Genomic DNA, 56,320 nt, shown 5'->3' with positions numbered 1-56,320 from the left:
TGGGTCGACACTGGTGATCCGCAAAGACGTCCGCTGGGTCTCGCCGGCCCACGTGCGGGCGAGCGCTTCGACAGCTGCCTTCGACGCGGAGTAGGGGCCCCAGAACGGCCGACACTTGTGCGCGGCGGCGGAAGACAGGATCACGGCGCGACCGGCATCGGAGCGCATCAGCAGCGGTTCGACCGAGCGAATGAGCCGCCACGTTGCAGTGACGTTGATGGCCATCACCTTCTCGAACACCTTGGCCTCGACATGGCCGATCGGCGAGATCGTGCCGAGCACACCGGCATTGGCGACAAGGATATCCAGCTTTCCCCAGCGCTCGAAGATCGAGCCGCCCAGCCGATCGATCGCATCCATGTCGGCAAGGTCGAAGGGAACGAGCGTCGCCGTGCCACCGGCAGCCTTGATGGCATCATCGAGCTCCTCGAGGCCGCCGACCGTGCGGGCGCAGGCAATGACATGGGCGCCCGCTTTGGCCAGTTCCAGCGCGGTGAAATAGCCGATCCCGCGCGATGCGCCGGTGACCAGCGCGATCCTGTCTTTCAAATTGACGCTCATGATGCCGTATTCCCTAGGTCTCGGAGAAAATGAGGGGCGAGGAAACGCCCTCATATCAGCGCCCCCACATCAGGGAAAGGGTCTAGGCGTCAACCGACCCTCACCAGCTTCGATCAGCCGTTGCTGGCCAGCACCGACAGCTTGCGCACATTGTTCGTGCTTTCGCGGTCGAGCAGCCGGGTCGGGTAGTCTCCGGTGAAGTAATGGTCCGTGAACTGCGGATTGGCATTGTTGCGAGGACTTCCGCCGACAGCGCGATAGAGCCCGTCGATCGACAGGAACTCCAGCGAATCGGCGCCGATGAAGTCGCACATCGCCTGCAGGCTCTCATACTGGTTCGCCAGCAGCTTGTCGGCATCCGGCGTGTCGATGCCGTAGAAGTCCGGATGGTAGATCATCGGGCTGGCAACGCGGATATGAACTTCGCTGGCGCCGGCCTCGCGGATCATCTGGACGATCTTCACCGAAGTCGTGCCGCGCACGATCGAATCGTCGACCAACACCACGCGCTTGCCCTCGAGGATGGCGCGGTTGGCCGAGTGCTTGAGCTTGACACCGAAGGCGCGGATGGACTGCGTCGGCTCGATAAACGTGCGCCCGACATAATGGTTGCGAATGATGCCGAGTTCGAAGGGAATGCCGCTTGCCTGAGCATAGCCGATCGCCGCCGGTGTACCGCCATCGGGAACCGGCACAACCAGGTCGGCCTCGACAGGCGCTTCCTTGGCAAGATTGATGCCCATGTTCCGGCGGGCGACATAGACGTTGCGGCCGCCAACGACCGAATCGGGGCGGGCAAAATAGACATATTCGAACAGGCAGAGCCGTTCCGGCTTCGGCGCATCAGCCTTGCGGCTGTCGATGGTGATCGAACCGTCCTGCTGGATTTCGCAGATGATGACTTCGCCGTTCTCGACGTCGCGCACGAATTTCGCGCCGATGATGTCGAGCGCGCAGGTCTCCGAGCAGAAGATCGGCTTGCCATCGAGCTCGCCCATGACCAGCGGTCGGATGCCGATCGGATCGCGCGCTGCGATCAGCTTCGTGCGGGTCATGGCTAGCATGGAATAGCCGCCTTCCATCTGGCGGATAGCGTCGATGAAGCGGTCGGAGGAGGAGGGGTGCTTGGAGCGGGCAATGAGATGGAGGACGACTTCGGTATCGGACGTCGACTGACAGATCGCACCATCGGCGATCAGCATGCGGCGCATTGTCAGGCCGTTGGTGAAATTGCCGTTGTGGGCGATGGCGATACCGCCGACCTCGAGCTCGGCAAACAATGGCTGCACGTTGCGCAGAATGGTCTCGCCCGTCGTCGAATACCGGACATGGCCGATGGAACGGTCGCCGGGAAGGCGGGCAAGCGTCGCAGGGTCGGTGTAGTGATCGCCGACGAGGCCCATGCGCCGCTCAGAATGGAAGCGCTGGCCGTCGAAGGAGACGATGCCTGCCGCCTCCTGTCCTCGATGCTGCAGGGCGTGTAGCCCGAGCGCCGTCAGCGTGGCGGCATCCGAATGGCCCAGGATGCCGAAGACGCCGCATTCCTCATGCAGCGTATCGCCGTCGCTATCATCCTCGGTGGAAAAAGACTGGGTCTGGTTCATGGCGGCAGGCCTTTGCTCTCACTGGGGTTCGGTTCGGGCAGCGTCGCGGCTGGCGGCTAAAATAACGGAAAATCCGGCCTAGCAAAATGCCTGGCCGGATGATTGTGTCTGATGCCCCTCAGATGGCCATTCTGGCCTAGCGGGTCAAGTGTGTAAACACAGCGTCAATTGTTCGTTTGTGGCGCAGCGGGCGCCGGTGCCGGCGTGGCCGGTGCGTCGTCGGAAGGAGCCGCATCATTCGCCGTGCCGTTCTCATCGGTCGTCGGTTGCTTCTGCGGCGTCTGGATCTTGTCGTTGACGTAGGTGTGGATCATCTGCGCGATCTGCTCGGGCAGCATCGATTCAAGCTTCACCACCATCGAATCGAGGAACGGCTTCGACTTGGCGTTGTTGACCCAGTCGGGCCGATGCGCCGTATCCACCAGCCAGTTCCAGAAGGCCACGGCGACGACCAGCAACAGGACGCCGCGGGCGGCGCCGAAAAGGAAGCCGAGCGTCCGGTCCAATGCGCCGATGCGGCTGTCGATGATGAAGTCGGCGATCTTCATGGTGATGAAGGAAATGATGATAAGGGCGATCAGGAAGACAACCGCTGCCGAGCCGACGATCGCGATGCGCTCGTCGTCCGTGTAGCGCTTTGCATAGGGCATGAGCAAAGGGAAGAGATAGTAGGCCGCCGCGGCGGACCCGCCCCAGCTTACGATCGAGAGAACTTCGCGGGAAAAACCGCGTACCATCGCCAGGATCGCAGAAAACAGCACGACACCGATGACAATACCGTCGAAAATCGTAATGGGCATATAAAATCCACTCCAAGACTTGCCATCATTACATGGCTGCCGTCTGCCTCAGTACATATCCCGTGCCGTCAACGCGATCGGCAATGAGCAATCAGTCTTCGTCTTCCGCCTGACGCAAAGCGCCCTTCGATCCCGCGACCAGCGCCACCATATCAGGCAGGCTGCCGATCTCATTCCAGCGTCCGCCGTTGCCTTTCGGCAGCTCGGCGGAGCCTGATGGCAGAAGCGCTGTAGAAAATCCCAGCTTCTCGGCTTCCTTGAGACGCTGGGCGGTGTGTCCAACCGGTCGAACGGCGCCCGACAGACTGACTTCGCCGAAATAGACGCAATCGACCGGAAGGGCAAGACCGGCAAGGGATGAAACCAGTGCAGAGGCAACGGCAAGGTCGGCTGCAGGTTCCGAAATGCGGTAGCCGCCGGCAATGTTCAGGTAAACGTCGTGTCCGCCGAGCCGCACGCCGCAATGGGCTTCAAGCACGGCAAGGATCATCGACAGTCGCGCCGAGTCCCAGCCGACGACGGCGCGACGAGGCGTGCCGAGCGATGTCGGCGCCACCAGCGCCTGTACTTCGACCAGGATCGGCCTCGTTCCTTCCATGCCCGCAAAGACCGCGGCACCAGGCGATTTGGCGTTGCGTTCGCCAAGGAAAAGCTCGGATGGATTGGCAACTTCGCGAAGCCCGATGTCGGACATCTCGAACACGCCGATCTCATCCGTCGGACCGAAGCGGTTCTTGACGGTCCGGAGAATCCGGTAGTGGTGACCCCGATCTCCTTCGAAATAGAGCACGGCATCGACCATGTGCTCGACAACGCGGGGCCCGGCAATCTGCCCGTCCTTGGTGACATGCCCGACCAGCACCATGGCGGCGCCCGTCTGCTTGGCAAAGCGGATCATTGCCTGCACGCCGGTTCTGACCTGCGTCACGGTTCCAGGTGCCGATTCCGCAAGCTCGCTCCAAAGCGTCTGGATCGAATCGATGATGACCAGATCCGGCCGTTTGCCCTCGGCGAGGGTCGCCAGAATATCCTCCACGTTGGTCTCGGCCGCGAGCATCACATCGGTGTCGGCAGCGTTCAGCCGCTGCGCACGAAGCCTGACCTGCGCCACGGCCTCTTCGCCCGAGACGTAGACGATCTTGTGCCCGCGTCGGGAAAGGGCCGCGGCTGCCTGCATCAGCAATGTCGATTTGCCGATCCCGGGATCGCCGCCGACGAGCACGGCCGATCCCCGAACAAAGCCGCCGCCGGTGGCGCGATCGAGTTCCGAAATGCCGGTCTCGATGCGCGGCGCTTCCTCGATCTCTCCCGAGAGAGGGGTCAGCGCCACAGGGCGCCCCTTCTTCGGCACCTTGCCCGGCCCGGAGCCGATCCCACCCATCGGGTCTTCCTCGACGATGGTATTCCACGCACCGCAGGATTCGCATTTTCCCGCCCAGCGATTATGGATCGTGCCGCAGTTCTGGCAGATGAATTGTGTTCTGGCCTTGGCCATCAAATGCTGCTTTCGGTAAAATCTTCAGGCGCAATGTCCTGTCGTCCATGAAGGATTCGCACAACATGAATGTTGTTCTCTTCCAACAGGAAATAAATGCATCGATTTCGATAGGGCACTGCTTTCAACCCCGCAAGCAACCAATCCCTCGGGCTTCCGGAAAACCCGGAGCGAGCGATTGATTCTATTTTGGCATTGATTTGCCGCAGGAGCCTATTCGCGGCAATCGGATCGTCGTCCGCTATGTACTCATACATAGACAGCAGATCGTCGATCGCGCGTTGGGAGAGGCGAACCTTACGGGCGAGAATCAGCGTTTCTCCGCGGATCTCTGTATGATGTGGGCCGTCAGGTCGTCAGCACTGGAAAATTCCATGAATCTTCCTGCTGCAAAGTCGTCTTCGCCTTCCTGGATCAGCGCCCGCAATTTCGCAATTTTGGCCTCGCGCTTGCGAAGAAGCCTCAGCCCAGCGCGAACCACCTCGTCGGCGTCCTTGTAGGAGCCGGATTTCACCTGCTCTTCGATGAAGGCATTCTCGGTTTCATCCAGATGAATGATGGCCATCACAAATCTCCTGTCGCCACCGTCATATAACATCGGGCGGAGAATATTCCTACTCCTCGGAGATATAGCGCCGATGATGGCGCAGCCCCATGCCGGTCAGCATTTCATAGCCGATCGTGCCTGCAGCCCGAGCCGCGTCGTCGACCGCAATGTTGCTGCCGAAGAGTTCGACATAGTCCCCGGCGTGCACCAAATCGTCCGGCACATCGGTGACGTCGAAGATGGTCATGTCCATGGTGATGCGGCCGGCGACCGGAACGCGGTAACCGGCGACAAACCCCTGTCCGCCGGGCAGTCCGGTCTGCCGCAAGGGCACTCCGCCGCTCGAAAGGCTGCGCATGTAGCCGTCGGCATAGCCCGCGGATACCACGGCCAGGCGGCTATCCCTGGTGAATTGCATCGCGCGGCCATAGCTGACCGTCTCCCCGGCCTTGACTTCGCGAACCTGAATAATCCGGGCTTCGGCGCTGACGACGGGGCGCATCGGATTTGCCATCCCGTTGACCGCTTCGCCGCCATAAAGCGAGATGCCTGGGCGGGTTAGGTCGAAATGGTAATCCGATCCAAGAAAAATCCCGGCTGAAGCCGCCAAACTTGAATCGATGCCTTCGAAAGCCGTGCTAACCCGCCGGAAAGACTCAAGCTGTTGCCGGTTCATGGGGGAGGAGGGCTCGTCGCCACAGGCAAGGTGGCTCATGACCAGCACCGGCGAGAAGCTCGCGGGCCGCGAAACATCGTCGGCGAGCGCAATGGCGTCTTCGACCGTCAGTCCCAGCCGATTGAAGCCGGTGTCGACCTGGAGCGCGCAGGGGTAGTCGCCGTAATCTGAAAGAACCGCCATCCAGAACGCCAGCTGTTCGTCGGACGAGATCACTGGGACGAGGTCGTTTTCAAAGAACAGCCGCTGCATTCCCGGCCAGATGCCGGCAAGAACGAAGATGCGGGCATCCGGCGCATAGAGCCGGAGCGTCACTCCTTCGTCCGCCGTGGCAACGAAGAAATCGCGGGCACCGGCCAGGTACAGCGCCTCGCCGGCGTCTTCGATGCCAATTCCATAGGCATCAGCCTTGACCACCGCCGCAGTGCGGGCGCTGCCGGAACGGCGGGACATGTCGCGCCAGTTTTCGACGAGCGCTCCAAGATCGACAGTCAGCCGTAGCCCGGCGGTTTCGAAGGCGTCGTAGGTGTCGTCGAACTCGTCGGGAATGTCAGTCATGGAACCGCCGTGAATAAAAAGGGCCGGAGAGGGGATGCTTCTCCGGCCAAAGTAAAGCGTATAGAAGTCAAGAGAAAGGCTGTGGCACCATGTCAGCGCCACGCTATCGCGATTTTCTCAATGCTCCTCGTATTGGATGAAGGATGAATCGGCGAGATCGGCAAAACGGGTGAACTCCGCCTGGAAGCCCATTCTCACGGTTCCGGTCGGGCCGTGACGCTGCTTGGAGATGATGACATCAGCCGTTCCCTTGACCTTTTCGAACAGCGCCTCCCACTCGGCATATTTCGGATCGGCGGGGTCGCGCGGCTCGGAATTCTTCACGTAATATTCCTCGCGGAACACGAACAGCACGACGTCCGCATCCTGCTCGATCGAACCTGATTCGCGAAGGTCGGAGAGCTGTGGACGCTTGTCATCGCGATTTTCGACCTGGCGCGACAGCTGCGACAAGGCGATGATCGGAACGTTCAGTTCTTTGCCAAGCGCCTTCAGCCCCGTGGTGATCTCGGTGACTTCCTGCACGCGGTTCTCGCTCGCCTTCTTGGAGCCGGTCATCAGCTGGATATAGTCGATGATCAGCACATCGAGGCCACGCTGGCGCTTCAGGCGCCGGGCACGCGCCGCAAGCTGGGCGATCGAGATGCCACCGGTCTGGTCGATGTAGAGCGGCACCTTCTGCATCATCATCGAGCAGGCGACCAGCTTTTCGAAATCTGCGTCGTTGATGTCGCCGCGGCGGATCTTCGAGGAGGAGACTTCCGTTTGCTCGGAGATGATACGGGTTGCCAGCTGTTCCGACGACATTTCCAGCGAATAGAAGCCGACCACGCCGCCGTTCTTGGCTTTAGTCGATCCGTCCGGCTGAACTTCGCCTTCATAGGAGGCGGCGATGTTATAGGCGATATTGGTGGCAAGCGATGTCTTGCCCATGCCGGGACGACCGGCAAGGATGATCAAGTCCGAGCGCTGCAACCCGCCCATCTTGCTGTCGAGCGAATGAATGCCTGTGGAAATGCCCGAAAGCCCGCCATCACGTTCCTTGGCGACCGCCGCCATGTCGATCGCCATCGCCACGGCATCGTTGAAGGACTGGAAGCCGCCGTCGTAACGCCCGTTTTCGGCGAGTTCGAACAGCCGCCGTTCCGTATCCTCGATCTGCGTCTGGGGCGGCATGTCGAGCGGCGCGTCATAGGCGATATTGACGACGTCTTCGCCGATGGTGATCAGCGCCCGGCGGAGCGCCAGATCGTAGATCGCCCGGCCGTAGTCTTCCGCATTGATGATCGACACCGCTTCGGCGGCAAGACGCGCCAGATATTGCGCCACCGTCATGTCGCCGACTTTCTCGTCGGCTGGAAGGAAGGTCTTGATCGTCACGGGATTGGCGATTTTGCCCATGCGAATGATGTCGCCGGCAACTTCGAATATCTTCCGGTGCAATGGCTCGTAGAGGTGGACGGGCTTCAGGAAGTCAGAGACGCGGTAGTAGGCATCGTTGTTGACGAGAATGGCACCGAGCAGGGCCTGCTCCGCTTCGATATTGTTCGGAGCTTCGCGGTAGTGCTGCTCTGGCGGAGCAATGGCGGCGATTTTTCGCGCTGCTTCGTTCATCGTCTTCCGTTTCTTATCCTAGTGTTTTTTCTGGTGCGAGGTGTGCGTCCATCCTGCGTTCGGGTCAATGGCGATGGACCGAGAGTTCATCGCCTGGAGCTAATTCGTCCGAGCTATGCACGTTGTTCCACTCATCCACAGGGTCATCGGTGTTTTGCGAAAAAAGCCTGTTGTGGCCTTGGTGCAACGAATCACCACGCGCGACTCACTCTTGGAATTTGTCGGATGCTAGCCTAGCGTTCGCTTCCATGCCATATGCTGTCCTCCTGGAAACCTTGCATTGAAAACAACAGGCAACCGGTTTACATCGTCTGGAATAAATTAGCATGCTAATCATATGAAACGACATTGATGTCCAAGACACCGACAAATCGCGAGCTGTTCGACGAGTTCTCCGCTTTCAACAGAAAGCTCAGGGCGGGCTTTGATGCGCTGGTGCGGGAACGCGGCATGACGCTGGCTCGGGCCCGGGTGTTTTTCGCCCTCTCGAAGAGGGACGGCATCAACCAGCGGGAGCTTGCGGACGAGCTGGAACTCGAGACGCCGACGCTGGTCCGCATCCTTGACGCGATGGAAGCGCAGAAATTCATCGAGCGGCGCAGTACGCAGACCGATCGTCGCGCCAAGCAGATCCACACGACGGAAGCCGGAAAAGTGATCGCGGCCGAGATCGACGCCCTTGCGACGCGCGTTCGAGGGGAGATAATGGATGGAATATCGGACGAGGATGCAGCGGTGACCCTCAAGGTCATCCGAATGATGGCCGCAAACTTGCAGACGGTGGTCAAAGGCTGAGGTCGAGCATGAGCGCTGAACAGGCCCGGATCGACGAAGTCTCCACTGGAGAGGCGGAAGCGACCGCGCCGCAGGAGCCGATCCCGGCGCCGGCAACGCCCGCCGCTCCGCCCATGCCCTGGTGGATGTCGCTGTGCTACATTCTCGCCTCGGTGATGTTCTTCCTGACCCAGGGGCTCGGGCTGAACCTTGCGCTTGCCAATCTCACCCAGATCCAGGGTACCATCGCCGCGACGACCACGGAATCGGCCTGGCTATCGGCGGCCTACATGGCGCCGAATGTCAGCCTCGCGATCGGCCTCGTCAAAATCCGCATGCAGTACGGCGTGCGCAATTTCGCCGAGATCAGCATCATCGGCTTCGTTGTCGCCTCGCTGCTCAATCTGTTCGTCTCCGACCTGCAGTCGGCAATTGTTGTCCGATTTTTGAGCGGCATTGCCGGCGCGCCGCTGTCGACGCTCGGCTTCCTCTATATGCTTGAGGCATTTCCGCCGGCGAAGAAGCTGACGGTCGGCGTCAGCCTTGCGATGATGAACACGACGCTTGCAGCACCCATTACCCGGCTTGTCTCGCCGGCGCTGCTGGATTTCGGGGAATGGCGCGGGCTGTACACGCTGGAGATGGCTCTCGCGCTTCTGGTGATGCCGATCATCTACCTGCTGCCGTTAACCGCGCCGCCGCGGGTCAAGGTGATCAATTTTGGCGATATCGGCAGCTATCTGCTGATTGCCATCGGCTTCGGCTGCCTCGCCATCATACTTTCTGTGGGCAGGGTCTATTGGTGGCTTGAGGTGCCCTGGCTCGGTGTCCTGCTGGTGGTCTGCATCGTGACGCTGATGCTCGCTGTGCTGATGGAGCTCAACCGCCCAACGCCACTGATCGACGTGCGCTGGCTTTTGTCACGAGAGAACCTGCTCTTGACCGGCATATTGCTCGTCTTCCGCATGATCGCCGCGGAGCAGACCTCGATCATCATGTTGCTGTATCAGAATATCGGGCTGCTCTACGACCAGCTGCAAACACTCTACTGGATCATCTTGAGTTTCTCCATCATTGGCGGGCTCATCTGCGCCGCCTTGATGAACCTCGGATATGGCTGGCAGATTCAGTTCGTGGCGCTGATCATGATGGCAACGGGCTCCTTTATGGACAGCCAGCTGACGACGTTTACCCGTCCCGACCAGATGTATCTGAGCCAGGCATTGGTCGCGGCAGGTGCAGCACTCTTCCTGCCACCGTCGATGTCGATCGGTTTTCGCGCTGCCTTCGCCAAGGGTCCGCCATATCTCGTCACCTTTTTCGTGATCTTCCTGTTTACCCAGAGCATCGGTGGCCTGGTGGGCACGGCCTTCTACGGCACACTGGTCACCATCCGCGAAAAGTTTCACTCGGGCGTGCTCGTCGAACACGTGCTGCTGACCGATCCGATCGTTGCGCAGCGCGCCGCTCAACTGGCGGCAGGCTACGGAAAGGTGATCGGCGATAGTGTTCTTCTGAATGGCGAGGGCGTGGCGCTGCTCGGCCTGCAGGTCACCCGCGAGGCCTATACGCTCGCCTATGGAGACGCCTTTTTCACAGCCGGCGTCATCGCCCTGATGGCGCTTGCCTGCCTGATTATTCATCTTGTTTTCCAGGCCTTTAGCGCCCGTCGCTCCGATCCGGCGCCTGCAATCGCGTCCAACCCTTGAGGAAATGAAGTCGCTCCATGTCGAAGCTCGTCCGTTCCCCCATCGAAGTCGTGGCAGCCCTTGCGGGCGTCGGAGGCGTCATGTTGGTGCTCTACGCCTGGCACCTGCCGCCCTTCAAGACCTCCGTCGAAACCACCGACGATGCATATGTCAAAGGCTACGTCACCATCATCAGTCCGCAGGTCAACGGCTACATCACCGAAGTGCCGGTCAAGGACTATGAGACGGTCACGCAGGGACAGGTGCTCGCAAGGATTGACGACCGCATCTATTCGCAGAAGCTTGCCCAGGCTCACGCGACGCTGGACGGGCAGAAGGCGGCGCTCGCCAACTCGCGCCAGCAGGAACTTGCCGCGCAGGCAGGCATCGCCTCGAGCCAAGCACAGATCGACAGCGCCAATGCCGGCCTGAAGCGCGCGCAGCTCGCCTGGGATCGCATCGACACACTGGTCCACAAGGGCGTGTCGACCACCAGTGATTCCGAGACGGCGCAGGCGGCGCTCGAGCAGGCGAAGGCCTCCGTCAACCAGGCCCAGGCAGCACTTGAGGTCTCGCGGCAGAACCTGACGACGATCATCGTCAACCGCGCCTCCCTGGAGGCCGGCGTCAGCGGCGCGGAAGCTCTGGTGCAACTCGCCGACATCGATCTGCAGAATGCCACGATCAGCGCGGCCACGGCCGGGCGTGTCGGCGAAGTCGGCGTCCGCCTCGGCCAGTATGTCACCCCGGGTACGCAGCTCATGGCCCTGGTGCCCAGCGACGTCTGGGTCATCGCCAATTTCAAGGAGACGCAGCTCGACGGCATGAAGATTGGCCAGCCGGTGTCGGTCTACGTGGACGCACTCGAACACCAGCGGCTGAATGGCCATGTCGAACGATTCTCGCCGGCTGCGGGCTCCGAATTTGCCGTGATCAGGGCCGACAACGCCACCGGCAATTTCACCAAGATCGCCCAGCGTGTCGGCGTCCGCGTCTCGATCGACGCCGGCCAGCCATTGGCAGCCAGCCTCACCCCCGGCCTTTCTGTCGTTGTGTCAGTGGATAAGAATTCCAAGCCGCAACCACCGGCCACTCCAACGCAGTAGCCGATTTCCGGGAGGCGGAGGCTCGGCGAACACAGAGCAAGCGGCCCCCTCATCCGGCGCTGCACGCCACCTTCTCCCCGCTGGGGAGAAGGGGAGCAAGCCGCAAAAGCGAAAGTGGCTGATTCCCCCTTCTCCCCTCGGGGAGAAGGTGCCCGAGGGGCGGACGAGGGGTGGCTCGACGAACACAAAGCAAGCCGCAATTCACAAGAGCAAGTTCAGGCGACGGACGCAAAAAACCCGGACCTTGCGATCCGGGTTTCGATTTCGCAATAAAGCGAAAGCTGCTTATTCGTCTTCGGCGTTGCCGTCGGCATCCGGATCGAAGAAGTCTTCAGGACGTAGTGCGTCTTCGTCGACGCCGTAGATCGCGTCGGCCGAAGTGAGGGTCTCGCCCTTCTTCTGGCGGTCTGCTTCTTCAGCCGAACGGGCAACGTTGAGTTCGATCGAGATTTCGACTTCGCCGTGAAGAGCGATGACGACGTTGTGCAGGCCGATGGCCTTGATCGGCGTGTTCAGGTGAACCTGGTTACGGCCGATGTTGAAGCCTTCTGCAGCGAGGATTTCGACGACGTCGCGGGCAGCGACCGAGCCGTAGAGCTGGCCGGTTTCGCCTGCAGAGCGCACGACGTTGAAGGACTTGCCTTCGAGAACGTCGGCAATCTTCTGGGCTTCGCTCTTGCGTTCCAGGTTGCGGGCTTCGAGCGTCGAGCGTTCGGCTTCGAAGCGGGTCTTGTTGGCGGCGTTGGCGCGAAGCGCCTTGCCGAGCGGCAGCAGGTAGTTACGGGCAAAGCCGTCGCGAACCTTGACGACTTCGCCCATCTGGCCGAGCTTCGGTACGCGTTCGAGAAGAATGACTTGCATCTTGGTGTCCTTTCGATTTTTTAAGGTTTGATATCGGGTTGTTTCGAGGCATCCACATCCTTGTTCGGGGTCAGCGCGATCGCTTTGCGCGTGTCGGACAGGCCAAGAACGAGGATGAATAGGGTCGGCAGGACCATGGTCGCTGCCAGGTAGCAGATGACGAGAACAGGCAGGCGCCAGTCCTTGCCGCGGGTGCGGTAGTGCAGGGCGGCAAAACCGGAGATCAGGAAGCCGGCACCGAAGGCGCCGAAAACGGTCGCACCGATCATTGCCGGTATGCCGCCGGCAAAGCAGGCGACAAGGCCGGCCAGGAACACGAAGATTGCGTTCCGGTTCATCCTCAGCGCCGACGGAATGTCTTCGCGTGGCCGGAAATTGCTGCCCGAGGCCGTAACGATCCGGCTCGCGATATAATAGGCTGCAAAGAGCATGACGACCCAAAGCCCAGCCTGCAGGGCAGGCAACATCAGCACGATCAGCGACTTGGTCTGTGCCGTCGCCGAGGGATCGGGCGTGAAGGAGGGTTCCTGCGCCTGCACCGCGCTCATCAGGGCATCGACCATCTGGTTGGTCAGATCAGGGCCATAGCCGATCATGATGCCGACGACGATGACGGCAACCGTCACCAGGGCGCAAAGCTGTACGACGATATCGGAGAGCGGGTACCAGGCGGTAAGATGGTCGGGGCCGCCGAGTTCGGACGCCGGACGCGCGAGGTTCGCCAGATGGCTGAGCCAGCCGGCAGGTGCCAGCGTCACCAGCGTCATGACCAGGGCAAAGGCCGGGGAGATGGCCACCGCACCAAGGACAAAAGCCGTAACGATCGAGACGATCGCGGCGATGTTTCCCCAGCCGAGGCCGGCAATCAGGATAGGAAGAGCGGACGCTGCATAGAGAACCGCGCTGAAAGACGGCTGCGCGTTCGCACCCAGCACGAGCAGGGTAGCGGTGAGACCGGCAAGCGCGCCGATCATGAGCAGTCTCGGGTTCAGTTTCTTCACGGTCGCTGTCCTGCTTGATCAAGCAGTTAGAGGACATCTCCTGAATCAATCTCTCAGGAAACAAGTCCCCAACATGGGGTTTCACCCGGGATCGCGTTCAAGCCGAAGCTTTGCGACATACCCTGGCATCGAGGTTTCCGATCCGCGCCCACCGCGAAAGGGAGAAGGGAAGGCATCGCTGCCTCCCCCCGTATTGATTACTGATCGAAGCCGATTAGGCGACGACGTAAGGCAGCAGGCCGAGGAAGCGGGCGCGCTTGATCGCCTGGGCGAGTTCGCGCTGCTTCTTCTGGGAAACGGCCGTGATGCGGGAAGGAACGATCTTGCCGCGCTCGGAAATGTAGCGCTGCAGGAGGCGAACGTCCTTGTAGTCGATCCGCGGTGCATTTGCGCCCGAGAACGGGCAGGTCTTGCGACGGCGATGGAACGGACGACGGACCGGAGCGGAGGAAACTTCAGACATCTCAGATCTCCCTTAAACGCGATCTTCGCGCGGACGGCGCGGACGGTCTTCACGATCACCACGATCCGGGCGCGGGCCACGGTCGCCGAAGCCACCACGATCCGGACGGTCGCCATCACGACGCGGACGATCGTCACGGTCGCGCTTCTGCATCATGGCAGACGGGCCTTCCTCGTGCTTTTCGACGGCAATCGTCATGTAGCGCAGAACGTCTTCGCTGATGCGCATCTGACGTTCCATTTCCTGCACGGCGGCAGGAGGAGCGTCGATGTCCATCAGGGCGTAGTGAGCCTTGCGGTTCTTGTTGATACGGTACGTCAGGGACTTGAGGCCCCAGTTCTCGATACGCCCGACTTTGCCACCGTTAGCTTCGATGACACCCTTGTACTGTTCTACGAGGGCATCGACCTGCTGTGCGGAAACGTCCTGTCGGGCAAGGAATACATGTTCGTAAAGAGCCATGATGAGCTTTGCCTTTCTTGCGTTTGTGAAACCCGGGATCCAGCGGCTAAGCCTCAACGACTGCTCCTGAGAGGGTTGAACCCCAAGCAAGAAAGCGTTGTTCCGAGACGGTCGAGAGCGGAGACACGGGAGGCTGGAACGCTGCCGTTCCGAACGATCTCCGCAATGGAAACCGGCCCTCCGTTCAGCCACCAGCCAGAAGACCGGGTTTGCGAACAGGGCGGCTTATACGGGTTTTTCGCGGAAACGCAAGCACGCCGCCGCAACTATTCCAACCCAAAGAGGTCACATCGGCATAGGATAGAGCCGGTGAACCTTCTCTATTTCGGCAAGGACGTCGGCGGAAAGCGTCAGATCGACGGCCCCCAGATCGATCTTGAGCTGATGCATCGATGTCGCGCCGATGATGACCGAGGCCATGAAGGGCTTCGTCAGGCAATAGGCAAGCGCCATGGCCGACGGATCGAGACCGTGCCGTCCGGCGATATCGAGATAGGCCTTGACCGGCGGCTCCTGCAGCGGCTGCAGCCGTCCGCCGATATCGCGGTTGATCGACCCGCGCGAACCCGCCGGCCGCTCGCCGCCGACATACTTGCCGCTGAGAATGCCGCCGGCCAGTGGCGAATAGGCGAGCAAGCCGACGTGCTCGTAGTGCGAAAGCTCGGCCAGATCGAGGTCGAAGTGACGATAGAGCAGGTTGTATTCGTTCTGTGTCGAGGCGATGCGCGGCAGGCCCTTCTGCTCGGCGATCGTCAAGTACTTCTGGATACCCCAGGTCGTCTCGTTGGAAAGGCCGACGGCACGAACCTTGCCGGCCTTGACCAGCTCACCCATCGTCTCGAGGATATCGGTGATATTGGCGACCGCCATTTCGCGATCCTGCGTGAGGGGATTGTAGTGCCAGCTTTGGCGAAAGTGGAAATGGCCGCGGTTCGGCCAGTGGACCTGGTAGAGATCGATGTAGTCGGTCTTCAGCCGCTTCAGGCTGGCGTCGATCGCTGCCCGGATATTGACGGCATCGGCGCCTTCGCCGTTGCGCAAGTAACCGCGACCTTTACCGGCGACCTTGGTGGCAAGGACGATATCGCGGCGCCTGCCGGTCTTTGCAAACCAGCTGCCGATGTATTCCTCGGTGCGGCCTTGCGTTTCCTCAGATAGCGGGGTGGTCGGATAAAGCTCGGCCGTGTCGACGAAGTTGACGCCTTTTTCGACGGCGTAATCGAACTGCTCGTGGGCTTCTGCTTCGGTGTTTTGCGAGCCCCAGGTCATGGTGCCGAGGCAAATTTCTGAAACCGCAATCTCGCTGCGGCCTAAGTGGTTATACTTCATTGGGAAACCTTGGTGCTGGCGGGACGGGCGGGCTTGGAAGGAAGTCGCGAATTTAGGACGGAATTGAGCAAGCGCAAGAGGAAAATCCCCGCTCTTCGCAGCCGCAAAAGCCTGGGTATGCAGGGGAGGCGCTATTGACTCCCGCACAAAGAATGTCAATTGGGGAGCAAACCGCAAGGGAAACCAGATATACATGACCGTTGCTTTCACATTCCCCGGCCAGGGCAGCCAGACTGTCGGCATGGGCAAGGACCTCGCTGAAAACTTTGCCGAGGCTCGCGCCGTATTCGCCGAAGTCGACGAAGCGCTAGGTGAGACTCTTTCCGAGACGATCTTCAATGGTCCGGAAGACAAGCTGACCTTGACCGCCAATGCCCAGCCGGCGCTGATGGCCGTGTCGATTGCGGTCCTGCGTGTCCTGGAAGCCAAGGGTCTCGACCTGAAGACAAAGGTCTCCTTTGTGGCCGGTCATTCGCTAGGCGAGTATTCGGCGCTCTGTGCCGCCGGCACGTTTTCGCTGGCCGATACCGCGCGTCTTCTGCGCATCCGCGGCAATGCTATGCAGGCGGCGGTTCCGGTCGGAGCCGGCGCCATGGCTGCGATCATTGGCCTCGAACACGTCGACGTCGTCGCGATCTGCGAGGAGGCATCGTCGCTGGGCAGCTGCCAGATCGCCAACGACAATGGCGGTGGCCAGTTGGTCATATCGGGCGAGAAGGCAGCAGTCGAAAAGGCAGCGTCGCTCGCAACCGACAAGGGTGCCAAGCGCGCCATCCTGCTGCCTGTTTCCGCGCCTTTCCATTCAGCATTGATGCAGCCGGCCGCCGACGCCATGCGGGAGGCTCTCGCGGGTGTATCGAAGAAGAACCCCGTCGTCCCGTTGATTGCCAATGTCCGCGCGGCCCCCGTGACCGATGCGGACGAGATCGCCAAGCTGCTCGTCGAGCAGGTCACCGGCCAGGTACGCTGGCGCGAGACGATCGAATGGTTCGCCGCCAACAATGTGACAACATTGTATGAGATCGGCGCTGGCAAGGTGCTGACGGGTCTTGCCCGGCGCATCGACAAATCGGTAACCGGTATCTCGGTGAATGCGCCTGCCGATGTCGATGCGGCTATCGCTGGACTGATCGCCTGAGCGGCGAGTGTGGCAACGCACGAATATGCAAGAACGAGGGAAACGCACATGTTTGATTTGACCGGCCGCAAGGCACTGGTAACCGGGGCATCCGGCGGGATCGGCGAAGAGATCGCGCGCCTTCTGCACAAACAGGGCGCAATCGTCGGCCTGCACGGCACGCGCGTCGAAAAGCTGGAGGCGTTGGCGGCTGAACTCGGAGACCGGGTCAAGCTTTACCCGGCCGACCTTTCGGACCGTGACGCCGTCAAGGCGCTTGGCATCAAGGCCGAAGCCGAGCTCGAGGGCGTCGACATCCTGGTCAACAATGCCGGCATCACAAAGGACGGCTTGTTCGTCCGGATGAGCGACGAGGACTGGGACAATGTGATCGAGGTGAACCTCACCTCCGCCTTCCGGCTGACCCGCGAACTGACGCATCCGATGATGCGCCGCCGCTATGGCCGCATCATCAACATTACCTCTGTTGTCGCCGTCACCGGCAACCCGGGCCAGGCGAACTACTGCGCTTCCAAGGCCGGCATGATCGGCTTCACAAAGTCGCTGGCCGCTGAAATTGCGACCCGCAATGTGACTGTCAATTGCGTTGCACCGGGGTTCATCGAATCTGCCATGACCGGCAAGCTGAACGACAAGCAGAAGGAAGCAATCATGGGAGCGATCCCCATGCGACGCATGGGCGCAAGCGCCGAGATCGCCGCAGCCGTTGCCTATCTTGCTTCCTCCGAAGCCGGTTATGTGACGGGCCAGACCTTGCACGTCAACGGCGGCATGGCCATGATCTAAAATGGCAATTTGCTTTTGAAGGGCATTTTCCCTGCAAACGCATGTTGACCAACCCGGTGCTGTCGATTTTCTGGCTTTGCGACAGAGTTAAACCGTGTTAAGCGGGCCATGGCTGTGAACAGTCGTCCCGAAAAATACAGGCGGGCCGTGTCGTTTTTTGTTAAGCGGCAGAGCCTGTTTGAAGGCCGGGTTGAACGAGTTTGCCAATGGCGCCGATAGTAAGGGCGCTGCAGGTTTTAAACAGGGTAGGGATGTCAAACGGCATTCTGATCAGGACATAAGGTCGAGGAAACCGACATGAGCGATATCGCAGAACGCGTGAAGAAAATTGTAATTGATCATCTTGGCGTCGACGCCGACAAGGTTGTTGAAGGCGCCAGCTTCATCGACGACCTCGGTGCGGACTCGCTCGACACCGTCGAACTGGTCATGGCCTTCGAAGAAGAGTTCGGCGTTGAAATTCCTGATGATGCCGCCGACAGCATCCTCACGGTTGGCGACGCTGTAAAGTTCATCGAAAAAGCTCAGGCCTAATCTTTTCTATTCATAAGAGGGCGGGCTCCTAGAGTCCGCCCTTTTTCGTCCGGTTGCGCCGGATCTGAATTTGCCTACGCATGGCATGCAAGAAGACGGGGGGCTGCGGGCGATGAGACGTGTCGTTATCACCGGTACCGGCATGGTATCACCTTTGGGATGCGGCACCGAGGTGTCGTGGCAGCGGTTGATCGCAGGCCACAACGGCGCACGTCTCGTAACCGAATTCGAAGTCTCGGATCTTCCAGCCAAGATCGCCTGCCGTATTCCGGTCGGCGACGGCACCGACGGCACCTTCAATGCCGACGACTGGATGGAGCCGAAGGAACAGCGCAAGGTCGATCCCTTCATCCTCTACGGCATGGCAGCCGCCGACATGGCACTGGCCGACGCCGGCTGGCATCCGAAGACCGACGAAGACCAGATCGCTACGGGCGTGATGATCGGCTCCGGCATCGGCGGCCTGGAGGGCATCGTCGAAGCGGGCTATACGCTGCGCGACAAGGGCCCCCGCCGCATTTCACCTTTCTTCATTCCCGGCCGCCTGATCAATCTTGTCTCGGGTCAGGTATCGATCCGTCACAAGCTGCGCGGCCCGAACCATGCCGTCGTCACAGCCTGTTCCACCGGCGCGCACGCAATCGGCGATGCCGCCAGGTTTATCGCATTCGGCGACGCCGACGTCATGGTGGCAGGCGGGGCCGAGGCTCCGGTCTGCCGCATATCGCTCGCGGGCTTTGCCGCCTGCAAGGCACTGTCGACCCAGCACAACGACGACCCCCAGAAGGCCTCGCGCCCCTACGACCGCGACCGCGACGGTTTCGTCATGGGCGAAGGAGCAGGTATCGTTGTTCTCGAAGAGCTGGAGCACGCAAAGGCCCGTGGCGCCAAGATCTACGCCGAGGTTGTCGGCTACGGTCTTTCTGGCGACGCCTACCATATCACCGCCCCGTCGGAAGACGGCGACGGCGCCTTCCGCTGCATGACGTCGGCGCTGAAGCGCGCCGGATTGACCGCAGCCGATATCGACTACATCAACGCGCACGGCACATCGACGATGGCGGATACGATCGAGCTCGGGGCTGTCGAGCGTCTCGTCGGTGACGCGGCCTCGAAGATCTCCATGTCGTCTACCAAGTCGGCGACGGGCCATCTCCTTGGCGCTGCCGGTGCCATCGAGGCGATCTTCGCAGTCCTGGCGATCCGCGACAATATCGCCCCGCCGACGCTCAATCTCGACAACCCGGAGCGGGAGACGGCGATCGATCTCGTGCCTCACAAGGCTCGTAAACGGGAAATAAACGTGGCCCTATCGAACTCGTTCGGTTTCGGCGGTACCAACGCTTCGCTTGTTCTGCGACGCTATGAGGCTTAACAACAGTTTCTGATCGATCGAAGGCGAGGGTTCGGCTGGACCCAGCACTGTCTTTTGAACCTGTTTTCTGCCGCATTGCTTGGCAAAAATCAGGCGACGACAAGATGAAGGGATTGCCGGTGAACGACACGAACCAGAACGGCGAGGCTGCCGGCGGCAGCGATGGCCAGCCGTCGCAGAAGGGGCCGATCATCCCGAAGTCGGCCAACGAAGCGTTGCGCCCGGAGCGCGTTCCCGAGCCGCCGCGGCGCTCCCGCAAGGCTCGCGGCCAGATCGTCATCTTCCTGAATTTCCTGATGACGCTGGTGGTGTTCGTCTTCGCGCTCGCGATCGTCGGTTTCTACTATGCGATTTCGACCTACCAGGCGCCGGGACCGCTGACGACGAATACCAATTTCATCGTGCGCGGAGGAGCAGGCCTCGCCGAGATCTCCACGCGGCTGGAAGCCAACAACATCATCTCCGACGCCCGTATCTTTCGCTACTTGACTGCTACCCACCTGCGAGAAGGGGACACGCTCAAGGCGGGCGAATATGAGATCAAGGCCGGCGCCTCGATGAACGACATCATGGAACTGATGAAATCAGGCAAGTCGATCCTCTATTCGGTGTCCATGCCCGAAGGTCTTACCGTTCGGCAGATGTTCAACAAGCTGCAGGCCGACCCGATACTCGAAGGCGACCTGCCGTCGGCCTTGCCGACGGAGGGCACCCTCAGGCCCGACACCTATAAATTCTCCCGCGGGACCAAGCGCTCCGAAATCGTCGAGCAGATGGCCGGCGCCCAGCAGAAGCTCGTCGACCAGATCTGGGAAAAGCGCGATCCGGACCTGCCGATATCGAGCAAGCAGGATTTCGTCATCCTGGCGTCGATCGTCGAGAAGGAAACCGGGCTCGCGGACGAACGCGCCCATGTGGCATCGGTTTTCCTCAACCGGCTCAACAAGAACATGCGGCTGCAATCCGATCCAACCATCATCTACGGTTTGTTTGGCGGCGACGGCAAGCCGACGGATAGGCCGATCTTTCAGTCGGACCTGAAGAAAGAAACGCCTTACAACACCTACATCATCAGGGGACTGCCGCCGACGCCGATCGCCAATCCGGGCAAGGACGCGCTTGAAGCTGTCGCCAACCCCTGGAAGAGCCAGGACCTTTATTTCGTTGCCGACGGCTCCGGCGGCCACGTCTTTGCCGCTACTCTGGAAGAGCACAATGCCAACGTGAAGCGCTGGCGCAAAACCCTGGCCGAGAAAGGACAGGACTCGACCAATCTTGCAGTCGACGGCCAGCCCGACGACAATACACCTACGAGCGGCGGCACGACCCCGCAGAAGAAGAAGACGAACTGAACGAAAGATCGGAGGCTCGCATGGCTCTACAGTCCATGACTGGTTTCGCCCGGCGCGAAGGAACGAGCGGGCGCCATCGCTGGGCATGGGAGCTACGGTCGGTCAACGGCAAGGGGCTCGATCTCCGCCTGCGATTGCCGCCGGGCCTCGAGCGACTGGAGGCGGACATCCGCCACCTTGCCTCCGACCATTTCTCCCGCGGCAACATCCAGGCCGGCCTCTCGCTCTCCTTGGGCGAAAATCGCTTTGAAGCCGTGATCAACCAGGATGCTCTGGCAGCGGTGCTTGCCTTGCGTGACCAGCTGGCCGGTGTCGTCGACCCTGCACCGCTCAAGCTCGATACGCTGCTCTCCATCCGCAGCATCGTCGAGTTTCGCGAGGCGGAAGACAGCGAGGACGTGATCGCGGCCCGCGACGGCGACATCATGGCGGGTTTGGAGGGCGCGCTCTTCGATCTGCAGACGATGCGCCAGCAGGAAGGGCGCGCGCTCGGTCATATTCTGCTCGACCAGGTCGAGACCATCGAGACGCTGACGGCCACGGTGGAAAGCGATCCCTCGCGCTCGCAAGCGGAGATCGCCTCGAAGCTGGCAGCGCAGATCGCGGTATTGATGGAAGCAGCACCTGGGCTCGATCGCGATCGGCTGTATGCCGAAGCGGCGCTGCTCGCCACCCGTGCGGATCTGCGAGAGGAGATCGACAGGCTGAAGGCGCATGTCGCCGCAGCTCGCGACCTGATTGCCAAGGGCGGTCCCGTCGGCCGCAAGCTCGATTTCCTTGCACAGGAATTTAACCGCGAATCGAATACAATCTGCTCGAAGTCGAATGCCGTTGCGGTTACCGCCGCCGGAATCGAATTGAAGGTGATCATCGACCAGTTCCGCGAACAGGTTCAGAATTTGGAGTAAGGCATGAAATCGGCGACCTCCTCCCCCACCCAGATCGCCCGGCGGGGGCTGATGCTCGTTATCTCCTCGCCATCAGGCGCAGGAAAATCGACCATCGCCCGCACATTGCTGGATATCGACAAGCACGTCAGTCTCTCCGTCAGCGTCACCACGCGCCAGCGTAGGCCGAGCGAGATTGCCGATGTTCACTATCACTTTGTCTCGCCGCGTGAATTTGAACGCCTGCGCGATTCCGATTCGCTGCTGGAGTGGGCGGAAGTGCACGGCAATTTCTACGGAACCCCGCGCGAGCCCGTCGAGACGGCCATGGCCGAAGGTCGCGACATGCTGTTCGACATCGACTGGCAGGGCGCACAGCAGCTGCAGGAGAAAATGTCGGCTGACGTCGTCTCTGTCTTCATTCTGCCGCCGACCATGACCGAACTGCAGTCCAGGCTTCATCGCCGCGCCGAGGATTCGGAAGCGGTGATCGCCACGCGCCTTGCCAATTCCCGCTCCGAGATCGAGCACTGGCGCGAATATGACTACGTCATTGTCAACCAGGACCTGGACGCAGCCTTCGATTCGGTCCAGTCGATCGTCAAGGCCGAACGCCTGCGGCGCGACCGTCGCCACGGCATGTTCGATTTCGTCCGCGGACTGCTGGAAGAGAATCCCAAGCTTTGAGCAATTCCAGCAAAAGTGCGCAGCGGTTTTGCGCCCGGAATTGCGTAAAAACAAAAAGTTAGAGCGTTTTCGCAATTCGAAGAAAAGCGGAAATGCTCTAGAGGCAGTTCGCCAGTCGGCAGAATTCTTCGACCGACAGCGTCTCCGCGCGGCGCGTCGGATCGATGCCGGCCTTGGCGAGCAACGCCTCTCCGCCGAGTGATTTGACGCTCTGGCGCAGCATCTTGCGCCGCTGGCCGAACGCGGCTTCCGTCACCCGTTCAAGCCTGGCGACGGTGCAGGGGATCGGCTGCAGTCTTGGCGTCAGGTGAACCACCGTCGACGTCACCTTCGGCGGCGGCGTGAACGCCTGCGGCGAGATGTCGAAGGCCATGTAGGCCTCCGTTCGCCAGCCGCAGATGACGCCCAGGCGGCCGTAGTGATTGTCATCCTCGCGGGCGACGATGCGCTGCGCCACTTCCTTCTGGAACATCAGCGTCAACGACTGCCAGAATGGTGGCCAGATCGCCGGCAGCAGCCAGTTGATCAGCAACTGCGTCCCGACATTGTAGGGAAGATTGGCGATGACACGAACGGGACCGTCAGTCGCCAGTGCCGCAAAGTCGATCTTGAGCGCGTCGCCTTCGATAACTTCCAGCCGGCCCGGATAGTGATCGGCGATTTCCGCCAGCGCCGGCAGGCAACGCGGATCGCGCTCGATGGCAATGACCTTTTTCGCCCCGAGCGCCAGGATGGCACGCGTCAGGCCGCCGGGGCCGGGACCAACCTCGATCACCGTGACATCATCCAGGGGACCGGCTGTTCGCGCGACCTTCTGCGTCAGGTTGAGGTCGAGGATGAAGTTCTGGCCGAGCGCCTTGCGCGCATCGAGGCCGTGACGCTCGATGACGTCGCGCAGTGGCGGCAGACCGTCGAGTGCGGCCATCAGCGACGGCTTCCAATCGTGCGGCTTATCTCGGCTGCGAGCTTCAGCGACGCGACGAGGCTCTGTTCCTTGGCGATGCCCTTGCCGGCGATGCCGAAGGCCGTGCCATGGTCGGGCGAGGTCCGCACGAAGGGAAGGCCCAGGGTCACGTTGACCGAGTCGTCGAAGCCGAGTGCCTTGGCAGGGATCAGCGCCTGGTCGTGGTACATGCAGATCGCCACATCGTAGCGCTTGCGGGCATCGTCGTGAAACATCGTATCGGCGGGCAGGGGACCGAATGCATCGATGCCCTCGGCCCGTAGCACTTGTATCGCCGGAGCAATGATATCGGCATCCTCCCTGCCCATCGCGCCATTCTCGCCCGCGTGCGGGTTCAGGCCCGCAACCGCCAGCCGCGGCTGATCGATGCCGAACCTGGTTCGCAGATCTGCAGCGGTGATGCGGCAGGTGGCGATGATCAGCTCGACGGTCAACGCCTTCGGCACGTCCTTCAGTGGGATGTGGATAGTCACGGGAATTGCCCGCAACTTCGGCCCGGCCAGCATCATCACCGGAGTGACCGGCCTCCCGGTGGCGCGGCTTGCGAGATCCGCAAGGAATTCGGTATGGCCGGGAAAGCCGAAGCCGGCCTCGTAGAGAACCGATTTGGCGATCGGGTTGGTAACCACCCCGAGCGCTTCGCCGTTGATGCTGAGCGACACCGCGGTTTCGATCGCAGCGATCGTACCGCGGGCGGTCGCAACATGCGGTTCACCGGCAACCACGTCGACGCCGGCCGGAACCGCAAGTACGGGCAGCGCCTCGGCAAAGGCGTCACAGGCATTCGCTGCATCGGCCTGGCGAAGCGGAACAGTGAGACCCAGCTGGCGAGCCCGCACGGCTAGAACTTCGGGGTCACCGACAAACAGGAAAGGTGGCAGGCCGAGCTCCCGGCGGCGCGTCCAGGCGACGAGCGTGATGTCCGGGCCAATGCCCGCAGGGTCGCCCTGTGTCAGGACAAGGGGTCGGGAGAAAAGGGAGGGCATCGCTACTGGATCAACGGTAGACGATCTGCGCCTTTGAACGCAGCTCGTCGAGATATTTCTTGTCGTTGGCGCTGACCTGCTCTTCGCCCTTCTTGCCAAGATCCTCCGCACGGAACACGGCAGCGGCTGCGACGTCGTCGCTGACCTGGCGTTGCGAGCAAATGGCGAGATATTCGACGCCCTGGTCGGTGACCTGCGAAGCCGTCGTATTGCCGTTCGCCTTTTCTACGAGAGGCTTCCACGCTTCCGGAAGATTGGGCGCAAGGACGCGTCCAAGATCACGCACTGAAACATCGTGCATTGTCGCCGCAAAGACCTTGGCCTGGTCGCAACCGGGGAACTTCGAGCGTGACGCTTCCGCCTCGGCCTTACGCTTGCCGGTGATGGCGCCCTTCTTGGCGGCTGGAATGACGAAAATGATCTGCTTGAGAAAATACTCCGTCGTCACCGGCTTGGTCTTTTCTTCCGTCATGCGCTTGACGAGATCGTCATTGGACATGCGGTTGGAACCGTAGCGGGCATTGACGACGCGGGGCCAGCTCATGGACACAGCGATGTAGCTCTTGAAGTGCTCGACGCCGACGCCTGTCTTGTCGAGCACCTGGCTCAGCTGCGCGGTGGTCATCTTGTTGCTGCTGGCAAAACGCGCAAAGGCCGCATCGACCTCCTGCGTCGTCACCGACATGCGTACGCGACTGATTTCCGCGCGCTTCAGCGTTTCGTTGACGAGCTGCTCTTGAGCGGTCTTGTTCAGCTCACCCTTTTGATGCTGCAACTTCAGGAAGTTGGTGCGTTTGGCGATATCGCCGCTGGTGATGATGTTGCCGTCGACGATCACCTTCACGCCGGTGTCCGCCAGCGCCGCGCCGACCTGCGGCCCGACAAAAGTTGCCATTGTCAACGCGATTGCGCCGAGCACGACCGCGCGCATCGGTGTCCTTATAGAAAACATCAACAACTCCTCCGAAAGGTCTTGTCTCGCGCAATGGCATTCCTGATGCCCCTGCACGATGCAGGCGATTTTTTGTGCCATACGTCTACAGCAAGCATGTGGAATTGCACAATCCTTGCGGCGAAACAATGACAGCGTTTTGGGAGGGTTTGGGGCTTCTGCAAGGGGATGACATAGTCGATCGGGTCGAAAATGCCCGATCGACTATTGTTCTCGATCTCAGAACGTCGTGTCGCCGACATTGCCGATGTTGACGTCACCGAGCGTGCGGAATGTCAGGCGCGCGCCGATCGTCCAGTCGCTGGCCGTCTGGTTGGCGGTGTCGCTCTTCGAAAGCCATGCGATGCTGAAGACCGTGCATTCGTCCGAATAGGACATGCCGATACCGCGCCGCGTGACGTTGTTGTTGTTCAAGTCATAGCTGACCGTGCCGAACACAGCCCAATAATCCTTGAAGTTGACCTGCGCACGGGTCTGGATTTCGTCCTGATCCGTCGTGAAGCCATATTCCGGCTGCGCCTTGATATGGGTGTAGGTCACCGATGTCTGGAAATCCGGGTTCGAATAACCAAGTGTCGTGTCGCCGCGATTGAAATCGAAGTCTTTATGGTCGAGGCGGTAGGATCCCGTCAGCGAGATACCTTGCGGTGTGGTCAGGCTTGCCATGGTGACGTAGTCGGAGACGCTGTCCTCAAGGCCTGATTCGGCGCCGGCATTGACGAGGTCGTCGCTGGCGAACGAGTTCTTGCCAGCCACTTGGTAGGATTGGCCGAAGATGCTCTGGATCTGATAGCCGCTGTCGAAGCTGCCGGTATACCGCATGCCGACATTGGCGCGTGTGCCGCCTTCCTCACGGTCGTAGCCGGAAAACTTGTCTCGGCTGAACAGATTGCTCGCATCGAAGACGAAGCTCTGCGCATCCTCGTTCGGCAGACGACCGGCAAGCTGTTCGTCGTTCCGCGCGTAGAACTGTGCGATCGGTTCGAAGACATGCGTGCTGTTGCTTGTCGAGACCAGGATCGGATATTTGGCTTCGAACCCTGCCGTGAGCAGTCCGCGCGTGGCGGTGCTGTTGTCGTCGTAATTACCGTCATAGCTGAAGGCCGAACCGAGGGTACTCGGCGAGTCCATGCCTAGGCCAAAGGCGTCGCCACGCGCAGCCAGAAGCGGCGTGAACAGCAGGCCTTGTTCCGTTGTAAAGGTGCGCTGCCATTGGAGTTCGGCGCTCAGCCGGCTCGTGTCGCCTTTGAGCCCGAGGAAACGATCCTTGCTGGTAAGTGAGCTGAGATCCAGTGCAGAGGCCGTATTGCGGCTGAGGTTGGTGAAGTTCAAGTTCGCGGAGAGCTCGCCGCCGGCGACAGGTTTCGGATCGACATAGTGATAGTCGATAACCGGATAGACGATTGCCTGCTGCTTTTGCGCGACGCTGTTGTTATCGGCGTTCTGCTCTTGGTAATAGAAAGCACGCATATCGAAGTAGTTGCGCTCGCCGATCCCGGTCAAATAGATGTCGTTGGTGTGGGTGCTCTGGCTGAGACCCTCAAGACTGTAGGTGCGGGCGAAGTTGTTGTCGCTCTGCGCCATCACGTCCCAACCAAAGGACCAGCGTGGATTGATCTGGAAATCGCCTTTCGAGGCGATCATGCCACGCGTCGTTGCCTCGGCGTCACTGGTATTTGCGGTAAACGCATCTGGCTTGTTCTGGTCGATACCGGCGGCGCGGATCGTATATGTACCGTTTTCAAGGCGCTGACGGAATTCGCCCTCGAGCAGGAAGCCCTGGGTCGTATATTCGGTCGCGCTCACCGTCGCGTCCATGCTCGGCGAGATGACGTAGTAATACGGAACCTTGACGCCGAAGCCGAGATTCTCGGATACGCTGAAGCTCGGGAACAGGAAGCCGGATTTCCGCTTCACCGTATTGTCGGGAACGACCATCCACGGGATGTAGGCGATCGGCTGCCCGAACAGTTCGAATCTTGCATGCTCGAGCCGGACGGTGTGTGTCACTCCGTCCTGCACGACGCGCTGTGCCTTGACCTGCCACAGCGGCGCCTTGCCAACCTGGGTACAAGGCAGGCAGGCGGTGTAGATGCCCTTGGTCAGGACGATCTGCGTGCCTCCGACGCGCTCGCCCTTCTGGGCGGCCAGACGGGTATTGTCAGGCATTTCGATGCGCATCGCATTGACGAAGCCATCGGAGAAATTGTCGGTGACATCCATGTTGTCACCATACATGCGATTACCGTCGGGGCTGACCAGCTCGATATTGCCGGTTGCCGTCATCCGGCCGGTTTTTTGATTATATTCAACACGTTGGGCTACAAGCTTGTAGCCGCCATAGTTGATCTGCACCGCACCCTTGGCGGTAACGGTCTGGTCGTCCCTATTGTAGATCAGCTCGTTTGACGAAAGAACAAGCTTGGCATCTGCCGGCACCTTGACGTTCATCGATTTCACGGGTGTGCTGTCCTGGCCGTATACGACGGCAGGACTGCTCACGACATACGCACTCAGAGCCGCGCCCGTAAGCAGGGCAGCCATAAGTTTCCTGATAGGTTTGCGGTTCGATACCGCCACTAGCCGTCCTCCTGATGAAGCAGGATCGTCGCTCCGATTGCCAAGGCGACGATCACTGGAATCCAGGTCGCCACAAAGGGGGGAACCACTCCGCTGCTTCCGAATGCTTTTACAAGCACGGTGACAACATAAAGCACGAAGCCTGAGAGGATTCCACCCAGAATCACGGAGCGCGATTGGTTGAATCTACTGAATTTTAGGGACACGGTTGCCGCGATGAGAGTCATTGCTACCAGGAGCAATGGCTGCGACAGCAACGAGTTAAATTGCGTCTCTAACGCCTTGGTTGAGATACCGAAAGACTTTGCAATCGCTATTCGATTAGAAAGATCATAAAAAGCAATGGTTTCAGGCTGCGTCAAACGCTGCGCAACGAAATCCTGTTTCAGATTGGTGCGCACCTGTACCGAGCCCAGGTGCGTCGGGATTTCGCCAGGCCGGCGCTCGACAACAGTCTTAAGCAACCAGTAACCATCTTCCAACTTAGCCGATGCGGCATCCTGCCGGAGCACGATGTCGTTGTGGGAATCGAAGTGGATAAACACCGGGTTTGTCAGCAACATTCCATTCTCGGTAAATGCCTTGGCGCCGATGATGACGTCGTCCCTGCCGCTGATCTGGCGTAGCCATGGGACCGTCAGCGTATTGCGGTAGGACGGGTCGCCGCGCAGGTCGCCTTCCATCGCTTCCGATTGCCTCTGCCCCCAGGCAGCCACGGGATTGAGCGCCAGCATCGTCAGGAGGCCGATCAGGATGGCACCGACCACGAAGGGGGTCATGAACTGCCAGACGGAGATGCCGGCTGCGCGCGCGATCACCAGCTCGTATCGCCTGTTGAGGGCGATCAGAACCGTCATGCCGACAAACAGCGCAATGAACGGTACCGTCTGCTGAATGATCAACGGCAGCCTCACCGCGGTCATCAGCAGGCCGACGCTCACCGAATATCCTGGAAGACCGGCAAGCCGACCGGCGGTTTCGCTGAAGTCGACGAGGAAGACGATCGAGATCACGCCCAGGAAGAACCAGAAGGTGGTGACCATGTAGCGCACGAAGAAATAACGACCGAGCGTACCGAAAATCATGCGCCGCCTCCGGTCGAACTGCCCCGTGCGGCAAAGAACGCCTGAAGCCTCAGCCAAATTCCGCTGACGCGAGTACGGATCGTTATCGGCATGGCTCGCTTCTTGGTGCGAACGAGCAGGATCACGGCGATGATGATCGCGCCGATATTAAGCCCGTAGAGAACACCGATGAAATTCGGATTGTTCTCGATCTGGTTGGCGGCATAGAAATCCGCCCAGCGAAGGGCGAATGCCAGCGTCAGCGCCGAGACCATGGGATGCAGGCGGGCTTCGCGGTGCGATCGCGCATCGCCGGCAATGACCAGTGAAAACAGTGCGAAAATGGCCGGCAGCGCCCATTCGGTCAGGCGGCGATGCAGCTCTGCCCTATAGCCGGCCGGCTTTGCCTTGTAGTCCGCGTCGTTCGGATCGGGATTGAGAAGAAAGCCCAGATCCCGGTCGCCTGAGCGAAGCGTCGCCTGCCCACGGCTCTGGGTCAGGTCAGAGAGATCGAAGGAATAGGAGTCGAACTTGATCACCGAGACATTGCCATCGGCCGTCTTGCGGTGAACTTCGCCATCCCGCATCAATAGCGACGTGCCGCTCGGATCCACGGCACCTTCCTTGGCATAGTAAAGAAGGTCAAACGCGGGATCGCGCGAATCGGCGACGAACAGGCCCTTCAGGATTCGTCCGGAAAGCCGCTGCGATATCTGCACGTAGAGGCCGTCCTCGATTCGCCGGAAATTCTTTTCCTCGATAACCGTCGACAGAAGGTCGGCATAGGCTTCCGCCACCATCTGGCGGGCAACGACGCGAGCTTTCGGTTCCACGGCGTTGTCGACGATGAAGGAGAACAGGCTGATGCCGATGGCAAGCAGCATGATCGGCCGGAAGATGACGCTTCGGTTGGCGCCGGCCGCTTCCATGACGGTCAGCTCCGAATCGTTGTTCATAGCCGTCAGCGTCTGCGTGATGCCGATGACGAGGGCGAACGGCAGCACGATGGGAATGATGGTCGGCAGGATAAGTGTGGCAAGCTTTGCGAAGGAGCCGATCGACTGGCCGCTGTCCGTCACGAGATTGATTCGCTGCAGCACCTGGGTGGTCCAGATGATGGCAAGCACCGGCAACAGCGCCACCAGAAACATCAGGCCGACACGCCGAAGGATATATGTCTCAAGTAACTTCATGCCGGCCCTTGAATGCGAGGCCTTGCTGCAGCGCGAAGCGACAGCGAGGTTTCATCCTCCTCTACGCTCATTGTTATTTTTTTGCGACAACCCGTTTGAGAAAATTTCGTTAAACTTTGGAAATTTTTTCGCTGTGTGTCGTTTGAGATAGAGCGAAAAGGCCGGCGCATACGACAAGGGAAGAAAGCCAGCCAAGCACGGCATCCGACAGATAGTGCCCGCCGAATGCGACCCTCAATGCGGGCGTGAGGATGGAAACAGCGACGATCGGCAGGGCAAGCGCCGAGCGCGCCGGCTGCGGAATGATGAAAATCAGGCAGAACAGCCATCCAGCTGACGCAGCCTCGCCTGAGATGAAGGAGCAGTTGGTGACGCATTTTCCAGCGAACGATCCCGCGTGCACGAAATCGAGCATCCCTCCGAACAGGTCGGTTTGACGCGGACGCGGCCGGCCTGAAAATGTCTTCAGTCCAAAATTGACGAGCACGATAGGTCCGACGATCAGCGAGCCGAGCGCTACCTTCAGATTGCGGGCTGTTGCAGCTTTGTAGGTGGCGCCGTGATGCTGCAGGCAATTGAAGAGTATCCAGCAGATCGCCCCGGCGACGACATAGGGAAGCAGGAACAGGGCTTCTCGCAGGGCGCGAAGATAGGGATCGTCACCGTAGGGAAAATATCCGCAGATCTTCGGCGTTGCCGCGAGCGTCGTGCATTGCTGCTGTTGGAAAAACATCCGGGCAACTGCGAGGTCGATCTGCGGAAAGGCGCTGAAGACGGCAAGCAGCAGCCACCATAGGCAAAACAGGATGACGAAGACATCGCCCGCGGTACGCGGCCTTAATAATGTGCGAGACGTGCCGCGTCCATCGGCGTCAAAATCGATAATCAAAACACTGGTCCACGAAAATATGCCGACATGCACGGAAATAGGTGTGCTGGCTAAAAACATTATCATAGCCAACGATGACAGGAATTTGAAGGGGCTTGCGTGTTTGTTCCGGGTATTGCTCGCCGCAAGCTTGTATTCGTTTTCGAAACCCTGAATGATCGCGGGGTAAGATATTGCACCTACGCGCATTTACCGGAGTAGACATGTCAGTGAAATTCGAGATTTCCTTTGCCAAATCGGCACGGCTCAACGGCGGCCTCGCTATTCTCCTTAAAGATATCGATGCAGAGTTGCCCTCCGGTGCGGCGACCGCCGATCCTGCAAATATCTTTGCCAAGGCCGCGCGGGTCGCCCGTTATCAGGGGAAGGGACTGAATTCACTCGATATCGTTGCGCCGGAAGGCTCGCCGGCTGACCGCATCGTCGTCATCGGCACCGGCAAGTATCAGGAGCTGTCTTCTCACGATTGGCTCAAGCTCGGCGGCAGCGCCGCTGCGCGCGTCAAGAATGTCGACAAGGTCGCAATCTTTCTGGACGTGCCCGGGGTTGAGGCCGGCGGCAAGGCCGCCGCGGATTTTGCGCTCGGCATGCTGATGCGCGCCTATAGCTTCGATACCTACAAGACCAAAAAAAATGACGACGATGACAAGGTGAACGGACAGAAGCCGGTCAAGGTCACGATCGTTACCGAAACTGCCTCCGCGGCGAAGAAGCTGTTTGCCGATTCCGAGGCGATTGCCGCAGGTGTCAACATCGCCCGCGACCTCGTCAACGAGCCGCCGAATGTGCTTGGCCCCGTGGAGTTCGCGGCCAAGGCCAAGGAGCTCGAAAAGCTCGGTGTCGAGGTGGAAATCCTGACCGAACGCGAAATGCGCCGGCTCGGCATGGGCGCGCTGCTCGGTGTCGCGCAGGGCTCCGTTCGCCCGCCGCGCCTGGCTGTCATGCAGTGGAAGGGAGGCAAGTCCAAGGACAAGCCGATCGCTTTCGTCGGCAAGGGCGTCGTCTTCGACAGTGGCGGCATTTCCATCAAGCCTGGGGCAGGGATGGAAGACATGAAGGGCGACATGGGCGGCGCTGCCGCGGTCACCGGCCTGATGCACGTGCTTGCCGCGCGTAGCGCCAAGGTCAATGTGGTCGGCGTCATCGGCCTGGTCGAGAACATGCCGGATGGCAATGCGCAACGCCCCGGCGACATCGTCACCTCGATGTCCGGGCAGACGATCGAGATCATCAACACCGACGCCGAAGGCCGCCTAGTTCTGGGCGACGCCCTCTGGTACACCAACGACCGCTTCAAGCCGCAGTTCATGATCAATCTGGCAACGCTGACTGGCGCGATCGTGGTGGCGCTGGGCAATCTGTATGCCGGCCTGTTCTCGAATGACGACAATCTTGCCAATCAGCTGTTGTCTGCCGGCCTCTCGACCAATGAGCGTCTCTGGCGCATGCCGCTTGGGAAAGACTACGACAAGCTGATCGACAGCAAGTTTGCCGACATGAAGAATACCGGCGGGCGAAGCGCCGGATCCGTGACCGCGGCGCAGTTCCTGAAGCGCTTCGTCCAGGAGACGCCATGGGCGCATCTTGATATCGCGGCCACGGCGATGGGCTCGACGATGGACGAGATCAACCAGTCCTGGGGCTCGGGTTTCGGCGTGCGTCTGCTCGACGAGCTGGTCCGTGCGAATTACGAGCAGTGATCGGAATACGGATAGCGATGTGACTGAGGTTCTCTTCTATCACCTGACCGAATCGAAGCTGGAAGACGCTCTGCCGCCGCTGCTCGACAAAAGCGTGGAGCGCGGCTGGCGGGTTGCTGTTCAGGCGCGAGATGCGGCAAGGCGCGATATGCTCGATGCGCATCTCTGGACATTTCGTGAGGACAGCTTCCTGGCGCACGGCACCGATGAAGGTGACATGCCGGATCGCCAGCCGGTCCTGCTAACATTGTCCGACGAAAACCCCAATGGCGCCACGGTCCGCTTTTTCGTCGATGGCGCCGAGGCTGCCTCGCTCGACGGCTACGACCGCATTGTCTTCATGTTCGACGGCTACGACGAGGAGCAGTTGCAAGGCGCCCGGGCGCAATGGAAGAAGCTGAAAGGCGAAGGCCACGCGCTGACCTACTGGCAGCAGACCCAGGAAGGGCGCTGGGAGAAAAAGGCTTAGAGCAATTCCAGCAAAAGTGCACAGCGGTTTTGCGTCCGGAATTGCGTAAAGACAAAGAGCTAGAACGTTTTCGCGATTCGAAGAAAAGCGGAAATGCTCTAGAGGCTGCCGCTCAAATGGCCCTGAATACAAAAGGCCCGGCTGGATAACCGGGCCTTTCGCGTTGCCGAACGGCGCTTTCGGCTCAATCGTGGAACGCTTCCACGAACTTGCGGCGGCCGAGCATGAAGGCGTCGGCGACGTGGCGGAGCGGGGCGAGGTCGACGTCGGATGTGCCTGCCTTGACGATCTCGGCGAAGCGGCGGTAGAGCGACGGATATTCCTGTTCCGGCTCCGACGACTTCAATTCACCGTTGATCGTGAGCTTGGCGCCCCCGTCGGCCAGAACCATCTGTCCCGCATCGGTTTCGGCCACGATATCCCAGCTCTGCTTGCCGGTCTGGCGCCAGTCGAACTCGGCGTGAATCGGCAGGTCGTCGGCGTTCTTGAAATGCAGGTCGGCTGCGATCGGCGCGTCGCGATTCTCCGGGAATTCCAGCGTCGCGCCGGTGAGGAAGATGGCCTTCGGCAGGATGTGGGTGACGATCGAGAGCGCGTTGATACCAGGATCGAATACGCCGAGACCGCCCGCCTGCCATATCCATTCCTGGTTCGGATGCCAGTGACGGACGTCTTCCTTCCAGATGACATGGACGCTGTTGATTTTCGTTGAGCCGAGGAACGACTTGGCCGCCTCTACGGCCGGCGCGTAGCGAGAATGCCAGCTGGCAAACAGCGACACGCCCTTCGATTTCGCCAAGTCTTCGAGGTCAGCCACCTCGCTGAGCGTTGCACCCGGCGGCTTTTCGAGGAAGACGTGCTTTCCGGCCGAAAGCGCCTTGTGCGCTGCCTCGTAGCGATACTGCGGTGGCATGCAGAGCGACACGGCGTCGATCGCGGGAACGGCTTTCAGCATGTCCTCAATGGCGGTGAAGCTTTCGATGCCGTCGACCGTGCCGTGGCGGCTGGCAGTCGCAATCAGCTTGAAATCCGGATTGGCGGCGATCGAGGGCAAGTGCTGGTCGCGGACGATCTTGCCGACGCCGACGATGGCGAGATTGATGGGGGACATGGTGCTTCGCTCGGTTGTTAAAGTATGATTTATCGGCGCTGTTTTAGCAGAAAGCAGCCTAGGGACAAGGCGAGCTTTCGGCCACCGATGGCTTTATGCTCATCCTTGCTCGCCAGGCTTCACAATCGTCCGCCTCAGGAAGCTGTAGCCCATGGCGACCCGCGCCGCGCGCTCAGCGGTATCGCCGTCGCCCCCATGACCACCCGATCCGAATTCGTGAAACAGCGGATGGTGCCCCGCTTCTTCGAGCCGCGCAGCAAAACGCCGCGCATGCGAAGGATGAACGCGATCGTCGTTGCTGGAACTTTCGATATAGATCGGCGGATAGCTGATCTCGGCAGTCTGCTTGACGTTGTGCAGCGGTGAATAGGACAGCAGGTAGTCGAGATCGGCCGGCTCGTCGGGATTTCCGTATTCGTCCATCCAGGCCTTGCCCGCAGGAAAGAGATGGAAGCGGCTCATGTCGAGCACCGGCACTTGGCACCAGACGGCACCGAAATCTTGCGGGTAGCGCGTCAGCATCACGCCAGTCAGCAGTCCGCCATTGCTGCCGCCGTTGCAGGCGATCCGGGACGGTGTCGTGAAGCCGCGCGCCACGAGATCCCGCGCGACCGCGGCAAAATCTGCGAAAGCCCGATGCCGCCCATGACCCTTGGCTGTGCGGTGCCAGTTCGGCCCGAGCTCGCCGCCGCCGCGGATATAGGCCTGCACATAGGCGCCGCCCTGTTCGAGCCAGCGACCGGTGACGCCGGAATACTGCGGCTGCAGGGAAACATCGAAACCGCCATAGCCGTAGAGCAGCACCGGCAGTTCGCCTCTCGTCCAGTCCCGCGGCAGTACGATCCGATAGGGCACCTTCGTCCCGTCTTCGGAGGTCGCTTCCAGCAGCTCGGACGTCATATCAGTCGCGTCGAAATAGGCCGGCGCTTCAGCGACGGGCAAGAGTTCCAGTGGCTTGCCTCGGTCGGAGAGGTTCAGCTGAAAGCTGGCGGATGGCTGCAGGAAGCCCTCGCCATAGACCTGAAGCGTGTCGTCGCCGAGGTTCAGATCGGCATGGAGCGGGCGCGCCTGCACTGTCTGCAGGTTCTCGGGAAGGGCGATCTCGCGGATGTCGGCGTCCGGCATTGCAAGATCGAGTACGAAGAGGCGCGGCCGCAGATTGTCCGAGATCACGAAGACGCACCATTCGCGCATCAGCATGAATTGCTGCACGGATTGCCGGTCTCCAGGAGCAAACAGCACCCGTGGCTGCGCGCCATCGGTCTCGAAGGGCCGCCGCGGAAGCTGCTGCAGGATCAGGCTGCCGGCACCGACCCGCTCGTCGGTCTTCGCAAGCCAGAGGCAATGGCGGTGATTGATCTGGAGATCGATATCCCTCGGAAGATCGATGCGTCGCAATGTGGCGTCCGCGTCCTCGATATAGGCGCTGCAGCTGCCGATATCGTGGCCTGTTATGAAGATGCGGATGAGCTCTGGGCTCGGCTCCGGGCTATTGGGAAGATCGACGATCGTGCAGGCGCCGTAAACGTCGGTATCGGCGGCCTCGAAAAGGATCGGCGCGTCAGCGGGATCCTGACCGCGCTTGAGCTTCCGCCCAACCCGCGGCCACCCCGACTGCGTGGCGGAGAAGCGATCGATCGAGCCGAAATAGGCGATCTCGTCGCGGCTGAGCCAAGTCGCGTGCGCGCGAACCGGCGGCGTGTCGAAGCCACCGGCGACGAAGCTTTTCGTTTCGCAATCGAACTCCAACAAACGCACGAGATCGGAACCGCCGTCGGAAAGGCATAGAAGCACCAGCGTCGGCTCCCAGGGACAGGTGACCGCACCCCGCCAGATCCAGCGTTTGCCCTCCGATGCGCAAAAAGCATCGAGATCGAACACCGGCTCCCATGGTGCCGACGGTACCGGCGAAAGCTCCGCCGGCAATCTTTGCCACACGCCGAGCGGATTGCCTTGGCTGCGGCGAAAGTCGAACAGCCATTTCCCCCGGCGCACCGCATAGATCAGCCGGTCATCGCGCTCGATCATTGCCTTGATCGCGTTTTTGTCGGCTTCGAATTCCGGCGTGATCAAGGCCCGGTCGGACAGCGCGTTTCTCTCTGCGACAAACAGCAATGTCCGCGGATCGTCGTCTCGTTCAAGATGCAAATTCATGGAATATCCGTTGAACAAAGGAAGATTTCGAGCAGGCCGGATCAAAGCAAAATGCATCCGCGGAGGCAAGCTGGCTCGGCGGATGCATTGCATGTGGGTTTGCCGTCGGGCGAAGGCAAGCTATCAGCGAATCTCGTGGATTTCGGCCATGGCGACGACGTTGCTCGGAGCCTGCGGGCGCTGATACTGCAGCGTTACCACCTTGTAGCCCTCGTTTTCGAGGCGCGTCAGCAGCGTGGGCAGCATCGCGGCGGTGCGCTGGTGGATATCGTGCATCAGGATGATACCGCGGCCGCGCTTGTGCAGCAGATCCATGGTCCGCTGCATGACGGCAGCCGGCTTGATGCTGAAATAGTCCTTGCTGTCGATGTCGACGTCCATCACCACCATATCGCGCATGGCGACGGCTGCCCGCAGGCGCTTCGAATCGGCAAGATAGGGGAACCGGAAGAAGTTGACATCGGTGCCCACTGCCTTCGAGACGGCAGTTTCGCCGTGCTCGATCTCGGCCACGGCAAGGTCGAAGCTCATCTTGTCGAGATCGGGGTGGCGATAGGTGTGGCTGCCGATGGTGTCGCCGTCGGCAAGCACGCGCTTGGCGATCTCCGGATGCGCCGCGGCCATCTCGCCGACCATCATGAAGGCCGCCTTGACGCCGAACTGGTCGAGCGTTGCGAGGATCCGATCGGTCTTGCCGGGCATTGGGCCGTCGTCGAAGGTGAGGATCACTTCCTTGTCGGCGAGCTGTATATCATGCAACGACGACACGGTCATCGTGCGCCCGGCCAGATGATGTGTCCCCGGGATTGAATGGGTGGCCGTCATGTCAAGACCGGCGTTCTCGCCGCTCTTCCATTGATCCGGCCGCATTGCCACGGGATCGTTGGCGTCGAGCGGCTTTTGAAGCGGCGGCGTTGCTGCGTAGGCGGTCTTCAGGGAAGCCTCGCCGGCGGGTTTGGTTGCACAGCCGGCAAGCGAAAGGGTAAGTGCTAGGCCTGCCAGCAAAAGGCGAGAATACATCGGACGCGCTCAACATGTCATTGAAAGTTGAGCGCATATTTTCCGATTATGGTTAATGATCAGTTTAGAGCAGGCTGAATTTCAGCCCGCCATGGCACTTTCGTACTCGTCGGCCAACTCCATCCAATGCGCTTCGGCCTTGGCAAGTTTTGCGATCACGTCGGCGCGTTCCTTGACCTTGGCGGCGGCCTTATCAGGGAATTTTTCGTAGATGTCCTGGTCTTCAAGTTCTTTGTCGAGAAGCTGAATCTGTTTCTGCAGTTTCTGCGTCAAGGATTCGATATCGTTGATCTTTTTCTTCAAGGGCGCGAAGGCGGCGCGCTTGTCGGCATTGGCCTTCCGCTGCTCGGCCTTGCTGCGATTGTCTTCGCCGCTGCCATTGCCTTTGCCCTTGCCGCCCTTGCTCCTGGCGCCGGCAACGATGACATTGCGGTAGTCTTCAAGGTCGCCGTCATAATTGGTGACGGTCCCGTCCTTGACGAGCCATAGGCGGTCGGCTGTTGCTTCGATCAGGTGGCGATCATGCGAGATCAGGATGACAGCGCCGGAATATTCGTTGAGCGCCTGGATCAGCGCATTACGGCTGTCGATATCAAGATGGTTCGTCGGTTCGTCGAGGATGAGCAGGTTCGGCGCGTCGAAGGCCGCAAGCCCCATCAGAAGTCGGGCCTTCTCGCCGCCCGAGAGATCCTTGGCGGCCGTTTCCATCTTCGCGGTCGCAAGGCCCATCTGGGCGACGCGGGCCCGTACCTTGCCTTCGGTCGCACCAGGCATCCGCCGGCGCACATGCTCGACGGCGGTATGTTCGGGAATAAGATCGTCGAGCTGATGTTGCGCGAAGAAGCCGATCTTCAGGCTCGGCGCCACCTTTACCGAACCGGGCGAACCATCGAGCCTGCCCGAAATGAATTTGGCGAAGGTCGACTTGCCATTGCCGTTCGAGCCGAGCAGCGCGATACGGTCGTCGGTATCGATACGCAGCGTCAGATGCTCAAGGATAGGCTTGCCGGGCGTATAGCCGACCGAACCGTTCTCGATTGCGATGATCGGGGAGGCGGCTTCCTTTTCGGGATCGGGGAACTTGAAGCCCTGGACGTGATCCTCGATGACGGAAGACACTGTGCCCATGCGCTCCAGCGCCTTGACGCGCGATTGCGCCTGGCGGGCTTTCGATGCCTTGGCCTTGAAGCGGTCGATGAACGCCTGGAGATGTTTGCGGGCCGCGTCGTTCTTCACCTTGGCCTTGGTCTGCAATTCGTTGGCTTCGGCGCGCTGCCGCTCGAACTGATCGTACGAGCCGCGATAGAAGGTCAGCTTCTGCTGGTCGAGATGAACGATCGCGTTGACGGCCGTGTTGAGCAGGTCGCGGTCATGGCTGATGATGATGACGGTATGCGGATAGCGGCTGATATAGTCTTCCAGCCACAGCGTGCCTTCAAGGTCGAGATAGTTCGTCGGCTCGTCGAGCAGCAGCAGGTCCGGTTCGGAAAACAGCACGGCCGCGAGCGCGACACGCATGCGCCAACCACCGGAAAAGCTCGAGGCGGGACGCAACTGCGCTTCCGCATCGAAGCCGAGGCCGGCAAGAATGCTGGCAGCCCGGGATTCCGCGGAATGCGCGCCGATATCGGCAAGCCGCATGTGGATGTCGGCGATACGATGCGGCTCGGTGGCCGTCTCGGCTTCGGCCAGAAGCGACTCTCGCTCCTTGTCGGCCTTGAGGACGATCTCGATCAAAGGCTCTTCGGTTCCCGGCGCTTCCTGGGCGACCTGACCGATACGAGCGTTCTTGGGGATGGAGACGGAGCCCGTCTCGCTTTCCATGTCGCCGGTGATGATCTTGAAGAGCGTGGATTTCCCGGCGCCGTTCTTGCCGACGAAGCCAGCCTTGATGCCGGCCGGAAGCGCCAAGTTCGCCTGGTCGATGAGAAGACGCCCGGCAATGCGGGCTGAAATGTTGTTCAGGGTGATCATCGGGCGGTTTTGGCCGAACTCGACGAGGAAGGCAAGTGTGATGCAGCAACACATCAGATCTTTGCTGCATTGCACGCGTGCAACGCAAGCCCGTTCTAACGGCGCATTTCGTGTGTGAACAGTTGAATCGGCTGCCGGCGGTTGCTCTGCGCAGCGGCGAGCGTCGCCTCGGCATGAGCCATCAGATGTGAGGCGGAACTGGCATCGCTACTGAGCGCTATGCCGATGGAGACAGTAAGCTTGCCCGGGTCGGCTCTGTCGGAGGTCACATAGACCAGGTTCTCTTCAACCGACGCGCGGAGCCGCTTGGCGATTGCCAGCGCATCATGTGCATCGACGCCGGAAAAGAGAAAGCCGAAGTCATCGCCGCCCATGCGTGCAACGAAATCGTGCTTCTTGATCGCGTTGCGAAACACGGTGCCGAGCTTCTTCAGCATCTGGTTTGCCGGCTGCGGGCCGTATTTGGTGTTGAATGCCCGGAAATCGTCGATGTCGACCAGCAGTAGTGCCGTTGCGGCCGCGCCGCCGTCGCTCTCGTAAAGGTCGGCCATGCGATGGGCGAGGGCCATCTGGTTGGGCAGGCCGGTAATGCGGTCGGTAATCGTGGCAGCGCGCATGGCGGCCTGACCCTTTTCGAGGGTCTCCAGCCGTTCCATTCCGTCCTTCAGCTTCTCCGTGAGTTCCGTTTCATAGAGCATCAGGTTGGTGAGCGACGCGTTGAGAAAATCCATCTCGGCAACGAAAGTTGCAAAACTCTGGTTGGATTCTTCGGTTACGGATTGAGACACGGATTCGACCGCGCGCGCAAAGCCCCGCTTCTTCTGCAGACCCTCCGCCAATTGTTCGGCGACCTCGCGCAGCATCTGCGCCGCATCGGTCTGCGATTTCTCCGCAACGAGGCCGCAATGGCTGACCAGCCGATACTTCAGGCCGATCTTGTCGAGCATGGACTGCGATGGATTGAGGCCGAGCGATGCAATTTCAACGCCGATCTCACGCTCGTGGCCGAAGAGGGCTTCGTGGAAAAGCTGGTAGTTGCGCGGCAGACCTTGAACCTTCAGTTTCGCCATGTATTGGCCAATCTTCTGCAGGTCGGCCGGCGGGCTCGAACCATGACTTGCCGGATGCGCGACTGCGCTCGCCTGAGATTGTTTCATCACTGACCCCTGATCTACCTCGGCCGCCGTTGCTGCCGCGTCCTTTCTGCAAGGTTTGCAATCACGGCAGTTAAAACTGGATAAACATGTGTCGATATCGAACCCATTTTCGGGTTCAATCTACGGGCGAGGTTAATGCCAGGTTGCAGTTTGGGCGATTGTTCGCCTTTGCCTGGGCCGCCCGTCGCTGCGGCTGCTTCGGACTGTGACATCAGCGTGAAATTGGCGCATGCCCCTTGTTTTCAGCCTACAGGGCGGGTAAAGACCCCCCACTTTTCAAGTGAAACAAAGGATTTTCCCATGGCGATTGAACGTACGTTTTCGATGATCAAGCCGGACGCAACCAAGCGCAACCTGACGGGCGCCATCACCAAGATTCTCGAAGATGCCGGCCTCAGCGTCGTCGCCTCCAAGCGCGTCTGGATGAGCAAGCGCGAAGCCGAAGGTTTCTACGCCGTTCACAAGGATCGCCCTTTCTTCGGCGAACTCGTTGAATCCATGACCTCCGGCCCGACGGTCGTCCAGGTTCTCCAGGGCGAAGGCGCCATCCTTAAGAACCGCGACGTCATGGGCGCGACCAACCCGGCAAACGCTGCCGAAGGCACGATCCGCAAGATCCATGCTCTGTCGATCGGCGAGAACTCGGTTCATGGTTCCGACGCTCCGGAAACAGCGGCCGAAGAAATTGCCTACTGGTTCTCGGGCACCGAGATCGTTGGCTGAATCAATTCGTCAGCCCGTCGGCTGAACGCATTGAATTGAATCATGAAAGCCGGGTCGTTCGCGTCCCGGCTTTTTCTATGCCTGTTTCAGGCTGCCGGGCAGGCGGCGTCGGGCGAAAAATCGGCGGTGCCATCCGATTTGAAGACGTCGGGATTCTTCGTGTAGACCGGCCCGACAACCAGCGGCTTGGCGGCCAGCACCGATTGGTCGAGATCGGATTTGACCTGGGTCTTGATGGTCTGGATCGTCTTGCCCGAGGCATCGACCAGCGTGATCGAGACCGAGTAGGGGCGATCCTTGCGGACGCAATGGATATCGGGGCTTTCCAGCGTGATCTTGTCCCAGAAGGGAAAGATCTTCTCCTTGACGATGATCGGGTCGCCGCCCATCGGGTTCTCGAACTCGGCGACGGCAAAGCTTCCCTCCGGGATCGGCGCCTTCTTCTTGAGCACGATCATGTAGCTCGCAGCCGAGACGCGGTAGTTGAAAACGAAAAGCCGGCCGCTAAGCTCAGTCGGACCGTCGTCCGCCTGCCGCTGGCAGCCCGCGAGCGCGAGAGTTGCGGCCAGTGTGATTGTGGTGATCATTCGAGCCTTCATGGCGAGCTCCCCTCTTTCTTTCTGCGGTAGTGCCGGCTTGCCTTGGCGCGGTTGCCGCAGACCGCCATGTCGCACCAGGCCCGGCTCCTGTTCTTGCTGCGATCGATGAACAGCCAGCCGCAATTGCCGCAGATCTTCATTCGGTCCTCATCGGGCATGGCAAGCAGCCGCAGCGTCGAGCGCACTGTCGCCCTATCCAGCCCGTTTAGCGCGGTTGCCTGCCGCAAGGTCTTCGACAGGGCATCGAGCAGATCCGCCAGCAGGCCATCGCCCTCCGCGCCGAGGATCCGAGCCCGAAAATAGCGGTCGATCGCCTCACGCAGCTCGACGAACGCCGCCTTGTTCTCCAGCGGTACCGGCCGGATATCGCCGAAAAGCGTCCGTTCGGCACAAAAATTCTGAGCAGCCTTCGGGAAGCTCTCCAACTGTCCGGGCGCATCGAAGCGGTCGATCCGGCGCAGTTCATCATGGCGCAGGATGACGCTGTTGGCGACGTCGAGGGCAAGCGCGCCCCCGGAAAAACGATGTGGAGTCCAGGAAAAGCTCATGGTGAAAATATAACTGGTAAAACTGATTTTGCCAGTTATTATTTACGTCGTCCTGGGAGTTCTCGTGGCCTATCTGTTGCAGCAACTGGCGAATGCCATTCCGCTAGCGGCGCTCTATGCGACGCTGGCCTTCGGCTATGCCATTGCCTTCGGGGTGACGCGCCGGGCCGACATCACCTATGGCGCTCTTTTTGCCTTTTCCGGCCAGATGCTGCTGTTGTTCACGGACCTCGGTTATTCGAGGCTGATCCTCGTCCTGCCGGCGGCGCTTGCCTTGGGCGCCGCGATATCATTTCTTTACACGATGGGGGTCGGGCTGTTCGTCGGTCGATCGATCATTCTGCCGCTGGTCAGGAAATCGCCCAACACGGTCATCGTTGCGGCCCTCGGCGTGATGATAGTGCTGATGGAAACGGCGAGGCTTGCCTCCGATACGCGAACCATTTGGCTGCCGCCGTTCCTCAACACGCCGATCGTCTTCTGGAGCGACGGCACCTTTAAAGTGACCCTGACCGAGATCCAGTTGATCAACGTAGGCCTGATGGTAGTGATCGTGCTGATAGGCGCGGCGATCCTCCGCTATACCTCGTGGGGTCGCATATGGCGCGCGGTGACGGACGACGCACTCGCAGCCGAACTCTGCGGTACCAGCGCCCGCCGTGTTTTTCTCATGGCCTACGGAGCATCTGCCCTGGTCGCCACGCTTTGCGGCATCCTGTCGACATCCTACTACGGGACGATGGATTTTGGTGCAGGCCTGATGTTCGGCCTGAAGGTCCTGTTGATAGCGGCGGTCGGCGGATATTCCGACCCGCTGAAATCGGCCGGCGGCGCGGCCGTGTTGGGCGTGATCGAGACGATGTGGAGCGCTTATGGCCCAATCGTCTGGCGGGATATGGTGATCTTCACGCTGCTCGTCTTCCTGCTGGTTCTCAGTCGTCGCGAGCGCGCTATCCCTTGATGACTATCTGTCGGTCGTCCATTTGGTCCGCGCCGCGTCGTCGGCATCCTTTGCCGAGACCCAGTCGCCGGCCTTGCCGTCCTGACCGTGTTCCTTCTTCCAGAACGGGGCGGATGTCTTCAGGAAATCCATCACGAAATTTGCGGCGTCGAAGGCCGCCTGCCGATGCGACGCAGCGGCGATGACAAGCACGATATTCTCGCCGGGCAGGATCGTGCCGTATCGATGGATCGCCGTCAGGCCGCCGAGACTGAAGCGCTCGATGGCGAGATCGGCGATGCGGGTGATTTCCGCTTCCGCCATGCCGGGATAGTGTTCCAGTTCCAGGGCTTCCAACCGGCCGCCTTCGTCGCGACAAAGGCCGGAAAAGGTGACGACCGCGCCAATATCGTGGCGACCAACTGAGAGCAGCGCCACCTCGGCCTGAAGATCGAAATCCTCGCGCTGAACCCTGACGGTTGGCAAGATCGACGATTTCGACTGGGTGGCCACGCTCTCAGCCCCCCGTCATCGGCGGGAAAAGCGCTATCTCCCGCGCGTCACCGATCGGTTCGTCGTGCTCGACATGTTCCATGTTGATGGCGACGCGGATCGCTTCCGGGAACTGAAGCGCCATCTCATATTCTTCGCCCAGACCCTTCAAATGATTCAGAAGATCGCCGGCCGTCACGACGGTGGCGGGCAGGGAGAGCTCTTCCTCACTCCTGCCGATCCGCTCGCGCACCCAGGCGAAATAGACCAGCTTAGTCATTATTCATCGTCCACGATGTGCTTCAGACCGGCGCGGAAATAATCATATCCGGAGTAGATCGTCAGCAGCGCAGCGACCCAGAGAAGCAGGATGCCCATCTGCGTCGTATAAGGAAGTATCTCGTCGCCAGCCGGTCCTGCAAGAAGAAAGGCGATGGCCACCATCTGCGCCGTCGTCTTCCACTTGGCGATACGTGTCACCGGAACGCTGACCTTCAGCGCTGCCAGATATTCACGCAGGCCAGATACCAGGATTTCGCGGCAGAGGATGATGATCGCTGCCCAGAGCGACCAGCCGGCAATGGTCCCGTCGGCGGCGACGAGCAGCAGGATCGAGGCGATCAGCAGCTTGTCGGCGATCGGGTCCAGCATCCGGCCGATATTCGACGTCTGATTCCAGATCCGGGCAAGATAGCCGTCGAGGAAATCGGTGATCGAGGCGATGACGAAGATCCAAAGCGCCACCCAGCGGGCGAAATCGCTACTAGCAAGCTTCCCCTCGACGAAGAAGCAGAGAACGATCAGCGGCACCGCCAGGATACGGCCATAGGTGAGCAGGTTGGGGATGTTGTATGCGCGCGAAGCCATGGAAATCGTTTCGTTGGAGCGTCTGGACAGATGACGGTGTTTGGTTAGCACCGTCAACATTGTTTCTGTTTTTCCATCGTCATTGCGTGGAATTTGCGACTCGCCGGCTCTATTTCGCGGCGTCGTCGTGAAAGTGATTGTAAACCTGCTTCGCCACCGCCTCGGATATGCCTTCGACGGCCAGCAGATCGGAAAATGCAGCCCGTGAAACTGCCTTGGCGGTTCCGAAATGCTGAAGTAGAGCGCGCTTGCGGGATGGCCCGATGCCGCCGATCTCGTCCAGCGGGTTCTTCACCAGCTCGCGCTTGCGTCGCGCCCTGTGGGAGCCGATCGCAAAGCGGTGCGCCTCGTCGCGCAGGCGCTGGATGAAATAAAGCACGGGGTCGCGTGGAGGCAGCGTGAAATTGTCCCGCGACGGTGGGAAGAAACGCTCGCGCCCCGCATCGCGGTCGACACCCTTTGCAACGCCGATGGCGATGACACTGTCTGTAATCCCAAGTTCCTCGAGGATGGTGCGCACCGCCGTCATCTGCCCCTGACCGCCATCGATGAGGATAACGTCGGGCCAGGCTGGGAAGGGGGCATCGGCGGGATCCTCGACTGCGGGCTTGGCGCGGTCAGGCAATCCCTCCTCTTTCAGCAGCCGCGAGAAACGACGCGTCATCACCTCGCGCATCATCCCGAAGTCGTCGCCGGGAGTGATCTCGGTCGATTTGATGTTGAACTTCCGGTACTGGCTCTTGACGAAACCTTCCGGTCCCGCGACCACCATGCCGCCGACCGCGTTCGTGCCCATGATGTGGGAATTGTCGTATATCTCGATCCGCTGCGGCACGTAGGGGAGCTTGAATGTCTCCTTGAAACCTTCGAGCAGACGCGACTGCGAAGCTGTCTCGGCCAGCTTACGACCATGCGCCTCGCGGGCGTTGCCGACGACGTGCTCCACCAGGTCCTTCTTCTCGCCGCGCTGCGGAACGAGGATTGAGATCTTGTAGCCGGCCTTCTCGCTCAGCGCCGCCGCCAGCAGTTCCATTTCCTCGACCGGCTCCGACAACAGGATCTGCCGCGGCACCGGCTTGTCGTCGTAGAACTGCGCCAGGAATGAATTCAGCACTTCAGCACTCGACAGCGACGGGTCAGCCCGCGGGAAATAGGCACGATTGCCCCAGTTCTGACCAGTGCGGAAAAAGAAGACCTGGATGCAGGAAATGCCGCCTTCATGATGAATGGCGAAGATATCGGCTTCCTCGACGCCAGCGGGATTGATGCCCTGGTGGCTCTGCACATGCGACAGGGCCGCCAGCCGGTCGCGATAGACGGCGGCGCTTTCGAAATCGAGATCCTCGGCAGCCCCGTTCATCGCCTCGGCGATGTGCGCCTTGACGTTCTGGCTCTTGCCGGACAGGAAGTCCTTCGCCTCCTGCACCAGTTCGCCGTATCCGGCATCGCTGATCTCGCGCGTGCACGGCGCCGAACAGCGCTTGATTTGATAGAGCAGGCAGGGGCGGGTACGCGTCTCGAAGACACTGTCGGTACAGGTGCGGATCAGGAATGCCCGCTGCAGCGAATTGATCGTCCGTCCCACGGCGCCGGCAGAGGCAAACGGACCGAAATACTCGCCCTTGCGAGAGCGTGCGCCGCGATGCTTGAAGATCGCCGGCGCGCGGTGATCGCCCGTAATCAGGATGTAGGGAAACGACTTGTCGTCGCGCAGAAGCACATTAAAGCGCGGGCGCAAGCGCTTGATGAGATTCGCTTCCAGGAGTAGCGCTTCAGTCTCGGTGCGGGTGGTGACGAACTCCATGTTCGCCGTCTCGCGCACCATCTTCGCGATCCGGTTCGAATGGCCGCGACCGAGAGCATAATTGTTGACACGCTTCTTCAGGCTGCGGGCCTTGCCGACGTAAAGCACGTCGCCGGCCTCGTTGAACATCCTGTAGACGCCCGGCGCATTCGGCAGCCGCTTGACGAATTCGCCTATCAGGTCGGCGCCCTTGAGGCCAGTCTCGTTCTTCCAACCTTCGTTCCAGTCGACCGCGGCGGCGATCACGGTGGAGGCGACGGCATCGCCGCTGTCCACTTCGATATCGTCTTCCGTCTCGTCTGATTCGTCGTAGAGAACGCCGCCGTCCGGCAGCTTTCGTGCGTTCATTCCATGCTCTCCGCCACGTCGGGCGTCTCCCATCTCAGGTGCTGGCCGCCGTCCAGGGCAATCATTTGGCCCGTGATCGATGGAGTGTCAAAAAGAAAGCGGATGGTCCGCCCGAATTCCTCCAGCCCCGGTCCGGCCTTCATGATCAACCCGTCGATCTGCGCCTGGAAGTCTTCCTTCGTCTGGCGGACGCTGGGTACCGTCGGCCCCGGGCCAATGGCGTTGACGCGAATCCTCGGTGCAAAAGTCTGCGCCATTGTTTGCGTCGCCGTCCATAAGGCCGACTTCGATAATGTATAGGAATAGAAGCGCGGGTTGAGCGCCCACACCCTTTGGTCGATCATATTGACGATCAGTCCAGAAACCTCCGCCGGCAATTGTTCGGCGAAAGCGGCTGCTAGGATGGACGGAGCGCGGACATGAACCGCAAAATGAGCATCGAAAGCCTCGGCATCGAACTGTCCGGCAGAATCGTTCTGGAATGTCGAGGCGTTGTTGATCAATAGATCGATGGGGCCGAGCCCGGCAGAGGCTCTTTTTATCAGCGTCGCCGTTTCCGATAAATTTCGAAGGTCTGCCTTGACTGAAACTGCCTTTTTGCCCTCTTGCCGCAATTCCGCCACGAGCGCGTCCGCTTCCGCGAACGATGCGTTGGCGTGAATCGCGATTGCAAACCCGTTCGCGGCTAGATCGAGGGCGATTGCCCTTCCTATTCTTTTGGATCCCCCCGTGATGAGGGCAGTGCGTAGCTTTTCTTCGCTCAACTTATTGCCTTTTTGCAGTCATTACCCAACTAGCACTCATATAGGGCGCGGATAGACCATCTGAAAAGGTGTCGCTGCAAAGCGGGCCACAAAGTTGCTGTGCGTAAATCTTGAGTTATATTTGCGTAAAAATAAGTATTGTCTCTTTAACAACTCGTTATGGTTAATGATTTTTCTGTTGCGCTAAAGCAACATCGAAATTCAGCCATGTCGACGCCACAATGATTTCATATTTTGGCTCTTCCAAATCCGCAATTGAGTTCCAAATTCCACCTCGATCCGGGAGGGACATTAATTAATTTCTCGTGATGCTTCAACAAGCCGACACAAAGTCGACGAACAACACGAGACTGATAAGGAGACTGAAAGTATGCGTACAATTTTGATGACCCTCATGGCTTCGACCTTTGCATTCGCCGGCTTCACCGCAGCGCAGGCAGCAGACGCGGTTGAGCAGGTTCCGGAAGCGCCTGTCGCACAGGACGTAGCCCCAGTCAGCAATTGGGCCGGCTACTACCTCGGCGCTGAAGGCACCTACAACATGGACAAGTTCACCCATGGCGGTGGCAATGGCTATGCTTTCGGTGGTTCGCTTTACACCGGCTACAACTGGCAGAGCGGCAACATCGTTTACGGTGTTGAAGGCGATGCTGGCTATTCCGGCGCTGACAACACCCGCAACGGCGTCACGACCAAGAACGACACCAACGGCTCGATCCGCGGTCGTCTCGGCTACGACCTGAACCCCTTCCTGCTTTACGGTACGGCCGGTGTTGCAGCCGCTCGCGTCAAGGCTTCCGATGGCTCGTCGTCCGACTCTAACACTGCTGTTGGCTGGACCGCCGGCGTTGGTGCAGAAACGATGATCACCAACAACATCACGGCCCGTGTCGAATATCGCTACACCGACTACGGCAGCAAGGACTTCAACCTCGACTCCGGCCGCATCTCGCGCGGTTTCGACGAGAACAGCGTCAAGCTCGGTATCGGCGTAAAGTTCTAGGACTGATCGCATCACATAAGAAAAAGCCGGGTTTGTCCCGGCTTTTTTTGTGCTTTATGCCGGAGCACCTGTAGGCGCATCCAAACTGCCGATCTCATGCTCATTATTTCCTTGCGAGAGCAATAAAGGTATAAAGGCTTGGCGGACCTCTCCCGTCTTTTGACGTCAGGTTTATTCGCAGAGCTGAAGCCGAAACAGGTTTGTTCAGAAATAGTGACAGCTGCTTCCCGATTCCTGTCCCGCTGGTGACTTGCTGCCATTGATCCTCCACCTTGGCCTCGATCGTGAATGACCCAACGCGATAACTGCCCTCCGCATCTTCAAAATATTCTTGGAGCTTGATTGCATCAATTTTGGTCGGCTTGACGAAGTTCAGGGTCAGGGTTGGCGTTGGTGCGTTTGAAGCCCACCGCGTTGATGGATCGTCGTCGATTGCCTTCTCCGGCCCATAGCCTTCATTGGCGATCCAGTTCGAAGTTGCGGAAGCCACTGCTTGAGCGCTGCTTATCACCGAAACATATGAGTAGGGACGCACCGTCGCATCCAGCTTCAAGACAAGCGGTTCTCGATCGATCCGTGCCAGAGAGGAAAAATCCACGATCGTAGTAGCAGAATCCTTTCGAACGGGTAGGGAAAGCGGGATCGTGGCTCCGCCAGTGACGAGTGGCAGAGCGTTGCGAACATCGACGAAAGCCGTGGGCAGGCTGATTGTGGTAGCTTTGGCGTCCCGAATGAAGAGATATAGATAGGTCTTGCCGTCAGCGCCGACTTTCGTCGTGGAGTCGTAATCCGGGATGCCCGCCTGCGAACCGTAGACTGCCTCTTCATTCTTCTGCAGCCATGAGCCCACGGCGATGAATTCCGTATCAATTGCTTTCTGCCAGGTGCCGTCAGCGCGCGGCCCGATATTGAGGACGAAGTTCTTGCCGCTCGAGATACTGCCTATCAGGTTCTCAAATATCCACTCGCGAGGCTGGATAGTGGCGTCAGAAACATATCCCCAGGTACCGCCCGGGCTATCGCCACCCACTTGACTGGTGTCAACGGTTTCACCGGCCGCATTGGGGTCACCTTGTGCAGCTCTGCGCTCGCCAATGGTGAAGTCGGTCCCCGGAGTATCGCCGAAGGTTCCGCCGCCGAGGTTATTGCCGATCAACGTGACGGCTTGAGCCTTATGGATTGACGCGTAGAGGTCTTCCATTCTCCACAAACGGTTGTCCCCTAGAGACCAATGACCGTCAAACCAGATTCCGGCGATCTGCCCGTAGTTTGTCAGCAGTTCCGTGAGCTGGGTTTTCATGAACGTGCGGTAGGCGTCCCAGTCACCGGCCTGCTTGGAATGGATCTTGAGTGTGCTACTGGCCGCTACGTCGGGAAAGCTTGGGTGCATCCAGTCCAGCAACGAGTAGTAGAGAACCAGCTTGATCCCCTGCTTCTGGCATTCGTCGGCAAAAATCTTGACGACATCTCGCTTTGAGCCAAACTGGGTCGAATTGAACTTGGTAGAATAAGCGTCTGCTGACGTGTTCCAAAGATTGAAACCGTCATGATGGCGGGTGACAAGGACGATGTAGCGCATGCCGCTAGTTTTCGCCAACGTCACTATCTTGGCAATATTATCAGGAGCCGAGTTGAAGTTGTTGGCATGTGCCTTATAATTGTCGAGGCCGCTCGTCAGTCCATTATTATAACCGGGTATATTGACCAAAGCCCACTCGCCTTTGCCAATGTCGCTGAATATCCCCCAGTGAATGAACATGCCGAACTTGGCGCCTTTATACCAGCTCAGCATTTCGTCATGTGTGGTGATGACGACAGGCTTTTCAGCTGCCCCCGTCGGCGGCGGAATTGTTCCGACTATAGGCACCGAGCTTGCAGTCGGATTGCTGCTATTGAACGTCCCATCGGATACGGCGCTATTGTTGTATCCGCTCAGCCCCATAAACACGCCAAAAATAAACGCATAAAAATTTATCATACAAATTCTCCACCTTTAAGTGCAAAATATCAGCAATATTCTGGAGCCGGATGGGTCGTCCCTGCTCTCGAGCCCACCATCTGGTCTCTTAACCTCACCTGAGAATTTATTATTCATACACTATGGAAAGGGATGCAACTAAAATTTGTATATGTTTAATGATAATCACTTAAGGCTGTAGTTGCTGCGTCGTCTAGTAGGCAGATTGGCGGCGAGTTGATGGAGTGTAGACATGTCAAATCAGCCCGGTCAGGGCTGTTCGAAATAACATTTTGCCGGATTGGAGGCGTCCACTCGAAGCCGTCTTAGCCCTGCGGCTTCAGGTCCTGAAAATCTGGAAATTTCTTCTCGAAGGATCGAAGCCAGCCGATGAGGTCGCTGTGATCCTCTTCCCATTGTCCCTCGAAGCGCAATTGCAGATAGCCGAGCATAGCCGCCAGCGCGAAATGGCCGGCATGCAATTTCTTGCCTATCTTCGGGATCTCGGCGCTCACGTGATCGAGCGTGCGCTTCGCCTTGGTCCATTGCCGGTCGATCCACGGCTGGAAGATCATTTCTTCCGTGCGGAAGCGACGTTCGTAGACGATGGACAGAAGGCAGTCGCAGGTGCCGTCGCAAAGCGCCTCTAGCAGCTCGGCTTCGGTTCGCTTGCCGTCCTTGGTGGGATATAGCTGCTTGCCCTTCATGCGATCGAAATAATGCATGATGCTGCGACTGTCGAAGATGGAAACGCCATCGTCGGTCAGAAGGGTGGGGATCTTGCCGAGCGGATTGTTGTCGACCAGGATCGCGGGGCCGGCATTGGTGTCGACGCGAATTTCGGTAACCTCCAGTTCCAGGTAGCGCGCCGCCATTCGGACCTTGCTGGAGAATGGCGAAATCGGCGAGCAGAGAAGCTTCATAAGATTACCTTTCAGTCGATGTCCGCATTAGCGGCTGTCTTTTGCTCGGCGCGGAGCCAGAAGGCGCGATGCGAGGGAAAGCGGTCCTGCGCCAGGATTTCCTTCAAGGCTGGCAGCAGCACGTGCAACTCGTCCTTCAGCGTAAACGGCGGATTGACGATGACGAGACCGGAACCGCTGAGCCCGGTCGTATCGCGGTCGCTGCGCACGACAAGTTCGGCGCAAAGCATCTTCGGGATATCCAGAGCCTGGAGCGTTTCATGAAAGGCCTTGACCGGGGCGTCTTTTTTCAAGGGATACCAGAGGCAATAGGTTCCTCCGGGAAAACGGCGATAGGCCCTGGCAAGCCCGTCGGCCAAGCGGTCATATTCGCCTTCCTCTTCGAATGGTGGATCGACGAGAACGATGCCGCGCTTTTCCTTCGGTGGCAGGTGGGCGCCGAGAGCCAGCCAGCCATCAAGTTCGGTGACGCGCACATGGTGGTCGCCCTCGAACAATCGGTGAAGGCGATTGTGATCCTCGGGATGCAACTCCATTGCTGAGAGCCGGTCCTGCGGACGAAAAAGCATGCGCGCGAGCTTCGGCGACCCCGGATAGAATTGCAGTCCGCCGTCGGGATTAAGCTCATGCACGGCAGAGAGGTATGGCTCCAGCAGCGCAGCGACCTCGGGCTTCAGATCAGCCGCGATCACGCGACCGATGCCGTCGAGCCACTCGCCGGTCTTTTGCGCCTCGTCGGACGAAAGGTCGTAGACACCGATGCCCGCATGTGTGTCGAGCAGGCGGAAAGCCTTGTCCTTGTTCTGCATGTAGCGGATGAGTCGAGCGAGCACCGCATGCTTCAGCACATCGGCGAAATTGCCCGCATGGTAGATATGCCGATAGTTCATTCTCGGTGAAGCCTGCATGAAAGGTTGCGATGAGCCGGTTTTTGTCTTTTGGCCCGGCACCGCATGAAATATACAAATGCAAGGAACATTGCGACCCCAATTCAAGCTCCAGCACAGGCAAAGGTGAAAATGGGTCACACCAATCTCGTCGCGCCCTCTGGCGGTGCCGCCGTACACAGCAACAAGCTTTTGCTCCGCAGGGATATGAATGACAAAATTTGAGAAGGCCAAGGTCGAGATCGTCAGCGAGAAGACGCTTGCGGACCAATGGACGCGGCTGAGCACCTTCGACATCAACTACACCGATTCCGAAGGCGAGACGCACCGGCTGAAGCGCGAGATCTATCACCGCACGCCGGCAGCCACGATCCTGCTCTATGATCCAAACAGGGAAACGGTCGTCCTGGTCCGCCAGTTTCGCTTGCCCGTCTATCTCGAGGGATACGCAGCCTGGCTGGCCGAAACACCAGCGGGGTTGCTTGACGGCGAACATCCGGAAGAGGCGATCCGCCGCGAGGCCATGGAAGAAACGGGCTATCGCGTGCGGGATGTTCGACCGCTGTTCAAGCTCTTCATGTCGCCGGGAGCGGTAACCGAGATTGTCCATTTCTTCGCGGCGATCGTCGATACGTCCGATCGCGTCGCGCCCGGTGGTGGCCTCGAAGAGGAGCACGAGGATATCGAGGTGATCGTGTTGCCGCTCACCAATGCGATGGCGATGATTAAAAGCGGCGAGATATTCGATGCGAAGACGATCATCCTGCTGCAATGGGCGATGTTGAACCGGAATCTGCTGACGTCCGACCGATGAAATTTCGGTGAAAGTGGCCGGTAAATAGTTATTTCACCAAAAGGCGGATGTGTGATTCATCTCTTCATCCAATTGTCATGAATGACGATTAGCCCTCCGGCGAAACGGAACCTTCGACGATCCAGCCTCAGGAGACGTATATGTGGCTTAGCAACTTCACCGTAGTGCTGGCGGACGAGACGATCGAGAGCGGCTCTGTGCGAATCGAGGATGGCGAGATTGCCGAGATCCGGTCAGGCCCGGTTGTCCAGTCCACCTTTGACGGCGGCGGGCGCCTGCTGATGCCGGGTTTCGTCGATCTGCACGGCGATATGGTGGAGCGCGAGATAGCGCCACGCCCGAACGCGATGATGCCGATCGATTTCGGCATTCACGAACTGGACAAGAAGCTGGCATCGGCGGGCGTGACCACAGCCTATGCGGCTGTCTCCTTCGCGACGGAAAGCGTCTATGGCCACATCCGTTCACTCGAGAACACCGGCGCCATCATCGAAGGCATCAAGCGACTTAACGGCGACCTGCTGGTCGATCATCGGGTACATGCCCGCTACGAGATCACCAATGTCGGCGCGGCACCGGCGCTTGAGGGCCTGCTGCACGGCGGCTTCGTGGACATGGTCTCTTTGACAGACCACACGCCGGGGCAGGGCCAGTACAACAATGTCGACAGCTATATCGCCAGCATGTCGGAGCGCCGCGCAATCTCGAAAGAGGCTGCGGCCGAGGTTGTCGCTAGGCGGATCGCGCTCCGCCAGGAATCGGCGGAAGTCGATGCCCGGCTGCGTGACATCGTCGGCTTGTCGCTGAGGCACAATCTGTCGCTCGCCTCGCATGACGACGACAGCGCGGAGAAGGTCGCCGAGATGCACGATCTCGGTGTCACGATCAGCGAATTCCCGGTCACCCTTGCCGCGGCCGAGGAAGCACGTCGCCGCGGGCTCTGGACGCTGATGGGCGCGCCGAACGCGCTGCGTGGCATGTCGATGTCGGGCAATCTTACGGCTTTCGATGCGGCTCGTGCGGGCCTGCTGAACATTCTTGCTGCGGACTATCATCCGGCTGCATTCCTGCTCGGCGCCTTCAAGATCGCCGAGGCGTCCGGCGGAAGCCTCGCCAAGGCCGTTGCTATGACCGGGCTCAACCCTGCACGAGCGGCGGGGCTGATGGATCGCGGCGAGATCGCGATTGGCCAGAAGGCGGATCTGGTCGCGGTCGAGCCGGGCGACGTGCCGCGTGTCCGGGCAACCTTCAGGAGCGGCCGTGTCGTTTACAGCGACGGCACGCTGCATCCGTTGCGCCCGCATCACGCCTTGGCGGCGTAGCAGGGCTTCAGCTCTTGCTGGGGTCGACCAGCAGGGAAATCAGTTGCTTCAGCGCCGGCGGGACAAGCGTGCCGCCTGCCTCGATGGTGGCGACGGTAGCGCCGTTTTCCATGCGAACCTTGCCTTCCGCCAGCAGTTTCAGCGCCAGCGAATAGAGCTGGTGCTCGACGGTCAGCACGCGATTGGCAAGGGTTTCCGACGTATCGTCAACGAGCACCGGCACGGACGCCTGGCCGATGACGGGACCCTCGTCCATTCCCTCTGTCACGAAGTGCACTGTGCAGCCGGCAATCTTCATGCCGGCATCGAGCGCGCGTTGATGCGTGTGAAGCCCGGGGAAAAGTGGCAGCAGGGAAGGGTGGATATTGATGATCCGACCCTCGTAGCGGTTAATGAAGCTGCCGGTCAGAAGCCGCATATAGCCCGCAAGGCAAAGAATATCCGGCTGCAACTGATCGAGCTTGGCAAGGATCGCCTCTTCATGCGCTTCCTTGCTCGGAAAATCCTTGCGGACGAAGGAGAAGGCGGGGATACCCTCAGCCTCCGCCCTGGTAAGCCCGCCGGCATCGGCCCGGTCCGAAATGACGCCGACAATTTCCGCCGGATAGTCTGCGGCCGCCGCAGCCTTGACCAAAGCCATCATGTTGGAGCCGCCGCCTGAGATAAAGACGACGACGCGTTTGCGCGCCGAGCCCGTCGTCATAGTGCGAGCGTACCGTTGTAGACGGTACCGGCAGCCCCTTCCACCCGGGCAATCATCCGGCCGAGCGGGACAACGCTCTCGCCTTCGGCCTCAAGCGCCCTGGTGACGATCTCTACATTTTCCTTGGCAACGACGACGATCATGCCGACGCCACAGTTGAAGGTCCGCAGCATCTCCTTGGCTTCGACGCCGCCGGTCTTTGCCAGCCACGAGAAAACCGCGGGCACCTTGACAGCCGCAAGGTCGATCTCGGCTGCCAGATGTTTCGGCAGCACGCGCGGGATATTCTCCGGAAAGCCGCCGCCGGTGATGTGGGCAAGCGCCTTCAGGGCCCCGGTCTCGCGGATCGCCTTGAGCAGCGGCTTTACATAGATGCGCGTCGGCGTCAGCAGCGCTTCGCCCAGCGTCTTGCCATCCGCGAAGGGCGCAGCGGCATCCCAACCGAGGCCGGACAGCTCGACGATCTTGCGCACCAGCGAAAAGCCGTTCGAATGGACGCCGGAGGAAGAGAGCCCGAGAATGACGTCGCCCTCCGATATATCGCCCTTCGGAAGCAGCTGGCCGCGTTCGGCGGCACCGACCGCAAAGCCGGCGAGGTCGTAGTCTCCATCGGAATACATGCCTGGCATTTCAGCCGTCTCGCCGCCGATCAAGGCGCAGCCCGCCTCGCGGCAGCCAGCGGCGATGCCGCCGACGATCGCAGCGCCCTGGTCCGGGTCGAGCTTGCCGGTGGCAAAGTAGTCGAGAAAGAACAGCGGTTCCGCGCCCTGGACAACCAGATCGTTGACGCACATGGCGACGAGATCGATGCCGACCGTCTCATGATAGTTTGCGTCGATGGCAATCTTCAGCTTGGTGCCGACGCCGTCATTGGCGGCAACCAGGACAGGATCGGTGAAGCCGGCCGCCTTGAGGTCGAACAGACCGCCGAAGCCGCCGATTTCGCCGTCGGCGCCCGGACGGCGCGTCGAGCGCACGGCGGGCTTGATCTTTTCGACGAGCAGGTTGCCGGCGTCGATGTCTACGCCCGCGTCGCTATAGGTCAGGCCGTTTTTTCCCGACTGGCTCATGCTTCCGCCTCCGATGCTTGGCTGCCCGCCTTGGCACATGGTTTT

At 59.9% G+C, this 56,320-nt stretch carries 54 protein-coding genes (1 of these 54 running past the window's edge); 17 read left to right on the top strand and 37 right to left on the bottom strand.

What is annotated here, in order from left to right:
- From CPY51_RS01735 to CPY51_RS01700, 8 genes are all read right to left on the bottom strand, one after another.
- Positions 1-561, bottom strand: partial view of an SDR family NAD(P)-dependent oxidoreductase gene (locus tag CPY51_RS01735; protein WP_111158316.1) — the 5' portion only. It extends 180 nt beyond the left edge of the window; 561 of the gene's 741 nt are visible here — the first part of the coding sequence; its start codon is at positions 559-561; its stop codon lies off the left edge, out of view.
- A 113-nt stretch (positions 562-674) separates the two neighbouring features.
- Entirely contained in the window at positions 675-2,165 is a 1,491-nt protein-coding gene (gene purF / locus CPY51_RS01730; protein WP_111158315.1) for an amidophosphoribosyltransferase, read from the bottom strand.
- 164 nt (positions 2,166-2,329) lie between these two features.
- On the bottom strand, positions 2,330-2,965 hold the full coding sequence (locus CPY51_RS01725) for a CvpA family protein (RefSeq protein WP_111158314.1): 636 nt from the start codon (positions 2,963-2,965) through the stop codon (positions 2,330-2,332).
- A 91-nt stretch (positions 2,966-3,056) separates the two neighbouring features.
- On the bottom strand, positions 3,057-4,460 hold the full coding sequence (gene radA, locus CPY51_RS01720) for a DNA repair protein RadA (protein ID WP_111158313.1): 1,404 nt from the start codon (positions 4,458-4,460) through the stop codon (positions 3,057-3,059).
- On the bottom strand, positions 4,460-4,771 hold the full coding sequence (locus tag CPY51_RS01715) for a type II toxin-antitoxin system RelE/ParE family toxin (RefSeq protein ID WP_275540446.1): 312 nt from the start codon (positions 4,769-4,771) through the stop codon (positions 4,460-4,462). Before CPY51_RS01715 ends, radA begins: the two co-directional genes overlap by 1 nt.
- Positions 4,771-5,025 (bottom strand): type II toxin-antitoxin system ParD family antitoxin, encoded by a 255-nt coding sequence (locus CPY51_RS01710; protein WP_111158311.1) that lies wholly within the window; start codon positions 5,023-5,025, stop codon positions 4,771-4,773. The genes CPY51_RS01715 and CPY51_RS01710 overlap by 1 nt, the downstream gene beginning before the upstream one ends.
- Before the next feature lie 49 nt (positions 5,026-5,074).
- The gene (gene alr / locus CPY51_RS01705) at positions 5,075-6,241 is read right to left on the bottom strand and encodes an alanine racemase (protein ID WP_111158310.1); all 1,167 of its coding nucleotides are present in this window, start codon (positions 6,239-6,241) and stop codon (positions 5,075-5,077) included.
- Positions 6,242-6,358: 117 nt separating this feature from the next.
- Positions 6,359-7,855 (bottom strand): replicative DNA helicase, encoded by a 1,497-nt coding sequence (locus CPY51_RS01700; RefSeq protein ID WP_111158309.1) that lies wholly within the window; start codon positions 7,853-7,855, stop codon positions 6,359-6,361.
- Positions 7,856-8,206: 351 nt separating this feature from the next.
- Here CPY51_RS01700 and CPY51_RS01695 point away from each other — a divergent pair, with 351 nt between their 5' ends.
- From CPY51_RS01695 to CPY51_RS01685, 3 genes are read left to right on the top strand one after another with little or no spacing between them, the layout of a single operon-like run.
- Positions 8,207-8,650 (top strand): MarR family winged helix-turn-helix transcriptional regulator, encoded by a 444-nt coding sequence (locus CPY51_RS01695; protein ID WP_111158308.1) that lies wholly within the window; start codon positions 8,207-8,209, stop codon positions 8,648-8,650.
- Between the two features lie 8 nt (positions 8,651-8,658).
- Positions 8,659-10,338 (top strand): MFS transporter, encoded by a 1,680-nt coding sequence (locus CPY51_RS01690; protein ID WP_111158307.1) that lies wholly within the window; start codon positions 8,659-8,661, stop codon positions 10,336-10,338.
- A gap of 17 nt (positions 10,339-10,355) precedes the next feature.
- Positions 10,356-11,423, top strand: coding sequence for an HlyD family secretion protein (locus CPY51_RS01685; protein WP_111158306.1), 1,068 nt, complete (start codon positions 10,356-10,358; stop codon positions 11,421-11,423).
- A 285-nt stretch (positions 11,424-11,708) separates the two neighbouring features.
- Here CPY51_RS01685 and rplI read toward each other — a convergent pair whose 3' ends face one another.
- From rplI to CPY51_RS01660, 5 genes are all read right to left on the bottom strand, one after another.
- Positions 11,709-12,284, bottom strand: coding sequence for a 50S ribosomal protein L9 (rplI, locus tag CPY51_RS01680; protein ID WP_111158305.1), 576 nt, complete (start codon positions 12,282-12,284; stop codon positions 11,709-11,711).
- A 20-nt stretch (positions 12,285-12,304) separates the two neighbouring features.
- Entirely contained in the window at positions 12,305-13,258 is a 954-nt protein-coding gene (locus CPY51_RS01675) for a DUF2232 domain-containing protein (protein ID WP_420820657.1), read from the bottom strand.
- A gap of 241 nt (positions 13,259-13,499) precedes the next feature.
- The gene (rpsR, locus tag CPY51_RS01670) at positions 13,500-13,748 is read right to left on the bottom strand and encodes a 30S ribosomal protein S18 (RefSeq protein ID WP_004122103.1); all 249 of its coding nucleotides are present in this window, start codon (positions 13,746-13,748) and stop codon (positions 13,500-13,502) included.
- Between the two features lie 12 nt (positions 13,749-13,760).
- Complete coding sequence (gene rpsF, locus CPY51_RS01665) at positions 13,761-14,210, bottom strand: 30S ribosomal protein S6 (protein ID WP_111158624.1); 450 nt, start codon at positions 14,208-14,210, stop codon at positions 13,761-13,763.
- 285 nt (positions 14,211-14,495) lie between these two features.
- Positions 14,496-15,539 (bottom strand): aldo/keto reductase, encoded by a 1,044-nt coding sequence (locus CPY51_RS01660; RefSeq protein ID WP_111158623.1) that lies wholly within the window; start codon positions 15,537-15,539, stop codon positions 14,496-14,498.
- Positions 15,540-15,732: 193 nt separating this feature from the next.
- Here CPY51_RS01660 and fabD point away from each other — a divergent pair, with 193 nt between their 5' ends.
- The 7 genes from fabD (at position 15,733) to gmk (ending at position 22,298) form a co-directional block, all read left to right on the top strand.
- Positions 15,733-16,677, top strand: a complete 945-nt coding sequence (gene fabD, locus CPY51_RS01655) for an ACP S-malonyltransferase (protein ID WP_111158303.1) — start codon at positions 15,733-15,735, stop codon at positions 16,675-16,677.
- A gap of 48 nt (positions 16,678-16,725) precedes the next feature.
- The gene (gene fabG / locus CPY51_RS01650) at positions 16,726-17,463 is read left to right on the top strand and encodes a 3-oxoacyl-[acyl-carrier-protein] reductase (protein WP_111158302.1); all 738 of its coding nucleotides are present in this window, start codon (positions 16,726-16,728) and stop codon (positions 17,461-17,463) included.
- Positions 17,464-17,760: 297 nt separating this feature from the next.
- Positions 17,761-17,997 (top strand): acyl carrier protein, encoded by a 237-nt coding sequence (locus CPY51_RS01645; RefSeq protein WP_003502080.1) that lies wholly within the window; start codon positions 17,761-17,763, stop codon positions 17,995-17,997.
- A 112-nt stretch (positions 17,998-18,109) separates the two neighbouring features.
- A complete protein-coding gene (fabF, locus tag CPY51_RS01640) occupies positions 18,110-19,372 on the top strand; it encodes a beta-ketoacyl-ACP synthase II (protein ID WP_111158622.1) in 1,263 nt (420 codons plus the stop codon).
- Between the two features lie 104 nt (positions 19,373-19,476).
- On the top strand, positions 19,477-20,724 hold the full coding sequence (mltG, locus tag CPY51_RS01635) for an endolytic transglycosylase MltG (protein ID WP_195909388.1): 1,248 nt from the start codon (positions 19,477-19,479) through the stop codon (positions 20,722-20,724).
- A 20-nt stretch (positions 20,725-20,744) separates the two neighbouring features.
- On the top strand, positions 20,745-21,632 hold the full coding sequence (locus tag CPY51_RS01630) for a YicC/YloC family endoribonuclease (RefSeq protein WP_111158301.1): 888 nt from the start codon (positions 20,745-20,747) through the stop codon (positions 21,630-21,632).
- 3 nt (positions 21,633-21,635) lie between these two features.
- Positions 21,636-22,298 (top strand): guanylate kinase, encoded by a 663-nt coding sequence (gene gmk, locus CPY51_RS01625; RefSeq protein ID WP_111158300.1) that lies wholly within the window; start codon positions 21,636-21,638, stop codon positions 22,296-22,298.
- Positions 22,299-22,395: 97 nt separating this feature from the next.
- Here the strand turns inward: gmk and rsmA are convergent, their stop codons facing one another.
- The 7 genes from rsmA to CPY51_RS01590 form a co-directional block, all read right to left on the bottom strand.
- Positions 22,396-23,223 carry a 16S rRNA (adenine(1518)-N(6)/adenine(1519)-N(6))-dimethyltransferase RsmA gene (gene rsmA, locus CPY51_RS01620; protein ID WP_111158299.1) on the bottom strand — a complete coding sequence of 276 codons (828 nt, stop codon included), beginning with the start codon at positions 23,221-23,223 and terminating at the stop codon, positions 22,396-22,398.
- Entirely contained in the window at positions 23,223-24,248 is a 1,026-nt protein-coding gene (gene pdxA / locus CPY51_RS01615; protein WP_111158298.1) for a 4-hydroxythreonine-4-phosphate dehydrogenase PdxA, read from the bottom strand. The genes rsmA and pdxA overlap by 1 nt, the downstream gene beginning before the upstream one ends.
- Before the next feature lie 10 nt (positions 24,249-24,258).
- Positions 24,259-25,200, bottom strand: a complete 942-nt coding sequence (locus CPY51_RS01610; RefSeq protein WP_111158297.1) for a SurA N-terminal domain-containing protein — start codon at positions 25,198-25,200, stop codon at positions 24,259-24,261.
- 219 nt (positions 25,201-25,419) lie between these two features.
- Positions 25,420-27,780, bottom strand: coding sequence for an LPS-assembly protein LptD (locus CPY51_RS01605; RefSeq protein ID WP_111158296.1), 2,361 nt, complete (start codon positions 27,778-27,780; stop codon positions 25,420-25,422).
- Entirely contained in the window at positions 27,780-28,865 is a 1,086-nt protein-coding gene (gene lptG / locus CPY51_RS01600; RefSeq protein ID WP_111158295.1) for an LPS export ABC transporter permease LptG, read from the bottom strand. The genes CPY51_RS01605 and lptG overlap by 1 nt, the downstream gene beginning before the upstream one ends.
- Positions 28,862-30,037, bottom strand: a complete 1,176-nt coding sequence (locus CPY51_RS01595) for an LptF/LptG family permease (protein ID WP_111158294.1) — start codon at positions 30,035-30,037, stop codon at positions 28,862-28,864. Before CPY51_RS01595 ends, lptG begins: the two co-directional genes overlap by 4 nt.
- Before the next feature lie 109 nt (positions 30,038-30,146).
- Positions 30,147-30,926, bottom strand: coding sequence for a phosphatase PAP2 family protein (locus tag CPY51_RS01590; RefSeq protein WP_111158620.1), 780 nt, complete (start codon positions 30,924-30,926; stop codon positions 30,147-30,149).
- Between the two features lie 203 nt (positions 30,927-31,129).
- Here CPY51_RS01590 and CPY51_RS01585 point away from each other — a divergent pair, with 203 nt between their 5' ends.
- Both CPY51_RS01585 and CPY51_RS01580 read left to right on the top strand, forming a co-directional pair.
- Positions 31,130-32,626 carry a leucyl aminopeptidase gene (locus CPY51_RS01585; protein ID WP_111158293.1) on the top strand — a complete coding sequence of 499 codons (1,497 nt, stop codon included), beginning with the start codon at positions 31,130-31,132 and terminating at the stop codon, positions 32,624-32,626.
- 19 nt (positions 32,627-32,645) lie between these two features.
- Positions 32,646-33,095 (top strand): DNA polymerase III subunit chi, encoded by a 450-nt coding sequence (locus tag CPY51_RS01580; RefSeq protein ID WP_111158292.1) that lies wholly within the window; start codon positions 32,646-32,648, stop codon positions 33,093-33,095.
- Between the two features lie 184 nt (positions 33,096-33,279).
- Here the strand turns inward: CPY51_RS01580 and CPY51_RS01570 are convergent, their stop codons facing one another.
- The 5 genes from CPY51_RS01570 to CPY51_RS01550 all read right to left on the bottom strand — a co-directional run bounded on the left by CPY51_RS01570 (position 33,280) and on the right by CPY51_RS01550 (position 40,511).
- Positions 33,280-34,206 (bottom strand): Gfo/Idh/MocA family protein, encoded by a 927-nt coding sequence (locus CPY51_RS01570; protein ID WP_111158290.1) that lies wholly within the window; start codon positions 34,204-34,206, stop codon positions 33,280-33,282.
- 99 nt (positions 34,207-34,305) lie between these two features.
- Entirely contained in the window at positions 34,306-36,360 is a 2,055-nt protein-coding gene (locus CPY51_RS01565) for a prolyl oligopeptidase family serine peptidase (RefSeq protein ID WP_111158619.1), read from the bottom strand.
- A gap of 123 nt (positions 36,361-36,483) precedes the next feature.
- Positions 36,484-37,380 carry a polysaccharide deacetylase family protein gene (locus CPY51_RS01560; protein WP_111158289.1) on the bottom strand — a complete coding sequence of 299 codons (897 nt, stop codon included), beginning with the start codon at positions 37,378-37,380 and terminating at the stop codon, positions 36,484-36,486.
- A gap of 81 nt (positions 37,381-37,461) precedes the next feature.
- On the bottom strand, positions 37,462-39,354 hold the full coding sequence (locus tag CPY51_RS01555; protein ID WP_111158618.1) for an ABC-F family ATP-binding cassette domain-containing protein: 1,893 nt from the start codon (positions 39,352-39,354) through the stop codon (positions 37,462-37,464).
- Between the two features lie 95 nt (positions 39,355-39,449).
- Entirely contained in the window at positions 39,450-40,511 is a 1,062-nt protein-coding gene (locus CPY51_RS01550) for a GGDEF domain-containing protein (protein ID WP_111158288.1), read from the bottom strand.
- Positions 40,512-40,811: 300 nt separating this feature from the next.
- On the opposite strand from CPY51_RS01550, the gene ndk reads away from it, so the two are divergent.
- Positions 40,812-41,234: a nucleoside-diphosphate kinase gene (gene ndk / locus CPY51_RS01545; RefSeq protein ID WP_111158287.1), complete on the top strand. Its 423-nt coding sequence runs from the start codon at positions 40,812-40,814 to the stop codon at positions 41,232-41,234.
- An 86-nt stretch (positions 41,235-41,320) separates the two neighbouring features.
- Here ndk and CPY51_RS01540 read toward each other — a convergent pair whose 3' ends face one another.
- Together CPY51_RS01540 and CPY51_RS01535 are read right to left on the bottom strand one after the other, a co-directional pair.
- Positions 41,321-41,833: a hypothetical protein gene (locus CPY51_RS01540; protein WP_111158286.1), complete on the bottom strand. Its 513-nt coding sequence runs from the start codon at positions 41,831-41,833 to the stop codon at positions 41,321-41,323.
- The gene (locus CPY51_RS01535; RefSeq protein ID WP_111158285.1) at positions 41,830-42,381 is read right to left on the bottom strand and encodes a CGNR zinc finger domain-containing protein; all 552 of its coding nucleotides are present in this window, start codon (positions 42,379-42,381) and stop codon (positions 41,830-41,832) included. Before CPY51_RS01535 ends, CPY51_RS01540 begins: the two co-directional genes overlap by 4 nt.
- 64 nt (positions 42,382-42,445) lie before the next feature.
- Between CPY51_RS01535 and CPY51_RS01530 the strand changes: the two genes are divergently transcribed.
- The gene (locus tag CPY51_RS01530) at positions 42,446-43,342 is read left to right on the top strand and encodes a branched-chain amino acid ABC transporter permease (RefSeq protein ID WP_111158284.1); all 897 of its coding nucleotides are present in this window, start codon (positions 42,446-42,448) and stop codon (positions 43,340-43,342) included.
- 3 nt (positions 43,343-43,345) lie between these two features.
- Here CPY51_RS01530 and CPY51_RS01525 read toward each other — a convergent pair whose 3' ends face one another.
- The 5 genes from CPY51_RS01525 to CPY51_RS01505 form a co-directional block, all read right to left on the bottom strand.
- A complete protein-coding gene (locus CPY51_RS01525; RefSeq protein ID WP_111158283.1) occupies positions 43,346-43,834 on the bottom strand; it encodes a molybdenum cofactor biosynthesis protein MoaE in 489 nt (162 codons plus the stop codon).
- 4 nt (positions 43,835-43,838) lie between these two features.
- Complete coding sequence (gene moaD / locus CPY51_RS01520) at positions 43,839-44,093, bottom strand: molybdopterin converting factor subunit 1 (protein WP_111158282.1); 255 nt, start codon at positions 44,091-44,093, stop codon at positions 43,839-43,841.
- A complete protein-coding gene (gene pgsA / locus CPY51_RS01515; protein ID WP_111158617.1) occupies positions 44,093-44,680 on the bottom strand; it encodes a CDP-diacylglycerol--glycerol-3-phosphate 3-phosphatidyltransferase in 588 nt (195 codons plus the stop codon). Before pgsA ends, moaD begins: the two co-directional genes overlap by 1 nt.
- 109 nt (positions 44,681-44,789) lie before the next feature.
- On the bottom strand, positions 44,790-46,832 hold the full coding sequence (uvrC, locus tag CPY51_RS01510) for an excinuclease ABC subunit UvrC (protein WP_111158281.1): 2,043 nt from the start codon (positions 46,830-46,832) through the stop codon (positions 44,790-44,792).
- Positions 46,829-47,596, bottom strand: coding sequence for an SDR family oxidoreductase (locus CPY51_RS01505; protein WP_111158280.1), 768 nt, complete (start codon positions 47,594-47,596; stop codon positions 46,829-46,831). Before CPY51_RS01505 ends, uvrC begins: the two co-directional genes overlap by 4 nt.
- Before the next feature lie 370 nt (positions 47,597-47,966).
- Here CPY51_RS01505 and CPY51_RS01500 point away from each other — a divergent pair, with 370 nt between their 5' ends.
- Positions 47,967-48,599: an outer membrane protein gene (locus tag CPY51_RS01500; RefSeq protein ID WP_111158279.1), complete on the top strand. Its 633-nt coding sequence runs from the start codon at positions 47,967-47,969 to the stop codon at positions 48,597-48,599.
- Between the two features lie 103 nt (positions 48,600-48,702).
- On the opposite strand, the gene CPY51_RS01495 is transcribed toward CPY51_RS01500, so the two are convergent.
- The 3 genes from CPY51_RS01495 to CPY51_RS01485 all read right to left on the bottom strand — a co-directional run bounded on the left by CPY51_RS01495 (position 48,703) and on the right by CPY51_RS01485 (position 52,369).
- A complete protein-coding gene (locus CPY51_RS01495; RefSeq protein WP_111158278.1) occupies positions 48,703-50,577 on the bottom strand; it encodes an alpha-L-fucosidase in 1,875 nt (624 codons plus the stop codon).
- 305 nt (positions 50,578-50,882) lie between these two features.
- On the bottom strand, positions 50,883-51,479 hold the full coding sequence (locus CPY51_RS01490) for a glutathione S-transferase (RefSeq protein WP_111158277.1): 597 nt from the start codon (positions 51,477-51,479) through the stop codon (positions 50,883-50,885).
- An 11-nt stretch (positions 51,480-51,490) separates the two neighbouring features.
- Entirely contained in the window at positions 51,491-52,369 is an 879-nt protein-coding gene (locus CPY51_RS01485; protein ID WP_111158276.1) for a 23S rRNA (adenine(2030)-N(6))-methyltransferase RlmJ, read from the bottom strand.
- Positions 52,370-52,577: 208 nt separating this feature from the next.
- On the opposite strand from CPY51_RS01485, the gene CPY51_RS01480 reads away from it, so the two are divergent.
- A complete protein-coding gene (locus CPY51_RS01480) occupies positions 52,578-53,180 on the top strand; it encodes an NUDIX domain-containing protein (protein ID WP_111158275.1) in 603 nt (200 codons plus the stop codon).
- Between the two features lie 140 nt (positions 53,181-53,320).
- Positions 53,321-54,502, top strand: a complete 1,182-nt coding sequence (locus CPY51_RS01475) for an alpha-D-ribose 1-methylphosphonate 5-triphosphate diphosphatase (protein ID WP_111158274.1) — start codon at positions 53,321-53,323, stop codon at positions 54,500-54,502.
- A gap of 7 nt (positions 54,503-54,509) precedes the next feature.
- Here the strand turns inward: CPY51_RS01475 and purN are convergent, their stop codons facing one another.
- Both purN and purM read right to left on the bottom strand, forming a co-directional pair.
- Positions 54,510-55,205, bottom strand: coding sequence for a phosphoribosylglycinamide formyltransferase (gene purN, locus CPY51_RS01470; RefSeq protein WP_111158273.1), 696 nt, complete (start codon positions 55,203-55,205; stop codon positions 54,510-54,512).
- Positions 55,202-56,275, bottom strand: coding sequence for a phosphoribosylformylglycinamidine cyclo-ligase (gene purM / locus CPY51_RS01465; RefSeq protein WP_111158272.1), 1,074 nt, complete (start codon positions 56,273-56,275; stop codon positions 55,202-55,204). Before purM ends, purN begins: the two co-directional genes overlap by 4 nt.
- Positions 56,276-56,320: the final 45 nt, after the last annotated feature.

It is taken from the genome of Arminella tubonensis, from assembly GCF_003240585.1.
In the GTDB taxonomy this organism is placed as follows: domain Bacteria; phylum Pseudomonadota; class Alphaproteobacteria; order Rhizobiales; family Rhizobiaceae; genus Rhizobium; species Rhizobium tubonense.
Note: the sequence above shows the minus strand (reverse complement) of the source record. Positions and strands in the feature narration are given on the sequence as shown.

What these genes read in the sequence shown, in the direction of transcription:
- CPY51_RS01535 (WP_111158285.1), bottom strand. Translation starts at nt 42,381, where the DNA reads ATGAGCTTTTCCTGGACTCCACATCGTTTTTCCGGGGGCGCGCTTGCC.
- gmk (WP_111158300.1), top strand. Translation starts at nt 21,636, where the DNA reads ATGAAATCGGCGACCTCCTCCCCCACCCAGATCGCCCGGCGGGGGCTG.
- CPY51_RS01700 (WP_111158309.1), bottom strand. Translation starts at nt 7,855, where the DNA reads ATGAACGAAGCAGCGCGAAAAATCGCCGCCATTGCTCCGCCAGAGCAG.
- CPY51_RS01695 (WP_111158308.1), top strand. Translation starts at nt 8,207, where the DNA reads ATGTCCAAGACACCGACAAATCGCGAGCTGTTCGACGAGTTCTCCGCT.
- uvrC (WP_111158281.1), bottom strand. Translation starts at nt 46,832, where the DNA reads ATGAACGCACGAAAGCTGCCGGACGGCGGCGTTCTCTACGACGAATCA.
- fabF (WP_111158622.1), top strand. Translation starts at nt 18,110, where the DNA reads ATGAGACGTGTCGTTATCACCGGTACCGGCATGGTATCACCTTTGGGA.
- rpsR (WP_004122103.1), bottom strand. Translation starts at nt 13,748, where the DNA reads ATGTCTGAAGTTTCCTCCGCTCCGGTCCGTCGTCCGTTCCATCGCCGT.
- CPY51_RS01560 (WP_111158289.1), bottom strand. Translation starts at nt 37,380, where the DNA reads ATGTATTCTCGCCTTTTGCTGGCAGGCCTAGCACTTACCCTTTCGCTT.
- fabG (WP_111158302.1), top strand. Translation starts at nt 16,726, where the DNA reads ATGTTTGATTTGACCGGCCGCAAGGCACTGGTAACCGGGGCATCCGGC.
- moaD (WP_111158282.1), bottom strand. Translation starts at nt 44,093, where the DNA reads ATGACTAAGCTGGTCTATTTCGCCTGGGTGCGCGAGCGGATCGGCAGG.
- CPY51_RS01645 (WP_003502080.1), top strand. Translation starts at nt 17,761, where the DNA reads ATGAGCGATATCGCAGAACGCGTGAAGAAAATTGTAATTGATCATCTT.
- CPY51_RS01490 (WP_111158277.1), bottom strand. Translation starts at nt 51,479, where the DNA reads ATGAAGCTTCTCTGCTCGCCGATTTCGCCATTCTCCAGCAAGGTCCGA.
- CPY51_RS01495 (WP_111158278.1), bottom strand. Translation starts at nt 50,577, where the DNA reads ATGATAAATTTTTATGCGTTTATTTTTGGCGTGTTTATGGGGCTGAGC.
- CPY51_RS01585 (WP_111158293.1), top strand. Translation starts at nt 31,130, where the DNA reads ATGTCAGTGAAATTCGAGATTTCCTTTGCCAAATCGGCACGGCTCAAC.
- CPY51_RS01480 (WP_111158275.1), top strand. Translation starts at nt 52,578, where the DNA reads ATGACAAAATTTGAGAAGGCCAAGGTCGAGATCGTCAGCGAGAAGACG.
- lptG (WP_111158295.1), bottom strand. Translation starts at nt 28,865, where the DNA reads ATGATTTTCGGTACGCTCGGTCGTTATTTCTTCGTGCGCTACATGGTC.
- fabD (WP_111158303.1), top strand. Translation starts at nt 15,733, where the DNA reads ATGACCGTTGCTTTCACATTCCCCGGCCAGGGCAGCCAGACTGTCGGC.
- CPY51_RS01610 (WP_111158297.1), bottom strand. Translation starts at nt 25,200, where the DNA reads ATGTTTTCTATAAGGACACCGATGCGCGCGGTCGTGCTCGGCGCAATC.
- CPY51_RS01500 (WP_111158279.1), top strand. Translation starts at nt 47,967, where the DNA reads ATGCGTACAATTTTGATGACCCTCATGGCTTCGACCTTTGCATTCGCC.
- pdxA (WP_111158298.1), bottom strand. Translation starts at nt 24,248, where the DNA reads ATGCCCTCCCTTTTCTCCCGACCCCTTGTCCTGACACAGGGCGACCCT.
- ndk (WP_111158287.1), top strand. Translation starts at nt 40,812, where the DNA reads ATGGCGATTGAACGTACGTTTTCGATGATCAAGCCGGACGCAACCAAG.
- CPY51_RS01540 (WP_111158286.1), bottom strand. Translation starts at nt 41,833, where the DNA reads ATGAAGGCTCGAATGATCACCACAATCACACTGGCCGCAACTCTCGCG.
- CPY51_RS01690 (WP_111158307.1), top strand. Translation starts at nt 8,659, where the DNA reads ATGAGCGCTGAACAGGCCCGGATCGACGAAGTCTCCACTGGAGAGGCG.
- CPY51_RS01675 (WP_420820657.1), bottom strand. Translation starts at nt 13,258, where the DNA reads ATGATCGGCGCGCTTGCCGGTCTCACCGCTACCCTGCTCGTGCTGGGT.
- CPY51_RS01570 (WP_111158290.1), bottom strand. Translation starts at nt 34,206, where the DNA reads ATGTCCCCCATCAATCTCGCCATCGTCGGCGTCGGCAAGATCGTCCGC.
- CPY51_RS01565 (WP_111158619.1), bottom strand. Translation starts at nt 36,360, where the DNA reads ATGAATTTGCATCTTGAACGAGACGACGATCCGCGGACATTGCTGTTT.
- CPY51_RS01550 (WP_111158288.1), bottom strand. Translation starts at nt 40,511, where the DNA reads ATGAAACAATCTCAGGCGAGCGCAGTCGCGCATCCGGCAAGTCATGGT.
- CPY51_RS01475 (WP_111158274.1), top strand. Translation starts at nt 53,321, where the DNA reads ATGTGGCTTAGCAACTTCACCGTAGTGCTGGCGGACGAGACGATCGAG.
- CPY51_RS01685 (WP_111158306.1), top strand. Translation starts at nt 10,356, where the DNA reads ATGTCGAAGCTCGTCCGTTCCCCCATCGAAGTCGTGGCAGCCCTTGCG.
- purF (WP_111158315.1), bottom strand. Translation starts at nt 2,165, where the DNA reads ATGAACCAGACCCAGTCTTTTTCCACCGAGGATGATAGCGACGGCGAT.
- rpsF (WP_111158624.1), bottom strand. Translation starts at nt 14,210, where the DNA reads ATGGCTCTTTACGAACATGTATTCCTTGCCCGACAGGACGTTTCCGCA.
- CPY51_RS01725 (WP_111158314.1), bottom strand. Translation starts at nt 2,965, where the DNA reads ATGCCCATTACGATTTTCGACGGTATTGTCATCGGTGTCGTGCTGTTT.
- purM (WP_111158272.1), bottom strand. Translation starts at nt 56,275, where the DNA reads ATGAGCCAGTCGGGAAAAAACGGCCTGACCTATAGCGACGCGGGCGTA.
- CPY51_RS01485 (WP_111158276.1), bottom strand. Translation starts at nt 52,369, where the DNA reads ATGAACTATCGGCATATCTACCATGCGGGCAATTTCGCCGATGTGCTG.
- radA (WP_111158313.1), bottom strand. Translation starts at nt 4,460, where the DNA reads ATGGCCAAGGCCAGAACACAATTCATCTGCCAGAACTGCGGCACGATC.
- rsmA (WP_111158299.1), bottom strand. Translation starts at nt 23,223, where the DNA reads ATGGCCGCACTCGACGGTCTGCCGCCACTGCGCGACGTCATCGAGCGT.
- CPY51_RS01595 (WP_111158294.1), bottom strand. Translation starts at nt 30,037, where the DNA reads ATGAAGTTACTTGAGACATATATCCTTCGGCGTGTCGGCCTGATGTTT.
- pgsA (WP_111158617.1), bottom strand. Translation starts at nt 44,680, where the DNA reads ATGGCTTCGCGCGCATACAACATCCCCAACCTGCTCACCTATGGCCGT.
- CPY51_RS01555 (WP_111158618.1), bottom strand. Translation starts at nt 39,354, where the DNA reads ATGATCACCCTGAACAACATTTCAGCCCGCATTGCCGGGCGTCTTCTC.
- rplI (WP_111158305.1), bottom strand. Translation starts at nt 12,284, where the DNA reads ATGCAAGTCATTCTTCTCGAACGCGTACCGAAGCTCGGCCAGATGGGC.
- purN (WP_111158273.1), bottom strand. Translation starts at nt 55,205, where the DNA reads ATGACGACGGGCTCGGCGCGCAAACGCGTCGTCGTCTTTATCTCAGGC.
- CPY51_RS01630 (WP_111158301.1), top strand. Translation starts at nt 20,745, where the DNA reads ATGGCTCTACAGTCCATGACTGGTTTCGCCCGGCGCGAAGGAACGAGC.
- mltG (WP_195909388.1), top strand. Translation starts at nt 19,477, where the DNA reads ATGAAGGGATTGCCGGTGAACGACACGAACCAGAACGGCGAGGCTGCC.
- alr (WP_111158310.1), bottom strand. Translation starts at nt 6,241, where the DNA reads ATGACTGACATTCCCGACGAGTTCGACGACACCTACGACGCCTTCGAA.
- CPY51_RS01710 (WP_111158311.1), bottom strand. Translation starts at nt 5,025, where the DNA reads ATGGCCATCATTCATCTGGATGAAACCGAGAATGCCTTCATCGAAGAG.
- CPY51_RS01660 (WP_111158623.1), bottom strand. Translation starts at nt 15,539, where the DNA reads ATGAAGTATAACCACTTAGGCCGCAGCGAGATTGCGGTTTCAGAAATT.